Origin of the sequence: Cupriavidus sp. SIMBA_020 (assembly GCF_046535395.1) — a bacterium.
GTDB lineage: Bacteria > Pseudomonadota > Gammaproteobacteria > Burkholderiales > Burkholderiaceae > Cupriavidus > Cupriavidus campinensis.
Map to the genome: position 1 here is coordinate 230,137 of NZ_JAWRWU010000009.1, position 43,565 is coordinate 273,701.

Below are 43,565 nucleotides of genomic sequence, written 5' to 3' on the forward strand. Positions count from 1 at the left end.
GGCGTGCCGAGCGAAGTATCGACCTACCTGATCGAATCCCCGATCGTGCGCAAGATCTCGTTCACGGGTTCCGTACCAGTGGGCAAGCAACTGGCCGCGCTGGCCGGCGCGCACATGAAGCGCGTGACGATGGAGCTGGGCGGTCATTCGCCGGTGCTGGTCTTCGACGATGCCGACATCGAGCCGGCCGCCGAAATGCTGGCGCGCTTCAAGCTGCGCAACGCCGGCCAGGTGTGCGTCTCCCCGACGCGCTTCTACGTCCAGGAAAAGGCTTACGACAAGTTCCTGGCGCGCTTCACCGAGGTGATCGGTTCGATCAAGGTCGGCAACGGCCTTGACGACGGCACGCAGATGGGCCCGCTCGCGCACGAGCGACGTATCGCATCGATGGAGCAGTTCCTTGACGATGCCAACCACCGCGGCGGCAAGATCGTGGCGGGCGGCGCACGCATCGGCGACAAGGGCTTCTTCTTCGCCCCGACCGTGGTGACGGACCTGCCTGACGACGCCAAGCTGATGGTGGACGAGCCGTTCGGCCCGGTAGCGCCGGTCACGCGCTTCAAGGATGCCGAGGAAGCCCTGCGCCGCGCCAACAGCCTGCCCTTCGGCCTGGCCTCGTACGTGTTCACCAACTCGCTGAAGACGGCCCACCTGGTCTCCAACGGCCTCGAAGCCGGCATGGTCAACATCAACCACTTCGGCATGGCCCTCTCCGAAACGCCGTTCGGCGGCATCAAGGACTCCGGCATCGGCAGCGAAGGCGGGATGGAGACATTCGACGGGTATCTGGTGACGAAGTTTATTACGCAGGTTTAAGGCGCCTCGGGGCCAGACTCGCACAGTTCCATGCTGCGATGTCTGGCCATCGCTATTTCTGCGCATGTCCGCCTGGCGTCTTCGGCAGGCGAGTCACACAAGACATCGGCGTATTGTCGCTCCAGTGGGTGCTAAGTAACCGGCGGCGCCTCAGATCCCTCCGAACGTTGATAAAAGTATCTCCACAGCGGGACAGCGCCTCTTCGAAGGTCTTCTGGCCTGGCGTGTACAGAAAGATCCTATAGATCTTGTGTACTCCCATGCCGTCGTCCAGATGCCAGACCGCAAAATCTTCATGCCCATCGAAATTGTAATCGCCGACTTCAATATGAAGGGGGCGCTCGTTTTCGAATTGTCTGCGCGCAATTTCTCCCTCATGACAAGAATTTTCTATTAGCCGATAGGAAACTGTGTTTCCCTCGGCCTGAACTAATACCCGAACTTGCTTGTCTGCCAGAAAATTTGCACTAGTGGTATCCGCGCTCCACGCAACATACGAATAGAGCGATAGTAATAATAATGGAATGCTGGACAAATTCATTATCACTCCGGCGCCAACATACTTACCTGCACACTACTCTTTCGTTTGTGAGCAGGTACAACGACCGTCGCTTCGCGATCGACCCCATCAAGCAACACACGCATCATAAATATAGTATAAGCCTGTCGTTCATAGTAGCCATTTCCACCACCATTCACCAATGCATTGATAAAACCGACATTTTGTGCAGAGTATTCCAAATCGGCAACTCGATTGATATTTATACCTTTCGAGAACGGCTTTGATACCCAATAGAACCCCCCCGAGTCACATGCCGCATTTGCATCTTCTGCAACCGAGTCAGGATCGAACCGTGGTGACCAAGTGATTTCCCTTCCACCATCACCGGGATGAAATGTGTAGTGTTTTGATGTCTCAGTAATACGCGGGAGTGTTTTTGGTGCTCGTTCCATATAGGCCCCAGGATGTTCTGGTAGCGCCCTGAATTGAGAATACCGGTCATAGTTTCCCGCCCAAGTCAACTGCATGATGCCCCGCCCATAAAAGGGACCGTAGTACTGCGTCGCCGGATTCGCGGCCGAGTATTTGCCGAAGCCCCATTCATGCATTAGCCGACGCGTTCCACCCAGGTTTCTCCATTGCGCCGTCTCAAGAAGCGTCTGAGCCAAAAACACCGCAATTCGCCGTCGCTCATGACCAAGGTACTTCCTGATGCAAGTATTTAGCGCGACAAGGTAGACGGATACCCTGTTTTTTGCATCATTTTTTCCGAGCGAATAAAGACTTTCTGGCGTGACAATGGCACTGCGTGGATTGCCACCACTAGAATAGAACAGATGCCGGGGAAAAGTTGAGGACAACTCATTAAGATCTAGCCACCCACATTTCCTGAAATGCCGGATAAATACCAGCGGATGGAAGAACCATAGCTTCTCCGTGGAGGTGGGCGGCAGCCCGGTCTTGTCCCAGAACTGGGCCTTGTCCACAAGCGCCATGAACCGTTCATATCCCGCCGGGTCGCCTGCGTAGAACTCTCCAGGCTCCTTCAGCTTCCGGTATCGCGCCTCGTTGTTTGACCTATCCCACTCTGACGGCATCTCGCATACCAGCCCTCGCAGCCTTTCCCTGACACCCTCTCCCATTTGCACGTAGTAGCGTAATGCCTTGTTCACGGAGCTTCCGACATGGGGGTTATGGCCGGGATTCTTGTCCTTCAGCAGATTCTTGAGTAAATCGATATCGCACAATCCATCCTGCGCGAAGGGCCCAGTGACTTCGCTGACCTTTTCCCAGCCCATGAAACTCGGGAAGTCCGCGTCGGACAGTTTCTGAATGCCTGCATTGTGGATGTCGATGTACCCTTGCTTGTCCTGATCGAACGCCACGCGGAACCATGTCGCTCGATTTCCGGCCGGCAACGTTTCGGGCCGGCTGAGAATACGACCGAAGCGCAAGAGCTCGTAGCCGTCGCTGGGGCAGGCCGGGTACAGGGCGCAAGCACGTGCGTACATGTCGTACTCGTAGTCTTTCTCGAGAATCGGCTGCGCTGTCAGCAGCGTGCGCTGCCCCTCTGCGTCATCGCGCCATACACGCGTCAGTCTCTGCCCACCCCGGAATTTCACCTCGATATAGAGCTTCCGATCCGTCGCTGCGATACCCTGCAGGGGCGGAAATTCAACGCCATTCAGTTTGTCTTTACTCGTGCCGGGTGGCTGTGCCAGGATTGGCAGCCCAGCCGGAATGACGTAATAGCTATCACCCCAATAATCCGTCGAGGCAGGGGTCGAAGGAGTGGCCCGCCCCAGCTGAGTCTCATTGAAGTACGCCTCGAAATCTGCCCGGGCCATGAATATCTCGAAGTGCAGGTACTTGTCTCCGTTGCACTGACCTATCCAGCCCAGAATATCTTTGCGGCAGACCTTCTTGCCCTCGCCGGACGCTACGCCGGTCGGCATGCGTAGCCACTCCGGCAAGTCCTTCGGGTTGCAATTGCCGCCGTAGCCGCCCAAATGGCGCAAGTGCATGTAGAGCGAATAGAACCGCAACCTGCGGTTTACACCGGTTTCCGTCTCGTGCCGTAAGAGCACGAATCCAATATCGCTGTCTTTGACTGCCCCGTCGGGTCCGTCCAGGTGCTGGCAAACGCGATAGGCCACCACTTCGCCATCGGCAATCGCGCGAACAGCCTCGTTCTGGCTTCCGGACGCGATGTGGCAACCGCCGTGCCAGCGCCGGTCTCCGCTGATTGGGTAAATGAGATTACGCTGTTCGCCCTTATCCGCCAGAGCCATGACATCCGCCGATGCGTCAGTCTGGCTTGCGCCGATGGGGCTAGGGAGAAACGGAGGACTGATGAGCATGAGCCGCCGAGCAGTAAGCCGATAGGAATCGGCATACTAGAAGCGGCGAGCGGCACACTGCAATCGCAGTTTTCCGAAACCTGCCTGACGCGAGAGCTTTTCAACCACGCTCAGTTAAGTTATGGCGCCAACACGCCCATCGCTACTTGAAAAACACCCCCCGCGTCAGGAACGTGTAGTCCGCCTCTTCCGCCATCAGCCATACCAGCACCAGCAGGCACAGCGGCGGCAGCAGGATGGCGCAGATCAGGGCCATGCGCTCCCACGCCATGTGCATGAACACGGCGATGATCAATCCGGCTTTCAACGCCATGAAGATCAGGATCAGGGCCCAGCGCAGGAAGCCCTGCACGTGGAAGTAGTCCACCATGTACGACATCGTGGACAGGATGAACAACAGGATCCAGACCTTCAGGTACAGGCCGATCGGGTGGGCCTGTCCGCCATGCGACGACGGTTCGGTGGCCAGATCGGGAGCGGTGGGAGTCGATGCCATGGCCAGCCTCACCAGAGATAGAACAGCGCGAAGATAAAGACCCAGACCAGGTCCACGAAGTGCCAGTACAGCCCGGAAATCTCCACAGGCTGGTAGTTGCCCGTGACGTCGTAGTGCCCGCGCTGCACCTTGTTGGCGATGACGAGCAGGTAGATCACACCACACGACACGTGGAAGCCGTGGAAGCCGGTAATCATGAAGAACGTGGAGCCGAACTGCGCCGCCCCCATCGGGTTGCCCCAGGGCCGCACGCCCTCGTGGATCAGCTTCGACCATTCGAACGCCTGCATGCCGACGAACGATGCCCCGAGGACCGCCGTGGCCAGCATCAGCATCGCGCATTCGCGGCGCTGGCGCCGGTAGGCGAAATTCACGGCCATCGCCATGGTGCCGCTACTCGTGATCAGCACGAACGTCATGATGGCGATCAGGATCAACGGCACCTGCCGGCCGGCGATCTCCAGCGCGAACACTTCGCTCGGATTGGGCCACGGCACGGTCGTCGACATCCGCACGGTCATGTAGCCGGTCAGGAAGCAACTGAATACGAACGTGTCGGACAGCAGGAAGATCCACATCATGGCCTTGCCCCACGACACCTTGAAGGCCATCTGGTCAGACGACCAGTCTGCGAGCAGGCCCTTCACGCCGGACGGCAAATGGTCTGCCATGCCGTGCGCCGGCGGCGTGGGCGATGTGGGCGACGAAACTGGCGAGGTCATCGGTATTCCCCTTCTCTGCTAGGCGGTGCCGCAGATGTAGCGGACGATCTCGGGCGTCAGCCAGCCCAGCGCACCCAGCAGCACGAGCCACAGCGCCAGCAGGAAGTGCCAGTACCGGGTACACAGGCCGATACGCGTCACTGTGCGCGTGCCGCTGCCGCGATCCATCGCCACATAGGCGAATGCGACCAGCCCGCCCACCACGTGCAGGCCATGCATGGCCGTGAGCAGGTAGAAGAAGCTGCCGGCGGGATTGTTGGCCGGCACCACATGCAGCGCGTACAGCGCCTGCCAGGCCCAGAGCTGCGACGCCACGAAGGCCGCAGCACCAAGACCGCCCAGGCGCAATGCCGTGCGCGCGCGCTCCATATGTCCCGCCCGCGCGGCACGCGTGGAAAGCTGCATCGCCACGCTGGCCGCAGCCAGCAGTCCGGTGGACAGCCATACCTGCCAGGGCAGCGCCACGCGATGCCAGTCCGGGCTGTCCATCCGCATTGCAAAGGCGACGAGAAACAGCGAGAACAGCGACGTGACGACGCCAATGAACGCCCACAGACCAATGCTGCCAGGCGCGCGCACCTCGCGGTCGTGTGTGGCGTCGCCCCCGCCGGGGCCGCCGCTCGGCCCCTCGCGTGAGACCCGGAACACGCCTGACGGCGATTGCGTGGCGATGGATTCGGCGTTCATGCCACGGCCCCCTTGCTTTCGTATGGCTCGGGCTCATGCCCACCCGCCTCCGGCGGCGCATTCTGGGCGATGAAGTCCTCCGGCGCGCCCGGCACGCTGTACGCATAGGCCCAGCGATAGACCACCGGCTGGTGCGGCCCCCAATTTCCGTGTACGGGCGGCGTATCGGGTGTCTGCCATTCCAGCGACGCCGCGCGCCAGGGATTCGGCCCCGCAGGCCGCCCGTGTCGCACGCTCCATGCAAGGTTGTAGACAAACAGCAGCTGTGCGAAGGCCACCACGAACGCAGCAATCGAGATATACATGTTCATCACGTGCGCCGACTCGGGAATGAAGCTGTAGTTGTCGAACGCGTAGTAGCGGCGCGGCATGCCCAGCACGCCCAGGTAATGCATCGGGAAGAAGATGGCGTAAGTGCCGATGAAGGTGACCCAGAAGTGGATATGCCCCAGCGTGTCGTTGAGCATGCGCCCGGTCACCTTGGGATACCAGTGGTAGAGGCCACCAAACACCACCAGGATCGGCGACACGCCCATCACCATGTGGAAATGCGCGACAACGAAATAGGTGTTGGAGAGCGGAATGTCCACGCTGACATTGCCGAGGAACAAGCCGGTCAGCCCACCAATCACGAAGGTGCTGATGAAGGCAATCGCGAAGAGCATCGGCACGGAGAAATGGATATCGCCACGCCACAGCGTGATGACCCAGTTGTAGACTTTGATGGCCGTTGGCACCGCGATGATCAGCGTTGTCGTGGCGAAGAAGAAGCCGAAATACGGATTCATGCCGCTGACAAACATATGGTGCGCCCACACCACCACGGAGAGCAGCCCGATGGCGAGGATGGCCCACACCATCGTGCGATAGCCGAAGATGCTCTTGCGCGAGTGCACGCTGACGAGGTCCGAGACGATGCCGAACGCCGGCAGCGCCACGATATAGACCTCCGGATGCCCGAAGAACCAGAACAGGTGCTGGAACAGCAACGGGCTGCCACCCTTATAGTCGAGCTGCTGGCCCATCGACACCATTGCCGGCATGAAGAAGCTCGTGCCGAGCGTCTTGTCGAGCAGCATCATCACGCCCGAGACGAATAGCGCCGGAAACGCCAGCAGCGCCAGGATGGTCGCCATGAAGATGCCCCACACGGACAGCGGCATGCGCAGCAGCGTCATGCCCTCGGTGCGCGCCTGGAGCACGGTGGTCACGTAGTTCAGGCCGCCCATCGTGGCAGCCACGATGAAGATCACCAGCGACACCAGCATCAGGATGATGCCCCAGTCATAGCCCGGCGTGCCGGGCAGGATGGCCTGCGGCGGGTAGAGCGTCCAGCCTGCGCCCGTGGGCCCGCCCGGCACGAAGAAGCTCGCCAGCAGTACGATCACCGACAGGAAATAGACCCAGAAGCTGAGCATGTTGAGGAACGGGAACACCATGTCACGTGCGCCCACCATCAACGGGATCAGATAGTTGCCAAAGCCGCCCAGGAACAGCGCCGTCAGCAGGTAGATCACCATGATCATGCCGTGCATGGTGACGAACTGGTAATAGCGGTTGGCGTCGATGAAATCGAACTTGCCCGGGAAGCCCAGCTGCATCCGCATGAGGTTGGAGAGCGCAACGCCGATCAGCCCTACGATGATCGCGACAATGGTGTACTGCACCGCGATTACCTTGTGGTCCTGACTCCAGATGTAGCGCGCCCCGAAGGTCTGCGGGCCGTGGTGGGCATCATCGGCGTAAGCCATCTCATCCTCCTCCCGCGCGTTACTTGCCCGCCTGCGGCGTGGCGGCCGCGCCGCTGCCGAGCGAACGGATATAGGCCGTCAGCGCGGCGACTTCCGCGTCGGAGACCGGCATTGGCGGCATCAGCGGCCCGAAGCCCTTGATCAGCCGCGCGTGCGGATCGACGATCTCGGTCTTCAGGAACGCATCGTCCACCGGCGCGCTGCTGCCGTCGGCGAACGTCTGCGTGCTGCCGTACAGCCCCTTCCATGTCGGCCCCACGCCGGGCTTGCCGTCCACGCTGTGACAGGCCACGCAACCCTTGCTCTGGGCCAGCGCGCGGCCCTGCTCGACGAGGTCGGTGCCGGAGGCCACCGTGGTCTCGGGCGTGGGCGTTGCGGCCGTGCCCGGTGCCGCGGCCATCGGTGGTGCTGTCTTGGCCATCGTCATCGCGAAGGTCTGCTGCTTGGCAAGCCATGCATCGAACGAAGCCTGGTCCTCCACAACCATGTGGCCGCGCATGTTGTAGTGCCCCACGCCGCACAGCTGCGCGCAGAGGATGTCGAACTTGCCGGCCTGCGTGGGCGTGAACCAGAACGAGGTGACCATGCCCGGCACCATGTTCATGCGCGCGCGGATCGGCGGTACGTAGAAGTCGTGCAGCACGTCTTTCGAGCGCAGCAGCACCTTCACCGGCCGGTTCAGCGGCAGATGCACCTCGGGCCCCACCACGATGATGTTGTCCTGCCCGCGCGGATCGTCGGGATTGATCCCGAGCGGGTTCGTCGCCGTGACGAAGCGCGCATCGGATGTGCCGAGCTGCCCGCTCTTGCCGGGAAAGCGGAACGCCCATTGCCACTGCTGGCCCACCACCTCCACCACCATCGCATCGCGCGGCGGGCGCACGTAGTCGGCGTAGACGATCAGCCCCGGCCCCACATCGCGATGATGCCGATGGCAGTGAGGCCGATCAGCCATAGCTCCAGCTTGCGATTCTCCGGCTGATAGGCAGCGCGATGCCCCGCGCGATGGCGGTAGCGCCACACGACGTAGCCGATGAACAGGTTAATGACGATGAAGAAGAAGCCCGTGATGACCAGCGTAATGGTCAACGTATCGTCCATCTGTTTCCAGTTGGACGCGAGCGGCGTCGCCCACCACGGGCTCACGAAATGAAAGAGCACCGAAGCGACGACGATGACGACGAGTGCGATGGCTATCGCCATATCCACCCTCCTCCACGCGGAGGCAGTACCGCGAGGGATGCGCAGGTCACGCAGGTGGAATAAGACTAGTGCATGGTCTCAGGTCACTGCAAGGCGACATCGCCGCGCCGTCGTGCGGCGATGCACAAACTCGCCAGGGATCTAGTGCGATACGTCTCGGCTCTCCAGCTTCCAGTAGCAGAGCGCGATGGCCATGCCGAACACCAGGTGCCCGATCAGCGTGTGCCAGCCGCGCGCATCCACGAACCACGGAAACACGCGCGTCATGACATAGAAGTTGAACAGGTAGACCACCAGCCCGAACACGGCGCCGGCCAGCATCGACATGCCCACGCTCGAATCCAGCTGGAACGGCGCGATGAGCGCACAGAGCACCATGCCAAGTATCGCGCCCAGCACGAAATGGATGATCACGGCCACGGCCACGGTTCCGACGCTGAACAGCGAGGTCTGCAACACGTCCTGGCCCATCACGATGGCTGCGATCATGCGCGTGGTGCCCCATGGATGGACCCCCGATACCATCGTCGACCAGAACATCTCGAGCACGATCAGCAGCGCGCCGGCTGCGAGTCCCGATACGGCGGCCGCGGTCCAGTCTGGCAAGCGGCGCACGTAATGGTGCGATTGCATGTGAAGTTCCATGGCGTCCTCCTACGTCGAACATTGTTTCCGATCCAATGCGCAGCGCCCGGCGGCGCCGTGGCGCGCGCTGAGTCCAGCATAGGACACGCGCCCACGCGCGGCGGCGGCCCGTGCCGATTTGCGTACCTCGGCGCGGGTCATGTCTCGTGGGAGATACCTGGGGCGTTGCGTGCGCTGCACGCACGTTTCAAACGCTGCGGGAGAACCCTGAGTCCGGCGGCCTTGTATTCGCCACACAGGGCCTATACTGGAAACACAAAGAAGCAAGACAGGAGACCGCCATGATCCACCTACAGGCGCACGATCTTGTATTTCTGATCCCCATGGCGCTCGTCGGGCTACTGGCGATGGGCGCGATTCCGGTGGCCGCCAAGGCGTTACGCATCAGTTGCCGTTGCGCCGGCGCGATCATCGGCGTCTTGTTAGGCGTGCTGGTCCTGGAGGCGTTGCCGCTGCTGATCTAGGCAAGACCCGCAGCGAGGCGCCTCTGTAAGTGAGAGGAGAGGCGCGATGTCACTCACCCTGCTCGCCGCCCTGATGGCGGCGCTGCTCGCCGTGACTGTCGCGAGCGCGATCTGGCACTGCAGCCATCCGTACCGGATGCGCTACAGGCGCTGCGCGCGCGAGCGCAGGCGCCGCATGGGCATCTGCCGCCAGCCACCCCGCCACCACGGATGACGGGGGCCGATGACCGGCCCCCGCGCCCGGCCATCCCCATCATTGTCGAATCGAGAAATCGACCCGGTTCGGTCCGCCTTTGTCCTTGATCCCTTCAGCCGTCAGCTTCGGCGCGGTCAGGAATAGTTTCGCGTCTGGCACCTTGCCGTCGCGTTCCAGCGCCTGCTTGACGGCCAGCGCACGCTGGTCAGCCAGCGCCCGCAACTCGGTATCGGTCACGGGGGCGTGTTCCAGCAGCAGCTTTTCCATCTCCTGGGTAGACAACGACTTGTTCAGGCCGATGAAGTTGGTGGGCTTCCTGAACGACTCGCGCTTGTACACCGCTGCCACGTACTTTGGATACTCCTGCGGCGACACCGTCACCCGCGCGCCCTGCTCGCCGCCTTCGCCTTCCTCCGCCTGCGCGCCTGCCTGTGCACTGCGGCGCAGCTCGCGCTGCTTGGCTTCTGCCACGCGCTGGTCCAGCCAGACGCGGCGGGCGCCATCGGCATCGGTCGCCGGATCGATCCGCCCGCTGATCTCCAGACGCAACGAAGGCCGGTCGTTGAGTGCCTTGCCCACCGTAGTGATCTTGTCGCGCGCGGCATCGGTCAGCGTAGAGGAACCCGGCGCGAACTCGATATAGCCCAGCTCCTCGCCGCTGCCGCCAAACGCCGAGGCAATCAGCGAGAACGGCGACGTGATGGCCTTGGTAAGCAGGTTGACGATCACACGCACGATCACGCCGCCGATGCTGAACTCGGGGTCGGACAGCGACCCCGACACCGGCAGGTTCACATCGATCACCCCGTTGCGGTCCTTCAGCAACGACACGGCCAGCAGCACCGGCAGCTTCACCGCGTCCGGGCTGTCTACGCGCTCGCCGAAGGTCAGCTGATCCAGGTAGAGGTGGTTGCGGGCGTCGAGCTTGCCATTCTCGATCTTGTACCCCACGTCCACCGTGAGCTTGCCCTTGGTGATCGGGTAGCCGGCGTACTTGGCCGCGTAGGGGGTCAGGCGCGTCAACTCCACGCCGGCCGCCTTCGCGGCGATGTCGAGATACAACTGCTCGCCGAGCGGATTGATCTTGCCGCTGATGCTGACCGGCGCGTCGTCGTCGAGCCGGCCGTCGAGCACGAGATCTGCCGGCGTCGGGTCCGCCGACGATACCTTCGACACCGAGCCCTTCATGTCGGTCAGGTTCGCCGTGTAGTTCGGCTTGATGAAGAAGTCCGAGAAATTGATGTTGCCCTTCTGGATTGCCACGCCGCCGAGCCGGATCTGCGGACGCGGGCCAGCAGGTGCCGGCGCCGCGGCCGGTGCCTTGGCCTGCGGGGGCGGAGCCGCCGGCGCGGAGGCGGCGGGTGCCGAGGCAGGGTTCGCCTGCGTCAGACTGGTGGAGGGCGCCGCTTCGCCCTTCTCCGCGCCGCCCGCCATCACGTCCTGCAGGTTGAGCCGGCCATTGGCATTGAGAATCACGCGCGCATAGAAGTCGGACAGCGACACGCTGTTGATACCCAGCTGCAGCGGCCCCTTGGCCTCGTCCATGTTGAAGTCGACGCCGGTCACGGCCAGCGCGCGCCAGCGCAGGAAGTCCTCGCCACTGATGCGGTCCACCGTGCGGACGTTGCCGGCCAGCACGTTGCCGTTGAAGCGCGCCGCAATCGGCTTGCCGGCTGGCGCCACCACGCCGAGCTTGCCCTTCACCGACAGCAGGCCGCTGCGCAGCGCCGCGTTGAAGCGGTCCGCCATGTACGGCTGGAGCGACGTCATGTCGATGTCGCGCAGGTCCACCTGCAATTGCGCGGCCGGCAGCGTCGGCGTGACATCGCCGTCCAGGCTCATCACGCCCTTGCGGCCACTCTCCGCATGCAGCTTCAGCGGCATTGCGCCGGCCGCGAGCGGCCAGGTCACGGTGCCCGTGGTCAGGCCGATATTGCGGAACTGATGGATGACCGGCCGGCCGCGATTCGCCTCGGCCGGCGCATAGTCCGCCAGCCGTGCGGCGCCCCCTTCGACCGATACCTTGCCGAGCCGGACTTTCCATCCCGGCGGGGCAGCAGCGCCGTTGCGCCCATTCGGGGCGCTGGCGGCGGGCGCAGCCGGGGCGGGCTTGGCGGGCACCGCCTTCCGCTCGGCGGATTCCACCGCCCAGATGCGGGCCATTTCCAGCAGTTCGCCGTGATGGTCCCGGGTGGCAGCGATCTGCGGCTTCACGAGCGAGACCTGCCCGGCCTCGAAGCTCTGCCGCGCCAGGTCGAGGTTGATGTCCTCGAGCACAAGCTTGTCGGCCCTGACCAGCGGCAGCTTGTCGCCCTCCAGATCGGCGGCGCGGCGCGTGACGCGCAGCGCACGGCCCCTGCCGTTGCCCGTGTTGTTGCCCCGGGCAGCCGATTCGGCGCGTGCGGCTTGCCGTTCGGCTTGCCGTGCCGCTTGCCGTTCGGCATTGGCCGGGCGTTCGGCCGCAGCCGGGGTGGCCGGCAGGACGATCGGTTCGCGCGTGGCCACGTAGACCGGCGACAGTTCCAGCCGGGATTTCTCCAGCGTGAACTGGAACACCGGCTGGGACCACGCCATCTTGTAGTGGAGTTCGGCATTGATGCCGGTGTCGCCAAACTGACTGCGCAGTTCGCGCGGCCACCAGGCAGCGAAGCCCTGCGGCCGCAGCCCCGTGGATTCGAGCGTGCCGGCCAGCGTGCCCTGGGCCAGCGCCAGCTCCCCGGTGTGCCTGAGGGTCTGGCCGTCGGCGATGGTTATCGTCGCGTCGAGCTTCGCCGGCTTGTCGCCGGTGCTGGCCAGGCCAGCCACGTCCACGCTGACCGGGCCAAGATCGAGCTTGCCGGGGCCGGACGGCGCGAGTTCATCGACAAAGCCAATCCGCGCATTCTTGAGCGCCACGCGCTCCACGGCATAAGACCACGGCACCTCCTCGGCCTTCGGCGGCGCCTGCACGCCGGCAGCGGCCGGGGCGGAGGCGGGAGCGGCGGGCGCAGCCGGGGCGGCGGCAGGCGCCGGCGCCGGTGCCGGTGCTTTCGCGGCTTCCGGCAGAAAGGCCGTGGCGAGGTTCAGCGTGCCGTCGGCGCGCCGGGCGGCCTGCAAACCCAGACCCTCCAGCTCGATGCTGCGAATCTGCGCCTTGTGTGCGAGCGGCTCGAGCCGGCCCACGTCCACGGTCAGCTTGCCGGCCTTGAGCAGTTCCGCGCCTGCGTGCGTGCGCACATCGGCATCGCGCAGGGTCACCGTGCCGGTGACGAACAGGTCCTGCTTGTCCTTGTCCTGCCGGAACCCGATGTTCAGGCGCGTATCGACCAGCCCGCCCTTGACCTCGGCATCTTTCAGGCGCGGCGCGAACGCCATGTAGCGCGCCACCTCCAGGCCGTCCAGGTTGACGTTGAGATTGGTCTCGCGCGTGTCGGCAAATGGCTGCGTGGTGCCAGCCAGCGCCAGCGGCGTGCCGTTGATCTTCGCAAACAGCGTCGGCCGCGTGTTGATCGTGGCGTCGTGCGGCAGGTTCGAGAGGAAGGGCAGCGTCAGCGTGAAATTTTCCACGCGCTGCACCGTATCCAGCACCTTGTCCTCGTAGACGAAGCTGGAGTTGGACACCGCGATATTGCTGACGGAGAAACGCGCCGGCTTGCTGTCAGCCGGCTTGGGCGGCTGGGCGGCAAAGCGCTCCTGCACATCGGCGAAATTCATGCGCCCCTGTGCATTACGCGTCACACGAACGGCCAGCCTGTCGATATGGAGGAAGTCCACCACCGGCGCGAGGTGCCACACCGAGGCCGCCGAGGTATTGGCCTCGATCTGCCCCAGCGTCACCATCGGCGTCTTGCCGTCAGGCTCGAAAATGGTCAGGTCGTTCAGCGTCGCGGCCAGCTCGAACGGCCGCACGTGTGCCGCGCCGAGCGTGACCTTGCGGCCCAGCGCCTCGGTCGCATTCTTCTCGACCAGATATTTGATCAGCGGCGGTCCGCCAAAGTAGCCGGCGAGTCCGAAAATCGCCAGCGCGGCTACCGCACCGCCCGCCACGCGCAACGCCACCCGCCTGCGGGGCGTCGCCATGGCCGCCCCGGTGGCGGCCTGGATGGAATCCTTGAAAGCCATGTCACCCCAGAAGATTTGACCCCACACGCCAATGTCGTCGGCTTTTTTTATGGTTCGCCGATGGCGCTTTGTATCCCGGATTTCACTTCTTTTGGGCATTATTGTGACGGATTATGGCAGGCCGACGGGCGATTTTGAATCCGGCCGCGCCAAAATCAAATGGCGGGTGGGTCGTTCTGGTATCTTTACGCCTTTGCGAAGCGTCCCGTGGCGCCCCCGCCGGCCTACCCGCCGGCCACAGGCCCGCCCATTCCGCGCTGTCATCCGTTCGGCCGTCCCCTCCACGTCATCCGTGTTGCGCGCTTCGCATGTGAATTCACCATGCGAGTCATTTCATGCCTACCACCAGCAGTACTGTCGGGGCTCTGGGCGCGCAGGACGGCAAAGCCGCCCGCCCGCTGACCGGACAGGATTACAAGACGCTTGCCCTCGCCGCCCTGGGTGGCGCGCTCGAGTTCTACGACTTCATTATTTTCGTCTTCTTCGCCACCGTGATTGGCGAGCTGTTCTTCCCGCCTTCCGTGCCGGACTGGCTGCGCCAGCTTCAGACCTACGGTATTTTCGCCGCCGGTTACCTGGCACGCCCGCTGGGCGGGATCATCATGGCGCACTTCGGCGACCTGCTCGGCCGCAAGAAGATGTTCACGCTGTCCATCCTGCTGATGTCCGTGCCGACGATGCTGATGGGCCTGCTGCCCACCTATGCCGCGATTGGCCTGCTGGCGCCGATCGCGCTGCTGATCCTGCGCATCCTGCAGGGCGCGGCCGTCGGCGGTGAGGTGCCGGGCGCCTGGGTCTTCGTCTCGGAGCACGTGCCGCCTCGCCGCATCGGCTACGCCTGCGGCACGCTCACGGCGGGCCTGACCGCCGGCATCCTGCTCGGCTCGCTCGTGGCCACCGGCATGAACACCGTGTTCACGCCGGCCGAGCTGCATGACTACGGCTGGCGCCTGCCGTTCCTGCTGGGCGGCGTGTTCGGCATCGGCTCGATGTACCTGCGCCGCTGGCTGCATGAGACGCCCGTGTTCGCCGAGCTCCAGCAGCGCAAGGCGCTCGCCGCCGAAATGCCGCTGAAGTCCGTCGTGCGCGACCATCGCGGCGCGGTGGTCGTGTCGATGCTGCTCACGTGGATGCTCTCCGCCGGCATCGTCGTGGTGATCCTGATGACGCAGGGCTTCCTGCAGAAGTCGTATCACTTCGACGGCCGCACCGCGCAGCTGGCCACCAGCATCGCCACGCTCTGCCTGTCGGTCGGCTGCATCGTGGCTGGCCTGCTGGCCGACCGTTTCGGTGCCCGGCTGACGCTGTCGGTGGGCGGCACGCTGCTCGCCATCAGCGCCTATGTGCTCTATACGACGATTGGCGCGCGCCCGGACCTGCTGATTCCGCTGTACGCGGTGGCCGGCTTCTTCGTTGGCTCGATCGGCGCCGTGCCGTACGTGCTGGTGCATGCCTTCCCGCCGCAGGTGCGGTTCTCGGGCCTGTCCTTCTCGTATAACGTGGCCTACGCCATCTTCGGCGGCCTGACGCCGGTGGTGGTGACGCTGATGCTCAAGAACGATCCGCTCGCCCCGGCGCACTACGTGGTGGCGGTATGCGTGATTGGCGTGGTGACGGCGCTGTTCGTGCGGAAGCGTTCGCACTGACGTCCCGATACTCGCCGCAAAGAAAAACGGGGAAGGCTGCTGGCCTTCCCCGTTTTTTTATGCCCCGCCGCGTCGGTGATCGCGGAAAAACTGCCACATCAGCTTGCTGGCGTCAGGGCCGGTATCGCTGTGGTAGCGCACCTTGCCGTCGCCGCCGCTCCAGGCGTGGCCCAGGCCGGCTACTTCCACGAGACGCACGAGATCGCGGTTCCAGCGGCCGAAGCGCGCGTCGCGGAAATCGCCATCCGGCACCGGCGGCGCGTCGTTGGCCGGCGCGGTGCCCAGGCGGTCGTCGAGGCGGTTATAGGCCAGGAACTGGCGCGCCAGCAGGCGGCCATTGACCGGATGCACCGCTTCGTCGGCCAGCCCATGCAGCACGATGGCCGGCATCACCGGGCCGCCCGGCACCGCACCGGCGGCGTCGAGCAGCCAGGCCGGCTCGGCCGCCGAGCCATGCTGCATCGCCCGGAGCCCGGCCCGGGGCGAATCGGCGGCGCCAATCACCACCCCTGAGTGCAGCCCCACGGCCGCCACCTTGCTCGGATAGCGCAGCGCAACCACCGCGGCCATCGCCGCGCCGGCGGAAAGCCCCGCCAGATAGATCTGGTCCGCGCGCACGTCGGGGCGGCTCGCCAGTTCGTCGATCAGCATCGCCACGGCCTGCGCCTCGCGGCCACCTTCGCCGGCGGCAAGGTCGAACCACTGCCAGCACCGATGCACCGAGCGCCGCAGCGGCTGCTGCGGATAGGCGACGATAAAGCCCTCGCGCTCGGCCAGCGCGTTCATGCGCGTGCCGGCTGCGAAATCTTCCGGGGTCTGCTGGCAGCCGTGAAGCATCATCACCACGGGCAGCGCGCCCTTGGCGCCGGATGGAATATAGAGACGGTACGAGAGCTGCGGCACCAGTTCGCCCGGCAATGGGGCGAGGCCGAGCTTCAAGGACTGCCACGTGCCGGGCAGGTCGCCCGGCGCGGTGTCACCCGGGGCCGGAGTGCGGCGGCGGGTTGCTGGAGACGCCAAGTCGAGGCGCCCCAGCCATGTTCGGATTTGCTTTGCGGTCCGGAATTGCGTGCGACCGATTTGTCGCAGTTGCGTCTCCCAGTCCGTCGACAGGCTTTTGGCCATATGAAGACTCCTGCTCATCTAGGAACGGGCCCCCTCCGCTATTGTGCGACGCAGCATACCATAGTCGGCCTGCTGGATTAGGGCCATTGTCTGCAAAGCACAACATGAGATTTCGAAACAGTTTTCCCCTTGCCGCGAGGGCGGCCGCCCCCCATGAGGCGCGGGAGAATAGCTATGGCGTTTCAGCGAAAAAGAAAGAAAAAGGCGCCATGAAGGCGCCTGTTCTGACAAAGATACAGCGGGATAGTGGAATCTACTGCTCTGCCACCTTTGTCCATCCCTCGGGCGAAAATGTGCGCAATGCGGCAGCCCGGCTGGCTGTGGAGGCGCCCAGGTCGCGCTCATAAAAGTGGCGCTCACTGTCCAGGATGAAGGTGTTGACGCCGCTGTCGCCATAGCGGGCCGGCCAGGCAACGATTGCGTATTGGGCGCTGCTGCCCTTCGGCGCGGCGATGATGCGGTAGCGGTAGCCGTAGAACGCCTCATTCGGGGGGGCGTCCGGGCCCATCGCCAGTGCATCGGGGCCGAGCGGACTGTCGTTCTCGGCCGAAGACGACGGCCAGTACAGCCCGTTGGTCTTGCCCGGGCTGCTGACGAGCTGGGTCGCGTAGCGGCCATTGCCGACCAGCTCGGCGTAGCGCTGCTGCGCGTCCGCCAGCTGGAGCAGGGTGTCCATCGTCACCAGTTCGTTGCGGCCGATGCGCCGCACATGCACCTCGCGCTGGCCGGCCGGCATGTCGAACTGCCAGCCCGCCTTGCGTTTGACGATGGGCACAGGGAAGGTCCAGCCGCTCTCCCCCACCGCCACGCGCGCCGTCTCTTCGCCCACGCGCTCCACCGCATGGTGGCGCGACCAGGCCGCCAGGAACTCGTAGATATCATCCTGATCGACGCCCTGCGGCGGCAGCAGCGTCCGGTAGTTCGGGCCGAGCACGCCCTTGAGCGCATCGTGGTCGCTGCGGGCGATGGCATCGCCCAGCGCGTCCGAGGCGGCCTCGGGCGAGGGATAGACCCGCTGCGCCAGCGCCGGCGCGGACACCGCCAGCAGCGGCACAGCCAGCAGCGCGGCGCCGAGGAACCGGCGCACGGTGCGTTTCATGGTGGCGGACATCGTCGCTCTCATCATGTCTTATCTCCGACCATGTCCAAAATGACCGCCACCGCCGCCGCCACCGCCTCCACCGAAGTGCGCGCCGCCCCCTCCGCCGCCGCCACGCTGCGGCATGGACCGCTGCGCCGGCTGGCTGGCGCGTTGCATGCCACCGGCATTCCCAGCGCGCTGGAAGCCGCCCGAACTCCCGCCGCGCTGCACCTGCTGGCGCATGCGGTCGCCGTTGCCGGCATCGCGGAAGGCGCTGTCACGATTGCTGTCCCGTGCGCGGTCGCGCGCGGCGGACTGGTCGGCCCGCTGGCGGTCGGCGCCGGCTGGCCGGGGGTTCTGCACGCCACCCGCGCCGGCGCGATTGACGTTCGGCCCGTGGCCGGCGATCGACTGGCCCGTGCGGCCCTGGAACGATTGCGCGGCGCGGTCACGCGCGGCATCGCGCGAGCCCGCCTGTGGCGTGGGCCGGCCGCCCGGGCCACCCTGCCCAAGCCGCTGCCCGCCCTGCCCCGCCTGCCCCACCTGCCGGTTGGCCAGCCCTTGCTGCCGCTGCGCGTCGAACCGGTTCGCCACATTCGAATTCTTGTACGGCACATTGCCGCGATTGGCCGGATTGTGCTGCCAGTTCACGTTGGAGCGGTTCACGTCGAGCCGCTGGTTCACATTGATATTGTTGTAGCGATTGACGTTGATGTTCACGTCGTGCGAGTTCCAGTTGAACCCGCCCCACAGTGAATTGACGGCGGCCACGCCAAGGCCAAAGCCCACGCCCGCCACCAGGGCGCTGGCGAAGACCGACCCGGGAGGCGGCGGATAGTAGGCCGGCGGATAGGCCGGATAGGGCCACGCGCCGTAGACCACGGTCGGGTTGTAGGTCGGCACGTAGACCACTTGCGGATTGGCAGGCTCGATCTGCACGATGGTCGTGCCGCCAGACTGCTGCGTCACCACCTTCTGCTGCTCGGTGGTCTTCAGCGTGCCGGCCTTCTGCGCCTGCACGCGCAGGCGCTGCACCGAGTCCATCACGTCATCGGGCTGGGCGAGAAAGGCATCGCCCACCGAGTTTACCCATTGCGGCTGGCGGCCCATCATGTCCATCACGGATGGGAACGCGACGAGCGACTGCACGCTAGGGTCCCACTGCTCGTTGGCCACCGCCTTGGTCGCCGCGTCGCCGGAGAGACTGGCGTTGGCCTTCGACCACTCCGCCGCCGCGGCCACATCGGCCGGGTAGGTCGACGCCATCAGCACCTGCGACAGCAGCGCATCGGGATAGAGCGCCACGGGTGCCAGCAACTGGTCGAGATGCGCATTGTCGAGCTTGGCCTGCGCCCAGGCGGCCCCGCCGCCGAGCAACAGCATCCATCCACAGCACCACGCCAGAATACGTCGCAACCGGTACATATTGGCTCCCACAATGACGGATGAGGGCGGACAAGGACAAACGAGGGGGACTACCTGGCCGACTGCGCGCACTCCTGGCGATAAGCCTCTTCCAGCCGCTTGCGATCAGGTGCGCGCTCCAGCGTGGAATAGGTGCGGCCATCGGCGGTAGTCACGGACGACTTGCCCTGTTCCCACTGCTGCGGCGCCTTGGACAGGCCGTTGAGCTGGTCCAGCAGCTGACGGCAGTGCTCGCGCTGCGAGACGCCCGGCGTGGGGCCCTCGCCGTTGAGCGTCGCCGTGGCCGGGTCGAGCATGCGTGGGGGCGGCGGCGCGATCATCGGCGTGCCCGGGTCCACCGGCGGCGTCTGCGCCCATGCCATGCCCGCTGTCATCACCAGCCCAATACCCACACCCCACGCTACGAAAAACGGCTTCACCAGGAAACTCCGGAAACTGCTGGCGAGGCACGCACGCATCGCCATGACGATAAACACCGGCCCGCACGCCCAGACAACGGCGACCCGCGCTACGCGCTAGCGGTCCTTGCCGTTGCCATCGCCATTGCGGCCGGTACGGTTGCGCAGCAGCTCGAGCTTGAGCAGTGCGTCCGCAAGCATACTCTTAAGTCGCGCGTTCTCCTGCTGCAACTGGCGCAGCCGGCGCCCGTCCGGCACATCGGATTCGCGTGCCGGGCCGTACTTCGCGCGCCATCCGTAGAACGACGCATCGCTGAAACCATAGCGCGCGCAGAGCTCCCGCACGGGCACCCCGCTGGCGGCCTCGGCCAGGTACATGCGGATCTGCTCCTCCGAATAGCGTCTGTTCATCCGAATGCCTCCGCTTGCCAAGCGCCCGCCCCGCGCAGGTACGCGGCCTGCCCACCCTGCCGGTAAGGTAGCCCAATGCCCGGGCAAAAGGAATTCAGTGTCTTTGCAGCGCGAGTTAAGCAAATTAACGACCCGGCCACGTGCCGCGCGTGGTCCGAGTCCGCGTCAGGCACGTCCGATGCTGACAGGAAAATGGCGCAAATTTCGGTATTCCAAATTGGACAAATTCATGCCATCACCCACTGCCGGACAGTCGCTTCAAACCCTTCAGGCACTGTGGGCGCATTCTCGCAAACACCGGTCGTGCAGAGTGGCCGCCGCCCTGCAAGCCGCGCCAGGCAGGGATTTCGCGTTGTCTGATTGTCCGGACATAAGGCTGGACATGCGTGCGCGAATTGTCAGGATTCGAACCGTGTTCCTAGTAGTTTGCTAAATGATGTATTAAGATTCCTCGGCACCAACTAAATTTCGAAACGCCTGCAAAGAGTGCCACAGCGCGCTTTTGGACAGGCGACTACCGGCGCGGATTTCATTGCCGCCGCCAACCGGCCTGAGGAAGAAGGGGACCACTGCTAACCGCCACGCGCCACGCAACGATCTGGAGTTGCGCGACGAACTCGTGGCATGCACTGCAGATTTCGGTAACCCGGGCGACTCTTGACCCTTTGCATTTTCCCGCCCTCTGGTAGTTCATGAGTCCTGGCAGTTTCGGCTTGGTCCGGCACGGGGGTGCCGACGCGCTTTTCAAGCCGCGACCACACAGGCAGGAAGTCGCAACTTCCGTAGTGCCCACAAAAAATAAAATCAACAATCTGGATCGGGAGAAGTCAGCATGCGGCACGTCAGCACCAAGCTTTTGCACGTCTTTGTCCTGTTGATGGAGTATCGGGACCTCAACGCGGTGGCGGCCTGCACCCAGGGCCGTGTCCCTACCGTAGCCTATAGCCTCGCCCGGTTGCGCGAGATCACCGGCGACGCGCTGTTCGTCAAGCGCAATGGCACGCTGGAGCCGACACCCCACGCGCTGCGGCTCGAGCATACTGCCAGGCAGATTCTGGCCAAGTGGAATCTGCTGGTGCGTCCGCTGGCCGAAAGCGCGCAACCTGGCCCCAGCGGACGTCGTATTTCCATTGGTTTTTCATCATCAATTGGCGATCCGGTCATCACCGAGATCCTCAGCACGCTGTGCGAGCAGTTTCCCCAGGACAGTTTCGTCACGCGGCCGGTCATCGCCGATGCCTCGCTGGCCGGCAACCTGGACACCGGTGAGCTCGATTGCGCCTTCGTGGTGGATGGCGCCACCGTGCCGGACGGTGTGATGCCGCACAGCATCCTTGCCACACCGCGCCGGCTGGTCAGCGCGGCGCGCGCCCATGGCCCCGACGACGCGGAGAGCGACTGGATCCTGCTGCAGGAAGACTGCGAGGCCGGCAGCCCGCTGCGTGCGTTCCTGGCCCGGCAGGCCAATACGCCGGGACATCGGGAGACCGTGGTGCCCTCCTGGCACACGCAGATCACGCTGTTGCACGCGGCCGGCGGCATCTGCCCGGTACTCGACTTCAACGTGCCGCTGGTCACGCGCGACCGCAAGACGCGCCTGCTGGCGCCGCCGGGCAGCTTCCCGGGCTGGGCCTCGCTCCAGTTCTGGACCGCCGAGCAAACCCCGGACCGCGTGGCGTTGCGCGACATCATGGACGTGGGTGCCGCCGTGCTGCGGGACCCCATCCGTGCCATCGAGAACCGCCGGCAGGGCCGGCCAGAGACACGCCGTCTGGCGGTGGCCTGACGCGCGCGCCCCCGGCGCCCCCGCGCCGGGACACCCACCCAGACACCCTCAGACCCCGCGCGGCAACCGCCGCGCGGGGTCTTTCCTTTCCGGCCATCCCTTTCCGCACAAGCGCAAGTCCCGGCTCACAGGAGCCTGCATTTTCCGAATCGTCTCAAATCATTTGCGCAGGAGTCCGCATTAATCTCAGCGGGCATTGTCGTGTGCCGGGTCGTATCCCGTTTGGCCCACGCGCACGCGTGCACGCAGCTACTGCGTGTTCGCGCCGCACGCCCTCCCGCGTGCGGCGCCTTTTTTCACGCCTGCCAAAGTCGTATCGGACCCATGTGCACAGGAGGCATTGGATGACATTGAGGATCTTGCTGGCCGACGACCATCCCGTCATCACGGCGGCAATCCGCGCGAGCTTGCAGACACAGACGGGTTGGGAAGTCTGCGGGGAAGTGGCAAGTGCGACAGAACTGCATCATCAGGTGGAAATACTGCAGCCCGACGTCGTGGTCACGGACTACCACATGCCCGGCCCCGCGGAACTGGACGGCGTACGGCTGATCACCAGCCTGCGGCGGCGCTACCCCGCGTTGTCGATCATCGTGCTGACGATGATCACCAATCCACTGGTCCTGCGCACGATCCTGGACGCGCACGTGCATGGCCTGCTGCTCAAGGATTGCCCATTGACCGAAATCGTTACCGCCATCGCCCGGGCGCAGCGCGGCTTCACCTACATCGGTAAATCCGCCCTGCGCGCGCTGGCGCCCACCGAGCTGCGCACCATGCTGCCGTGTGGGCGCAACGGCGTGCAGCGCCTGTCCGCGCGCGAAACCGAGGTCCTGCGGCTCTACCTGACCGGGCGCACGGTCACGGAGATCGCCGCCACGCTGTGCCGCAGCGTGAAGACCATCAGCCGGCAGAAGAACTGCGCGATGCACAAGCTTGGTGTCAGCAACGACCGCGAACTGTTCGAGTGCGCGGCGCTGCAGGGCGTGGTCCTACCCCTAGGACGGAACTGAGGCCAAATTGAAGAAAAACTGAAGAAGGACTGAAGCCATAGCCGTGGCAACCGCTCGCTATAATCGATTTCGTCGTATGACACCGTTGTCATGCGCCACCTACCCGACATGCCTGAACACCATCCCGCAACCACCACCCCACCGCCCGCCGGCACCCCCGGCCGCGCCGTACCCACCCTGCTCGTGGCCGCCCCGGCTTCCGGGCAAGGCAAGACCACCGTCACGGCCGCGCTGGCCCGGCTGCATGCCCGCCAGGGTCGCACCGTACGCGTATTCAAGACTGGCCCGGATTTCCTCGACCCAACGCTGCTGGCGGCGGCCAGCGGGGCGCCGGTGCATTCGATCGATCTCTGGATGACCGGCGAGGCCGACGCGCGCGCGCGGCTGGCCGAGGCGGCGGCAGTGGCCGACCTGATCCTCGTGGAAGGCGTGATGGGCCTGCACGACGGCACGCCGAGCAGCGCCGACGTGGCGCGGCGCTTCGGCCTGCCCGTGCTGGCCGTGATCCAGGCCGGCGCCATGGCCCAGACCTTCGGCGCGCTGGCCCACGGGCTGGCGCACTACGGCGCGCCGCTGCCGCCGATGCGGGTGCTGGCAAACGGGGTCGGCACGGCACGCCACGCCGACTTGCTGCGCGAAAGCCTGCCGGCGGACATCGGCTGGGCCGGCGCGCTGGCGCGCGACGCCGCGGCGAGCCTGCCCGAGCGCCATCTGGGCCTGTTCAGCGCCGACGAGCTGCCAGACCTGATCGACCGCCTCGACCGCATGGCGGACGCCCTCGAAGCCTTGCCGATCGGCCAGTTACCCCCAGCCGTGTCTTTCCCAGCCCCCGCGGCTCCGACCGCACCCGGCCCGCGCCCGCTGGCGCGCAAGACCGTGGCGATTGCCCGCGACGACGCGTTCCGCTTTATCTATCCCGCCAATGTGGACACGCTCTTCGCGCTGGGCGCCAATGTGGTGTGGTTCTCGCCGCTGCGCGACCGCACCCTGCCCGCCTGCGACGCGCTGTGGCTGCCCGGCGGCTATCCGGAGTTGCATGGCACCACGCTCGCGGCCAATGCCGACATGCGCGCAGCCCTGCGGCGCGCCCACGCGGACGGCTTGCCGATATTGGCCGAGTGCGGCGGCATGATGGCGCTGTTCGACACACTGGTGGACAAGGAGGGCGTCAGCCACCAGATGGCCGGCCTGCTGCCGGGCACGGTGACGATGCAACGGCGGCTCGCCGCCATCGGGCATCAGGCCGTGACGTTGCCGGGTCTGATGCCCGATGGCGACGAACCCCTGCGCGGCCATACCTTCCACTATTCGAAGACCGATTCGCCGCTGGAGCCGGTGGTGCGGGCGGTATCCCCGCGCGATGGCGCGCCCGGCGAGGCGGTCTACCAGACCGGCTCGCTCACGGCGTCATACGTGCATCTGTATTTTCCGACCAACCCGCTGGCCATTGCGGCGCTGCTGGGCGGGAAGGCGGGGTAGCGAAAGGGACGGGGGGCGGGCTCAGGCGGCGTCGCGCTCGGCCAGGGTGCGGGCCGCCGCATCGGCAATCCCCGCCTCGAGCTGCGCCAAACCCTTGGAGAGGTTGTGCATGGTCGTCTCGGACACATCGGCCAGCACGTCCTGAAGGAAGGCCGAGCGGCGCGGCAGGGCCTGATCGACGATATCGCGCCCGAGCGGGGTCAGCGTGACATTGGTCATGCGATTGTCGCGCTCGCTCGTGGTGCGCTCGATCCAGCCCAGCTCCTGCAACGCCTTCAACTGGCGTGTGAGGGCGCCGGGGTCCATGCCAACACGGTCCGCCAGCGGCTTTTGTGCGATGGGGCCATCGTGGCCATGCAGCGCGGACAAGATGCGCCAGCGCGGCAGCGGATGACCGATGCGCTGCTCGAACGCCGCCGCGTAGGCGCGGTAAGTGCGTCCAAACTGTTGCAATACGGCCAGGCTTTGTCGCTCCAGTTCCACTCCAAATCTCCTTTAGGCGGACGCTTGCATCCACGGGGGCGCCGTGATCTCAGGCGGATCAATCAGCTGCCATCGCGGGCTCCTGCACCCGCGTCAGCGTCACGGGCGGGACCCGGCGCACGCACCAGAGCCCCACCAGGGCCGCAATCGCCGCCACGAGCAGGCCAAGATGGATGGCCCCGACGAGCGATACGCGCGCCTGCTCGAGCAGCAGGGCTCCATTGTGCCCTGCCTCCTGGAGATTGGTCAGCAATTCTGCTTGCGCGGCCTTGTCGATCAGGATCTGGGGGTCGGTCATCCGCCCGGCCCAGTCCGACGCGCCGGCCGCCTGCAAGGCGCGCTCCACGCCGCCGGTATAGCTGCGCGTGACCATGGTGCCAACCAGCGCGGTACCGACCATGCCGCCCACCATCCGCAACGATTGCAACATCGCCGTTGCAATGCCGAGGTGCGCGCGGCCCGCCGTCTGCTGGGCGAACACGGTCAGGTTCGGCAGCACGAAGCCGAGCCCGAGACCGGCCAGCAGCATGGTACCGAGCAGCACCGTGTGATGCATGCCGCGCGTGGCCTGCGACAAACCGAGGCAAGCCAGCGCCAGCAGTGCGAATCCCGCATAAAGCATGCTGTTCGGCACCGGAATGCGCGTGATGATGCGGCCATTGAGAATGCTGCCGATGGTGATGCAGACCACCATCGGCGTCACCAGCAGCCCGGCTTCCTTCGGCGAATAGCCAAACCCGCCCTGGAACAGCAGCGGTGCGTAGAGCAGCAGCGCGAACATGGCAAAACCGCCCAGCACGCCAAGCACGAACAGCGAGGCCAGCGCCGGATTGCGGAACATGTCGAGCGGCAGCAGGGGGTCCGCCGCCCGGTGCGACCACTGCCAGAGGCCGACGAACGAGGCCACGGACAGCACGGCCAGGCCAATCGTCACGATGTCCAGCCCGCGCTCGGGCAGCCATTCCACCGAAAGCTGGAGGCAGCCGAGCCCCGCCGCAATCAGCAGCGCACCCAGCCAGTCCACCCGAATCGGCCCCTGCCCCTTGTGCGCCTGATGGCGCAGGTGCGGCAGGTATCGCCACGCGAACAACAGGCCGAGCAGGCCCACCGGCACGTTGATATAGAAGACGGCACGCCAGCCATACCATTCAGTCAGCACGCCGCCCATGGACGGGCCGATGGCGTTGGCAAGCCCGAACGCGGTGCTCATCATCACCTGCCAGCGCAGGCGCACGTGCGGGTCCGGGAACAGATCGGGAATACAGGCGAAAGCGGTGCCGACGAGCATGCCGCCGCCAATGCCCTGCAGCGCGCGTGCCGCCACGAGGAACGGCATGCTGGGCGCCATGCCGCACAGCACCGAGGCCACCAGGAAGACCACGATCGACACCAGCACGAATGGCTTGCGGCCGTAGTAGTCGCCCAGCCGGCCGAAGATCGGCACGGTGACGACCGAGGTCAGCAGGTAGGCCGTGGCCACCCAGGCGTAGTACTCGAAGCCCTGCAGTTCGGCGACCACCGTCGGCAGCGCGGTGGCCACCACGGTCTGGTCCAGCGCCACGAGCATCACCACGAAGGCGATGCCGATCATCGCCAGCAGCGATTCCCGGAACGGCAGGACTTGCCCGTTGCCGGACGAATGTGGAGCGCCCTGCCCTTCTTGTGACGCGGAAGTCATTCTATTGCCCGATCAATCGTTGTGTGGTCAATGATTATAGGTCGAAATTTCCTTAATTTGCAGGGCACATGTCGCCATGGAGCGGCGGCGGCACAACACCTAATATGAGTGGGAGCCGCAACCCCTGGAGTCTGTCATGCAGCCTGTCACGCTGATTGGCGCGCCCACCGATGTGGGCGCCAGCATTCGCGGCACCTCGATGGGGCCCGAGGCCTTGCGCGTGGCCGAGATTGCCGGGGCGCTGGCCCGCAACGGGCTGCAGGTGACCGACTTTGGCAACCTGAGCGGCCCGGGCAACCCCGGCCAGCTTCCCGTCGACGGCATGCGCCACCTGCAGGAAGTGCTGGCCTGGAACCGGCTGGTGTTCGACGCCGCCTATGGCTGCTTCGCCAGTGGCCGGATGCCGCTGCTGATGGGCGGCGACCACTGCCTGGCCATCGGCTCGATCAGCGCCGCCGCGCGCCACTGCCGCGAGACCGGCAAGCGGTTGCTGGTGCTATGGCTCGATGCCCACGCCGATGCCAACACCGGCAGCACCAGTCCCACGGGCAATATCCACGGCATGCCGGTGGCCTGCCTGTGCGGCGACGGCCCCGCGCCGCTGACCGCCCTGAGCGGCATCACGCCGGCCATGTCGCCCCGGTCGATCCGCCAGGTGGGCATCCGCAGCGTGGATGCCGGGGAGAAGCTGCGCCTGCGCGAGCTGGGGCTGACGGTCTACGACATGCGCTATATCGACGAAAACGGCATGCGCCAGACGATGGAGCAGGCGCTCGCCGGCATCGACGCGAATACGCATCTGCATGTCAGCTTCGATGTGGATTTCCTGGATGCGCAGATCGCGCCGGGGGTGGGCACGCCGGTACGCGGCGGGCCGACGTATCGGGAGGCGCATCTGGCGCTGGAGATGATCGAGGATACCGGGGCGCTGGGGTCGCTCGATGTGCTGGAGCTGAACCCGGCCCGGGACGTCCACAACCAGACGGCCGAGCTGGTGGTAGACCTGCTGGAGAGCTTGTTCGGGAAGTCGACGCTGTAACGCCGGACCCCCCTCCCGCGGACGGGAGAGGGTTGTCCTGCGGGTCGGCTAGCTGCCGCTGGGGCGCGTGCCGGCGGCGCCGGCGTTATCCGCCGCCTGTGCCGTCACCTCGTTCCACCCACCGCCCAGCGCCTTGTACAGATTGACCTCGCTGGTCAGCTGGTTGAGGCGCGAGTCGATCAGCACCTGTTGCTGCGCGAACAGCTGCCGCTGCGCGTCGAGCAGCGTCAGGTAGTTGTCTACCCCGGTGCGATAGCGGCCCTCGGCGAGCTGGAAGTAGTCCCGGCTCGCCTCGACGAGGCGCACCTGCGCCTCAAGCTGCTCCGTGTACGTGCCGCGCGCCGCCAGCCCGTCCGCCACCTCGCGGAAGGCCGACTGCACGGTCTGTTCGTACGTCGCCACGTTGATGTCCTTCTGGATCCGCGCGTAGTCCAGGCTGGCGCTCAGGCTGCCCGCCGTGAAGATCGGCAGGTTGATCTGCGGCGAGAACAGCCACGTGCCGGAACCGGCATCGAACAGCCCCGACAGCTGGCGGCTCGCCGTGCCCGCCGAGGCGGTCAGCGAGATGCTCGGGAAGAACGCCGCGCGCGCCGCGCCGATATCGGCGTTGGCCGACAGCAGGCGGTGCTCGGCGGCCAGGATGTCCGGACGGTTCTGGAGCAGGTCCGAGGGCAAACCCGCCGGCACGTCCGCCACGAGCTTGCCGTCGAGCGGCAGCCCTTCGGGCAGGTCTGCCGGCAGGCTCGCACCGAGCAGCAGCGTCAGCGCGTTGGTGTCCTGCGCCACCAGCCGCGTGTAGCGGGCGAGCGAGGCCCGCGCGTTCTCCACCTGGGTCTGCGACTGGCGCAGGTCCAGCCGCGAGGAAATGCCTTCCTCATAGCTGCGGCGCGTGAGGTTGTAGGTGCGCTCGTAGGTCGCCAGTGTCTCGCGCGTCAGCTTCAGCTGCGCCTCGTCGGCACGCAGCGTCAGGTAGGCGTTGGCCACGCTGGCCACCAGCGCGATGTGCGTGCTGCGGCGGGCTTCGTCGCTGGCGAAGTACTGCTCCAGCGCCGCCTGGCTCAGGCTGCGCAGCCGGCCGAACAGGTCGATCTCCCACACCGTGGTACCCAGCGACACGCCATACGAGCTGCTGATGACCCGCTGGCCCGTGCTGGAGAGGCCGGCCGGCACGCGCTGCCGCGTGCCCTCTGCCGCCACGCCCACCTGCGGGAACAGGTCCGCGCGCTGGATGCGGTACTGCGCGCGGTACGCCTCCATGTTCAGGGCCGCCACGCGCAGGTTGCGGTTGTTCTGCAGGGCGACTTCGATCAGCCGCTGCAGGCGCGGGTCGGCGAAGTAGTCGCGCCAGCCCAGTTCCGCAGCCGGCGGCACCTGGCCGGCGCCGTTGGCGGCCGGGTAGGCATCGCCCTGCGGATAGGCGGCCTCCACCGGCGCCGCCGGACGCTCGTAGGTCGGGATCAGGCTGCACCCCGCGAGCGCCGTGGTGGCGGCGACGGCCATGCTGATTAGCGTTTTTCTCATGCTTTGGCTCCCTTTTCCAGGGAGGAGGAATGGTGCTTCTCGCGGCGTTCCTTGAGCGCGTTCACCACCACGAAGAACAGCGGCACCCAGAAGATGGCCAGCACCGTGGCCGTGATCATGCCGCCGATCACGCCGGTACCGATGGCGTGCTGGCTGCCCGAGCCGGCGCCTTGCGACACCGCCAGCGGGAACACGCCGAGGATGAACGCCAGCGAGGTCATGATGATGGGCCGCAGGCGCATCCGGCACGCCTCCACGGCTGCATCGACCAGACTCTTGCCCTGCTCGTGCAACTCCTTGGCGAATTCCACGATCAGGATCGCGTTCTTGGCGGACAGGCCGATGGTCGTCAGCAGGCCCACCTGGAAGAACACGTCGTTGGACAAGCCCCGGCCAATCGTCGCCAGCAGCGCGCCGACCACGCCGAGCGGCACCACCAGCATCACCGAGAACGGAATCGCCCAGCTTTCATACAGCGCGGCCAGGCACAGGAACACCACCAGCAGGGACAGCGCGTAGAGCGCCGGCGCCTGCGAACCCGACAGCCGCTCTTCGTACGACAGGCCGGTCCACGAGTAGGCAATGCCCTGCGGCATCTGCTTCATGATGGCTTCCACCGCGGCCATGGCCTCGCCGGAACTCTTGCCCGCCGCCGGTTCGCCGAGGATTTCCACCGCCGGCACGCCGTTGTAGCGCTGGAGCTTGGGCGAGCCATAGCCCCACTTGCCGGTGGCGAAGGTCGAGAACGCCACCATGTCGCCCTTGTCGTTGCGCACGTACCATTTGTCCAGATCTTCCGGATTCATGCGCGCGTTGGGGCGGCCCTGCAGGTAGACGCGCTTCACGCGACCGCGGTCGATGAAGTCGTTCACGTAGCTGGAGCCCCAGGCGATGGAGATGGTGCTGTTGATGTCCGCCAGCGACACGCCTTGCGCGCGGGCGCGCTCGTCGTCGATCTCGAGCTGGTACTGCGGCTCGTCGTTCAGCCCGTTCGGACGCACGCGTTGCAGCGCCGGGTCCTTGGCGGCCAGCGCCAGGAACTTGTTGCGGGCCTCCATCAGCGCGTCATGCCCCAGGCCGGCCTGGTCCTGCATGTAGAAGTCGAAGCCGGTGGCGTTGCCCAGCTCCTGCACTGCCGGCGGCGCGAAGGCGAAAGCCAGCGAGTCACGGAAGGTGCTGAACTTCGCCTGGGCGCGCTTGGTCAGGTCGAACACGCTGGTGGCGTCGCCCTCGCGCTCCTTGAACGGCTTGAGCAGGATGAACGCCAGGCCCGAGCTCTGGCCGCGGCCGGCGAAGTTGAAGCCGTTCACGGTGAAAAGCGAGCTGACGATCTTGCCCTCGTCGTTGAGCAGGTAGTTCCGCATCTGGTCGAGCACCGCCTGCGTGCGCTCCGCCGTGGCGCCGGCCGGGGTCTGCACCTGGGCGTAGAGCACGCCCTGGTCTTCTTCCGGCAGGAACGAGGTGGGGATGCGCGTGAACAGGAAGGCCATGCCCGCCACGATCAGCACGTAGATGATCAGGTAGGGCACGCGCCGCTTCAGAATGCCGACCACGCTGCGCTCATAGCGCTGCGTGGAGCGGATGAAGCTGCGGTTGAACCAGCCGAAGAAGCCCTTCTTGTGCTCGCCGTGGTCGCCGCGCTCGATCGGCTTGAGCATGGTCGCGCACAGCGCCGGGGTCAAAATCAGCGCCACCAGCACCGAGAGCACCATCGCCGAGACGATCGTGATCGAGAACTGGCGGTAGATCACGCCCGTGGAGCCGCCGAAGAACGCCATCGGCAGGAACACGGCCGACAGCACCAGCGCGATACCGACCAGCGCGCCCTGGATCTGCCCCATCGACTTCCGGGCGGCCTCCTTCGGCCCCAGCCCCTCCTCGGACATCACCCGCTCGACGTTCTCCACCACCACGATGGCATCGTCCACCAGCAGGCCGATGGCGAGCACCATGCCGAACATCGTCAGAGTGTTGATCGAGTAGCCGAACGCGGCCAGCACGCCGAAGGTGCCCAGCAGCACCACCGGCACGGCGATCGTCGGGATCAGCGTGGCGCGGAAGTTCTGCAGGAACAGGTACATCACCAGGAACACGAGCACGATGGCTTCGAGCAGCGTCTTCACCACTTCGTGGATCGAATCGGCGATGACCGGGGTCGTGTCGTACGGGAACACCACCTGCATGCCCGCCGGGAACGACGGCTCGAGCTGGTTCAGCGTGGCGCGGATGGCCTTCACGGTATCCAGCGCGTTGGCGCCCGAGGCCAGCCGGATGGCGATACCCGAGGCCGGGCGGCCGTTGTACTGCGCGTTGATGTTGTAGTCCTGGCCGCCCAGGCCCACGTCGGCCACGTCCTTGAGGCGCACCTGCGAGCCGTCCGGGTTGACCTTCAGCAGGATGTTGCCGAACTGCTCGGCGGTCTGGAGACGGGTCTTGCCGATCACCGACGCGTTGAGCTGCTGCCCGCGCACGGCCGGCAGGCCGCCCAGCTGGCCGGAGGCCACCTGCACGTTCTGCGCCTTGATGGCGTTGCTCACGTCCAGCGGCGCCAGCTGGTAGCTGTTGAGCCGGGCCGGGTCCAGCCAGATGCGCATGGCGTACTGCGAGCCGAAGACCTGGAAGTCACCCACGCCAGCGGTCCGCGAGATCGGGTCCTGGAGGTTCGAGACGATGTAGTTGGACAGATCCTCCCGCGTCAGGCTCGGGTCGGTCGACACCAGGCCGACGATGACCAGGAAGTTCCGCACGGACTTGGTCACGCGGATACCCTGCTGCTGCACTTCCTGCGGCAGCAGCGGCGTGGCCAGCGCGAGCTTGTTCTGGACCTGCACCTGGGCGATGTCCGGGCTGGTGCCCTGCTCGAACGTCACGGTAATGGTCATGCTGCCGTCGGAGTTCGACTCCGACGAGATATAGCGCAGCTTGTCCAGCCCGTTCATCTGCTGTTCGATGACCTGCACCACCGTGTCCTGCACGGTCTGCGCGGACGCGCCGGGGTAGTTCACCGAAATGGCGATGGTCGGCGGCGCGATGGCCGGGTACTGGTTGATGGGCAGCGACCGGATGGCCAGCCCGCCAGCCAGCATGATGACCAGCGCGATCACCCAGGCAAAGATCGGCCGGTCGATGAAGAAATTAGACATGGCGATTCCTCATGCGTCGGTCCCGGTCAGGACTTGGCCGCGCCAGGCGCGGAAGCGGCGGCCGGGGCCGAGGCGGCATTGGCATTGGGGGCCGTAGCGGCGGTGGCGGTGGCGGGGGCTTCCGTGGCCTTGACCTTGGCGCCGGGGCGCACGAACTGGAGGCCTTCCACGATGACGCGGTCGCCGGCCTTCAGGCCGTCCGTGACCAGCCACTTGTCGCCAATCGTCCGGTCGGTCTTCAGCACGCGCTGCTCGACTTCATTGTTGGCATTGACCACCAGCGAGGTGGCCTGGCCCTTGAGGTCGCGCGTGACGCCGCGCTGTGGCGCCAGGATGGCCGAGGTCTTCACGCCTTCGGCCAGCCGCGCGTGCACGAACATGCCCGGGAGCAGTTCGTGGCGCGGGTTCGGGAACACGGCGCGCAGGGTGACGGAACCGGTGCTCGGGTCCACGGACACCTCGGAGAACTCCAGCCGGCCCGCCTCCGGGTAGGTGCTGCCATCCTCGAGCTTCAGCGTCACCCTGGCAGCATTGGTGCCGGCGGCCTGAAGCCGGCCGTCGGCCAGTTCGCGCCGCAGCCGCAGCAGCGTGGTGGACGGTTGCGTCACATCCACGTAGATGGGGTCCAACTGCTGCACGGTGGTCAGCGCGGTGGCCTGGCCGTTGGTGACCAGCGCTCCCTCGGTGACCACCGAGCGGCCGATGCGGCCCGAGATCGGGGACAGCACCTTGGTGTAGCGCAGGTCGATATGGGCGCGGTCCGCCGTCGACTGGGCCTGCAGGTAGGCAGCCTTGGCTTCATCGTGCTGCTGCTTGCTGACTGCTTCGTCGCCCACCAGCCGCCCATAGCGCTCCGCCAGCAGGCGCGCCGACGCCAGCGTGGCATCGGCGCTCTTGGCCGTGGCTTCATAGGTGGCGGGGTCGATCTGGTACAGCTGCTGGCCCTGCTTGACGTCGGAGCCTTCCACGAACAGCCGCTTCAGGATGATGCCGTCCACCTGCGGGCGGACTTCGGCGATACGGAAGGCGGTGGTCCGGCCCGGCAGCGACGAGTCGAGCGTCACGGTCTCGTCCTTCAGCGTGACCACCTTCACTTCGGGCGTCTGGGCTGCGGGCGGCTTGTTTTCCTTGCCACAGGCGGCAAGGACCGAGACGGCGATGGCCAGCATGCCCGGAATCAAAGCACGCCTGGCGCGCATTGCTTGCATAGCGATTTCCTCGAGGATGAAACGGAATGATGTGGCCTGGCCCCGTAGACCAGGCGGGCGCCACGGCGCAGCGCGTGGACGCAAGTGGCGTGCCGGGTCGCCGGCACGAAATTCGGTCGTCGGGTTCAGCGGATTGTCGCCATGGGCCCCTGCTTTCGCCATTTGCTGGCCTGGAGGAAAACACAAGACCGGCCGCGCCGCGCGCGCGTATCCGGCCGCAGGAGGTTCGTGGAACCGCCCTGCTCCCCGTATTCTGAAATGTCCTGCACGTTGCTTCGCTTGTCCGGATCACCGTGCTTCGCGCAAGCCCGTGCGCCGATCTGAACGTCGCGCTACGTCTTGCCGGCCGCCACAATAATCGGTTTTCCCGATGCCTGCTGGCGGCGCATTGCCACGGTAATGTCTGCACTGCACGGCGGCACCCGATGTATTAGGGTAAAGACAACCGTCTCCTCCAGGGAAGCCGTCGCCGTCGTGATGCAATGCAGCATTCGGCTCACGGGATTGCAACTAGTTCCATAGCCGAATGACGAGTTGCGCGTCATCGTACCAGCTTGAAGAAGAATCTGGATGACAGAACTTGTCGTGTAATGCACTGAAATACAGAGCAGGTAACTGAATCGCGCCCATTTGAGCGTATTATGCGTCACTTTTGCAGCGCCGGAGACCGATCCCCTTGACCGGCAAGCGCACTGTCCGCAGCCATGTAGGACGCCGCCCAATGGAATGCTTCTTGCGCCTTGACGCACATCCAGAGCACATCCAGAGACTAGGAGACGTCATCATGAAAGTGCGCATGCTACCCGGCGTATTGATTGTCGCCGGCTCGCTGGCCGTCGTCACCGTGACGACACCGGTACTGGTGTCGGCGGCGGGTGCCGATGCCGACACACCGTCATCGACCGGCCGTACCGCCGCGCCGCGCGACACCGCCGCGGCCACGGACAACGCAATCACGTCGAACGTCAAGGCGCGGCTCGCCTCGGCCAAGGGGCTCGATGCCCAGCGGATCACCGTCAACACCGTGGACGGCGTGGTGCGGCTGGAAGGCACCGTCCGCAATGAATCCCAGCGCGCGCTGGCCTTGCAGGCCGCCAGGGAGGTGCGCGGGGTGACCGCCGTATCCGATGAGATGCGTGCGGCGACGACGGTACCCTGATCCGATCGACCAGATATTTGTGGCGTAGCTGCAATAAGAAACGCCCCCGTTTGACCGGGGGCGTTTCTTGTTGTCGATCCGATCGACGATCAGGCGCCATCGAGATAGCGGTTGCGCTCGCCGAGGGGCCGGCCGAGGTTCGGCGTGGTCCGGCGCATGTCGCCCTGATAGGCGGCCGTGCCGTAACTGCGATTGCTCGTGGTCACCGCGCCCGGCACAAGATCGTACTTTTGCGAAGGCATCTGCATCTGCTGCTGTTGCTGCGGGGCCAGATCCTGCCGCGTCGATTGCACGGCGCCCTGCGAATACGGATCGAACTTGTCCCCCGCACGCGCGCCGCTGGTCGAGGGATCGACCGGCGTGGCCGTTGCACCGCCCTGCGTGTACGGGTCGCGCGGGCCCGGCGTCATCTGCGCAAGGGCCGACACCGACATCAACGCCAGCGCTCCGGCGGCCAACACACTGCTGGCCCGCATCGTCTTCATCGTCTTCATGGCTTACCTCCACATGGCGAATCGATTGCGGCGCGAAGGAAATCGCCACCGCTCCCTTCATGACGTAGCGAAAGCCGTGCCGGTCGCTCACGTGCGGTGCCAGGCGCCCCGGAGGCCGCGTGCCGGCTGACCGGCGCACCGGAATTACAACCGCTGGGTAAGCCGTGCATTGGCGTCTTGTCGGCAACGTGCGTGTAACAAGACGTATCTTTCCCGCATATCACGGTATTTAAGTCTGTGTTCAGGTTTCGTCCTCAGTGACCACTTGTACGGCGCGGTCATTAATAAGAACGATTCGCATTTACTTTAGGATGGGCGCCTCGTTGAAAACGGTACATCCCCGCCAGGGGAACGCATGGCCCTTCCCATGGAGTTCACATGACAGTGATCGACGATCGCACGCCCCCTGCCCGCGCGGACACACCCCCTGCGCACGATGCGCCCGGCACGGTTCTCCACACCTTCATCGCCCAACGGCGCAGCCTGCTACACGTGGCCACCCGCATTCTGGGCTGCCCCTGTCAGGCCGAGGACGTGTTGCACGACGCGTTTCTCAAGCTCTGCCAGGACCCCTGCCCCGAAGCCTTGCGCTGCGAGGCCAGCTACATCAGCCGGGTGGTGCGCAATCTCGCGCTGGATAGCTACCGGCGCCAACAATTGGAGAAGCGGCTATTCATCGGCGACGTTCCCGAGCAGGACGCACCGCTCGACACCAACTCGCCGGACTGCATCGCGATGGCGCAGGAGCAGGCCACCTGCCTGCGTGACGCGATGCGGCGCCTGCCCTCGCGCACGCGCGACGCCGTGGTGCAGTACTACTACGAGGACCAGACGCAGAAGCGCATTGCCGAGCGGCTGGGCATCTCGGCCACGATGGTCAACTTCATCCTCCAGGATGCGCGCAGCGCCCTCAGCGCGATGAATATCGCGCGCTGATGCGCGGCTGCGCGATGCACGTCGCGCGCTGCCCCTGCGGACGCGCGGCGGATGCCACGCGCGCCGCCCTCCATCCGTTTTCCTGAAACGCCACACGTGCACGCGTCATGCGTGCCTCGCGCGTGCCTCGCGCGTGCCCGTGCACGCGTAGCACGGCTTTGATGACGCGAGCCCGCACAGCCCCGCATGTTTTAAGTGAATGACATGGCCGAACTAAACGAATTACGAGGCCATTCGTCTTGATGGATATCCCCCTTCCACTGCGGAAGCCTTTCTGTTTTCGCGATCCACCAGGGCTAAACATGAGCAATGAAGATCCTTATGACTTTATCGGCGTCGGACTGGGCCCGTTCAATCTCGGCCTCGCGTGCCTGGCCGATCCGCTGCCCGGCGTACGCAGCCTGTTCCTCGAGAAGAAGGAAGCGTTCGGCTGGCACACGGGCATGCTCGTGGACGGCACGACGTTGCAGAACCCGTTCCTGGCCGACCTCGTGTCGATGGCAGACCCCACCAGCCGCTTCAGCTACCTGAACTACTGCAAGCAGCAGGGCCGCATCTACCACTACTACATCCGCGAGAACTTCTACCTGACGCGTCAGGAATACGACCGCTACTGCAAGTGGGCCGCCGGGCAGCTGCCCAACGTGCGCTATCGGCAGGACGTGCTCGACATCCGCCACGACCCGTCCCTGCCCGGCTATGTGGTGAGCGGCGTCGACACCCACACCGGCACGCCGTTCCGGCATCGCGCGCGGCGGCTCGTGCTCGGCATCGGCAGCACGCCGAACCTGCCCGCCTGCTGCGCGGGCGAGCATGCGCCGATCCACACCTCCGCCTATCTCGCCAACAAGCGCTGGCTCCAGCAGCGCCGCACCATCACCGTCATCGGCAGTGGCCAGAGCGGCGCCGAGGTCTATCACGACCTGCTCAAGGACTGCGACACCCACGGCTACACGCTGAACTGGGTGACCCGCTCGCCGCGCTTCTTCCAGATGGAAAACGCCAAGCTCACGCTGGAGCTGATCTCGCCCGCCTACAGCGACCACTTCTACGACCTGGGCGAGTCCGTGAAGACGCGCGTGCTGGAGGACCAGCGCAGCATCTACAACGGCATCAACAAGACGCTGATCGACCAGATCTACGACACGCTCGACGAAAAGCGCCACCGCGCCGGGGCCCGCACACAACTGCTGACCAACCTCGCGCTGGACGGCATGCGCTTCGACCCCGCCGCGCGGCAGTACGAGATGACGTTCCGCCACATGGACCTGGGCGACGCCTACCGCCACGTGGCCGACGGTGTGGTCATGGCCACCGGCTACACGCATCGCGTGCCGGCCTTCATCGACGGCATTCGCGAACGCATCCGCTGGGACGCGGCTGGGCGCTACCAGCAGGCGCGCAACTTCGCGGTGGACGTGCATGGCGACGAGATTTTCGTGCAGAACGCGGGCTTCCACAGCCACGGCCTGACCAACCCGGACCTGGGCATGGCTTGCCATCGCAATGCGCGGCTGCTGCACGCGCTGACCGGCGTGGACCACTATCGCGCCGAGGCACGCACCACGTTCCAGGACTTCGCCCCGCGCGCCAACAGCGGCTTCGAGCGGATCGAGGCGGCGGAAGCCGCGGCAACCGTGCCGGCCCCCGGCAATGGCACGCCCCTGCCGGCCCATCCGCCGCAGCCGGCGCTGGCGCAATGGGTCACGGTGGCGGGATAGATCATGAGCCTGCGACTCACCATCGTCATCATGTCCGCGTTTGGCGTCATCAGCGACGCCATCCTGATCGCGTTCTACCCGCAGTTCTTCGAAGTGCGCTACGGCATCACCAGCCCGGTGCACGTGGGCGCCTACATCGCCGCCATCTCCATCGCCGTGATGTGCACGCTGCCGTTCTGGGCGCGCGTGGCGCGGCGTGTGGAGACCATGCACCTGCTGGTCTACACCCAGCTCGTGGCCGGCACCTTCGGCGCGCTGAGCGCGTGGGCGGAGACGGTCACCGCCTTCTGGGTGCTGACCATGCTGATGTTCATGACCAAGAGCAGCTACCTGCTGATGTTCCCGTACCTGATGCGGCTCGAGAAAGCCGAGACGCACGGCGCCACCATCGGCCTGCTGTCGGTGGTGGTGCATATCGGCGGCATCTTCGGGGCGATGGCGGGCGGGATGGCACTCCAGCAGTTCGGCCCGCGCACCTGCCTGTGGATGATGGCCGCCGGCGACTTCGTACAGATGGCGCTGTGCATCTACCTGATCCGCACCGGCCGGGTGGTGCGCGTGCTGGGCACCGATGCGGCCCAGCCGGCGGCGGGCAGTCCTGCCAGCGCGGCGCGGCGCGGCACGCTGGGGCTGATCCTGCGCCTGAGCCTGTTGATGCTGCTGTTCGACTTCAGCGCCTACCTCATCCGCCCGTTCTTCTCGGTGTACTGGGAGCAGATCTCCGGCATGCACAACCAGATGCTGACGGGACTGGTGTTCGCGATTCCGGGCGTAGTCGCACTGGTGGCGCTGATCGCCAACAAGCGGGCCACGCGGGACGGGCGCAAGCTGCTCGACCATACGCTCGGCAACCTGCTGCTTGGCACGGTGGGCCTGCTGTTGCAGGCGGCGCCGTCACCGGCGCTGGTGCTGATCGGGCGCTGCCTGTACGGGTGGTCGCTGTTCCAGGTCATCGTGAAGCTTGAGGTCACGCTGTTCAAGGTGAGCACACCGAACGCCTACGCCAAGGACTTCAGCATCGCCAACTTCTTCCAGAACCTGGGGGTGCTGTTGTCGTCGTTCGGCGCCGGGCTGATCGTGAGCCGCTTCGGCATCGAGATCACCTTCGTGCTGGCCGCTGCCGGCATGCTGCTGACCGCCGCGCTGGACCGCTGGACCTTCGGCGTGGATCGCCGCCACGCGGCGCCGGCCGCGCTGCCTGAGACCGATGCGGCGGACACCGCCGGACTTGCCGGAGCGCCCCATGCAAGCTGACCGCTGGGACATCACCCATGGCGGCGCGGAGCCGATTCCGGCCGCGCTGCGCCCGTCGCTCCATCCGGGCATGACGATCCGGGCGCTGTCGCTCGACCATGACATCGGCCTGCTCCATCGCTGGTTCACCATGGACTACGCGCGCTTCTGGAACATGCAGGACCTGACGCTGGACGAGACCCGCCGCTTCTACGCGGACCTGCTCGCGAGCGGCCACGGCGGCGCCTACATGGGTCTCTGCGAAGGGGCACCGGCCTTCCTGATCGAATGCTACGACCCTGCGCACGAGCCCGTGGGCGCGCACTTCGCGCCGCGCGCCAGCGACATCGGCATGCATTTCTTCGTCGGCCCGCCGGCCGCGCCGATCCGCCACTTCACGCGCGACGTGCTGCGCCGCGTCATGGCGCACACCTTCTACACGCTGGGCGCCCAGCGCGTAGTGGTGGAGCCCGACGCGCGCAACGACAAGGTCCATGCCCTGAACCGCGCTGTGGGCTTCGCCTACGACCGCCAGATCACCCTGCCGCAGAAGACCGCCTGGCTGGCCTTCTGCACCCGCCCCGATTTCGAACGATCCATCCGAGGAGATTTCACCGATGAACGCCCCGCTTGACGCCACCATCCACGCCACGCTGCAAGCCCAGACCACGCGCGAGCCGCGCCACGTGGTCAACCACCTCGAACCGGCCGTCTGGGCCAAGGTGAACCGCCTGCTCGTGCGCAAGGCCATCGCCGAATACGCGCACGAGGTGGTCATCACGCCGGCGGCGCAAGGCGCGGCCGATGCAGACGGCTGGACCCGCTACCGCATCGACGCCGACACGCCCAACTGCCACTACACCTTCGACGGCCAGCCGATGGCCCTGCGCCACTGGCGCATCGACCCGGCCAGCATCGAGCGCGTGCTCGACGGCGCCAACGCGCCGCTGGACGCGCTGACCTTCATCAACGACTTCAAGCACACGCTCGGCATTCCCGCCGACAAGCTGCCGATCTACCTGGACGAGATCAGCAGCACCCTGTTCGGCGCCGCCTACAAGCACAACCCGCAGGCGCCGAGCGCCGAGACCCTGCTCGACGCGGACTTCCAGACCTATGAGTGGGCGATGATCGAAGGCCATCCGGGCTTCGTGGCGAACAACGGCCGGCTGGGCTTCGATGCCGAGGACTACCGCGCCTTCGCCCCGGAAACCGGCTCGCGCTTCGCCGTGATCTGGCTGGCAGTGCATCGTGACAACGCCCACTTCGCCAGCATTCCCGGGCTGGACTACGAGGCCCACATGGCGAGCGAACTGGGCGAAGCCCGCCTGGCCGCGTTCCGCCAGGCGCTGGAGGCGGCCGACGTGGCGCCCGAGGATTACCTCTACATGCCGGCCCACCCGTGGCAGTGGTTCAACAAGCTCAGCATCGCGTTTGCCGCCGATGTGGCCAATCGCAAGATCATCCCACTCGGCTACAGCGACGACCTGTACACCGCCCAGCAGTCGGTGCGCACGTACTTCAACGCGTCCCGGCCGGACAAGTGCTATGTGAAGACCTCGCTGTCGGTACTGAACATGGGCTTCATGCGCGGGCTGTCGCCGTACTACATGGCTGGCACGCCCGCCATCAACGCCTTTCTGGACGGACTGATCAACGACGATGCCACGCTGCGCGGCTACGGCTTCAGCATCCTGCGCGAGGTGGCGTCCGTCGGCTATCGCAACCGCTACTACGAGGCCGCGCTCGAAATGGACAGCCCCTACAAGAAGATGCTGTCCGCGCTCTGGCGTGAAAGCCCGCTCGGCAAGCTCCGCGAGGGCGAGCGGCTGATGACGATGGCCGCGCTGCTCCACACCGACCCGCAGGGCGACGCCCTGCTGCCGGCGCTGATCCGCCGCTCGGGGCTCTCCGCGCGGACGTGGCTGCGCCAGTACCTGCGTGCCTATCTCGAACCGCTGATGCACTGCTTCTACGCGCACGACCTTGTGTTCATGCCGCACTGCGAGAACCTGATCCTGGTGCTGGAGGGCCACACCGTCACGCGCGTGTTCATGAAGGACATCGCGGAGGAGTCGGCCATCCTGAACAAGGACGCGGTGCTGCCCGAAGGCATCCAGCGGCTCGCCGTGGACGTGCCCGAGAACTACAAGCTGCTCGGTATCTTCATCGACGTATTCGACGGCGTGTTCCGGCACATGGCGCAGATCCTGGTGGAGGGCGGCAGCTGCTCCGAGGATGATTTCTGGCAGGTGGTGGCCGACAGCGCGCACGACTACCAGGCGGCGCATCCCGAGTTGCAGCACAAGTTTGCGCGCTACGACTTCTTCGCGCCGGACTTCCTGCACTCGTGCCTGAACCGGCTGCAGCTCAAGAACAATCTGCAGATGGTGAACCTGGCAGATCCGGCGTCGAGCCTGACCATGGCGGGGTCCCTGCCCAACCCGGTGGCCGGCCGCGCCCGCTCCGCCGACGTCAAGGCGGCTGCCTGATGCTCGCGCCCGCGCCGGACCGGCTCCACGCACTGTTGGCCACGGCGGCGCGCGTGGTGCCGGGACTCGACGGCACGATCGGCGAGATCGGCGACGGGCGCGCGTGGAGTGAGGCACGCGCCGGGGACATCGCACCAATGGTGCGGCACCTCGGCGCGCATCACCCCGAAGCCGGAGCCCACTATTGGTCACTTCGTGCGTGGGGATCGCATATCTGGCAGCCGGTGTACCTCGGCGTGGTCGGCGTGCATTGCTGTGCGTGCACGCCGGATCTCTCGGCGTTGTCCCAGCGTACCGAGGCGGGGGGCATCCACGGTTTCCGCGTCGCGCCGCATGCGCCGCGCGTCGATACGGAGGATGACGGGCTGCGGCGCGTCGCCCGCCAGATCGCGGAAGGCTGGACCCGGCTGCATGCGCAATGGCGGGAGGTCGGCCCGCTGCCGGTGAAGGCCGCCGGCAGATTGCTGGCCGATTGCGTACTCGGCGCCTTGCTGTGCGTGCAGCGCGAGCGCATCGACTGGGATACGCCGCGCATGCATGCGCTGGGACAACGCTGGCTCGAAGCCATCGGTCTCGGCGGCGAATGCGGCTTCCTCACCTTCCGCGACGGCGGCGGTACTGAACGGCTCGCGCTCGCCCGCAAGGGTTGCTGCCTCCACTATCGCCGCGCCGACGGCGAGATGTGTACCACCTGCCCGCGCCAGCGCGTGCCCGAGCGCCTGGCACGACTCGCTGCCCGCGACGGGCCCTAGCCCGCCCGCGTCCTACCTCTCGCTTTTTTCTGATTTTTCCTCGTATGCGTCCGCCATACGCGGCGGCGCTCATCCGTGCAAGGAGAACACCCATGTCCGATCTGAGTCAGTCCTCCCACTTCGAAGCGGAGGCCCTGCAATTATCGGTGGCAAGTTATTGCGATGACGATGTGTTTGCGATGGAAATGGAACGCATATTCCGGCGCAGCTCGACCTATATCGGCCACGACCGCATGGTCCCCGACCAGGGCGACTGGCGCGCGCTGGGCCATGAAGACAACGCGCGCGTCCTGGTGCGCACCGACCATGGCGTGGAATTGATCTCGAACGTCTGCCGGCATCGGCAGGCGCTCATGCTCGGCCAGTACGGACCCGGCGCGACTGCCGGCAACGGCCAGGGCAACCTGCGCGAGCGCGGCGGCAACATCGTCTGCCCGCTCCATGGCTGGACCTACGACAGCAGCGGCCAGTTGATCGGCGCACCGCAATTTCCTGAAAAACCATGCCGGAACCTGGAGCGCTTTCCGCTCCAGAACGTGAATGGCTTCCTGTTCGAGGGCCCGCGCAATGCCGCCCACGACCTGCGCGGCCTGTTCGACCGGCCGGAACTCGATTTTGGCGACTACGTACTCGACCACGTGGAAATGCACCGTTGCGACTGCAACTGGAAGACCTTCGTCGAGATCTACAACGACGACTATCATATCGGCCCCTTCCACCCAGGACTGGGCCGCTACGTGCATAGCGAGGGATTGAGCTGGGAATATGGAGACTGGTACAGCGTGCAGCGGATTGACGTGCACCCGACGCTGGAAATCGCGGGCACCGACACATATCGAACCTGGCATGAGCGACTGCTCGCTTACGGCGACGGCCGCGTACCTGACTTTGGCGCGATCTGGGCGACCTATTATCCGACCCATATGATCGAGGTCTTCCCGTACGCGCTGGTGTTGTCGACGCTATATCCGAAGGGCGTTCACGAGACGATGAACGTCATCGAGTTTTATTACCCGGAGGAGCTCGCCGCGTTCGACCGCGAACTGGTGGAAGCACATCGCGCCGCCTATATGGAAACAGCGATCGAGGACGACGAGATTGCCGAGCGCGTAGACGCCGGCCGGCGCGCGCTATATCGGCAAGGAAAGACCGATGCGGGTCCGTACCAGACCCCGCTGGAGGACGGCATGCGTCATTTCCACGGCTGGTATCGGAAGTTGATGGATACGCCGGTCGCAGCACCGATGCCGGTACGCGAACCAGCGGCCACGGCACGGCGAACGATTCCAATTGCACGTGCCGTGTGCTGAATTGGACGCCCAAAAAGCAAAACCCCCAGCCTTTTGGGGCTGGGGGTTTTGGGTATAAGAGCCTGGCGATGACCTACTTTCACACGGGT

35 protein-coding genes and 1 pseudogene (1 of these 36 running past the window's edge) are annotated in these 43,565 nt (G+C 65.6%); 16 read left to right on the forward strand and 20 right to left on the reverse strand.

All coding sequences use genetic code 11. From position 1 onward, the window contains the following. Positions 1–816, forward strand: the 3' portion of a protein-coding gene (locus tag SB751_RS18735) for an NAD-dependent succinate-semialdehyde dehydrogenase (protein ID WP_144196356.1). 612 nt of this gene lie to the left of the window's left edge; only the last 816 of its 1,428 coding nucleotides appear in the window; its start codon lies off the left edge, out of view; its stop codon occupies positions 814–816. A gap of 52 nt (positions 817–868) precedes the next feature. On the opposite strand, the gene SB751_RS18740 is transcribed toward SB751_RS18735, so the two are convergent. From SB751_RS18740 to SB751_RS18775, 8 genes and pseudogenes are all read right to left on the reverse strand, one after another. Further along, a complete protein-coding gene (locus SB751_RS18740) occupies positions 869–1,357 on the reverse strand; it encodes an XAC2610-related protein (protein ID WP_144196355.1) in 489 nt (162 codons plus the stop codon). A gap of 2 nt (positions 1,358–1,359) precedes the next feature. Beyond that, positions 1,360–3,678: a peptidase M23 gene (locus tag SB751_RS18745; protein WP_410748285.1), complete on the reverse strand. Its 2,319-nt coding sequence runs from the start codon at positions 3,676–3,678 to the stop codon at positions 1,360–1,362. A 142-nt stretch (positions 3,679–3,820) separates the two neighbouring features. Beyond that, on the reverse strand, positions 3,821–4,174 hold the full coding sequence (locus SB751_RS18750; protein WP_144196353.1) for a cytochrome C oxidase subunit IV family protein: 354 nt from the start codon (positions 4,172–4,174) through the stop codon (positions 3,821–3,823). Between the two features lie 8 nt (positions 4,175–4,182). After that, on the reverse strand, positions 4,183–4,896 hold the full coding sequence (locus tag SB751_RS18755; protein ID WP_211944030.1) for a heme-copper oxidase subunit III family protein: 714 nt from the start codon (positions 4,894–4,896) through the stop codon (positions 4,183–4,185). An 18-nt stretch (positions 4,897–4,914) separates the two neighbouring features. Continuing rightward, a complete protein-coding gene (locus SB751_RS18760; protein WP_144196351.1) occupies positions 4,915–5,583 on the reverse strand; it encodes a bb3-type cytochrome oxidase subunit III in 669 nt (222 codons plus the stop codon). Then, positions 5,580–7,334, reverse strand: coding sequence for a cytochrome c oxidase subunit I (ctaD, locus tag SB751_RS18765; RefSeq protein ID WP_144196350.1), 1,755 nt, complete (start codon positions 7,332–7,334; stop codon positions 5,580–5,582). The genes SB751_RS18760 and ctaD overlap by 4 nt, the downstream gene beginning before the upstream one ends. Positions 7,335–7,353: 19 nt before the next feature. Continuing rightward, positions 7,354–8,537, reverse strand: a pseudogene (locus SB751_RS18770) (c-type cytochrome). A gap of 141 nt (positions 8,538–8,678) precedes the next feature. Next, on the reverse strand, positions 8,679–9,182 hold the full coding sequence (locus SB751_RS18775) for a hypothetical protein (protein ID WP_144196348.1): 504 nt from the start codon (positions 9,180–9,182) through the stop codon (positions 8,679–8,681). Between the two features lie 281 nt (positions 9,183–9,463). Here SB751_RS18775 and SB751_RS18780 point away from each other — a divergent pair, with 281 nt between their 5' ends. Further along, positions 9,464–9,646, forward strand: a complete 183-nt coding sequence (locus SB751_RS18780; RefSeq protein ID WP_066736414.1) for a hypothetical protein — start codon at positions 9,464–9,466, stop codon at positions 9,644–9,646. Between the two features lie 46 nt (positions 9,647–9,692). Continuing rightward, positions 9,693–9,860 (forward strand): hypothetical protein, encoded by a 168-nt coding sequence (locus SB751_RS18785; protein WP_211944029.1) that lies wholly within the window; start codon positions 9,693–9,695, stop codon positions 9,858–9,860. A gap of 39 nt (positions 9,861–9,899) precedes the next feature. On the opposite strand, the gene SB751_RS18790 is transcribed toward SB751_RS18785, so the two are convergent. After that, positions 9,900–13,943 carry a DUF748 domain-containing protein gene (locus SB751_RS18790; RefSeq protein WP_284454364.1) on the reverse strand — a complete coding sequence of 1,348 codons (4,044 nt, stop codon included), beginning with the start codon at positions 13,941–13,943 and terminating at the stop codon, positions 9,900–9,902. Between the two features lie 335 nt (positions 13,944–14,278). Here SB751_RS18790 and SB751_RS18795 point away from each other — a divergent pair, with 335 nt between their 5' ends. Then, positions 14,279–15,589 (forward strand): MFS transporter, encoded by a 1,311-nt coding sequence (locus SB751_RS18795; protein WP_144196346.1) that lies wholly within the window; start codon positions 14,279–14,281, stop codon positions 15,587–15,589. 57 nt (positions 15,590–15,646) lie between these two features. Here SB751_RS18795 and SB751_RS18800 read toward each other — a convergent pair whose 3' ends face one another. From SB751_RS18800 to SB751_RS18820, 5 genes are all read right to left on the reverse strand, one after another. After that, positions 15,647–16,714, reverse strand: a complete 1,068-nt coding sequence (locus SB751_RS18800; protein ID WP_410748286.1) for an alpha/beta hydrolase family esterase — start codon at positions 16,712–16,714, stop codon at positions 15,647–15,649. A gap of 253 nt (positions 16,715–16,967) precedes the next feature. Then, entirely contained in the window at positions 16,968–17,840 is an 873-nt protein-coding gene (locus SB751_RS18805) for a DUF2950 domain-containing protein (RefSeq protein ID WP_377731627.1), read from the reverse strand. A gap of 3 nt (positions 17,841–17,843) precedes the next feature. Then, positions 17,844–19,220, reverse strand: coding sequence for a DUF3300 domain-containing protein (locus SB751_RS18810; RefSeq protein WP_144196344.1), 1,377 nt, complete (start codon positions 19,218–19,220; stop codon positions 17,844–17,846). A gap of 50 nt (positions 19,221–19,270) precedes the next feature. Further along, positions 19,271–19,639, reverse strand: a complete 369-nt coding sequence (locus tag SB751_RS18815; protein ID WP_409558930.1) for a hypothetical protein — start codon at positions 19,637–19,639, stop codon at positions 19,271–19,273. Between the two features lie 96 nt (positions 19,640–19,735). Then, positions 19,736–20,029, reverse strand: coding sequence for a transposase (locus tag SB751_RS18820; protein ID WP_144196343.1), 294 nt, complete (start codon positions 20,027–20,029; stop codon positions 19,736–19,738). A gap of 832 nt (positions 20,030–20,861) precedes the next feature. Between SB751_RS18820 and SB751_RS18825 the strand changes: the two genes are divergently transcribed. From SB751_RS18825 to SB751_RS18835, 3 genes are all read left to right on the forward strand, one after another. Next, positions 20,862–21,815 carry a LysR family transcriptional regulator gene (locus SB751_RS18825; RefSeq protein WP_144196342.1) on the forward strand — a complete coding sequence of 318 codons (954 nt, stop codon included), beginning with the start codon at positions 20,862–20,864 and terminating at the stop codon, positions 21,813–21,815. 344 nt (positions 21,816–22,159) lie between these two features. Continuing rightward, the gene (locus SB751_RS18830; protein WP_144196341.1) at positions 22,160–22,828 is read left to right on the forward strand and encodes a response regulator; all 669 of its coding nucleotides are present in this window, start codon (positions 22,160–22,162) and stop codon (positions 22,826–22,828) included. A gap of 90 nt (positions 22,829–22,918) precedes the next feature. Next, positions 22,919–24,307 carry a cobyrinate a,c-diamide synthase gene (locus tag SB751_RS18835; protein WP_377731626.1) on the forward strand — a complete coding sequence of 463 codons (1,389 nt, stop codon included), beginning with the start codon at positions 22,919–22,921 and terminating at the stop codon, positions 24,305–24,307. Between the two features lie 21 nt (positions 24,308–24,328). Here SB751_RS18835 and SB751_RS18840 read toward each other — a convergent pair whose 3' ends face one another. Further along, positions 24,329–24,790 carry a MarR family winged helix-turn-helix transcriptional regulator gene (locus tag SB751_RS18840; protein ID WP_144196340.1) on the reverse strand — a complete coding sequence of 154 codons (462 nt, stop codon included), beginning with the start codon at positions 24,788–24,790 and terminating at the stop codon, positions 24,329–24,331. Positions 24,791–24,848: 58 nt separating this feature from the next. Continuing rightward, positions 24,849–26,468: an MFS transporter gene (locus tag SB751_RS18845; protein ID WP_144196339.1), complete on the reverse strand. Its 1,620-nt coding sequence runs from the start codon at positions 26,466–26,468 to the stop codon at positions 24,849–24,851. A 136-nt stretch (positions 26,469–26,604) separates the two neighbouring features. Here SB751_RS18845 and rocF point away from each other — a divergent pair, with 136 nt between their 5' ends. After that, on the forward strand, positions 26,605–27,507 hold the full coding sequence (gene rocF, locus SB751_RS18850; RefSeq protein ID WP_410748287.1) for an arginase: 903 nt from the start codon (positions 26,605–26,607) through the stop codon (positions 27,505–27,507). Between the two features lie 48 nt (positions 27,508–27,555). On the opposite strand, the gene SB751_RS18855 is transcribed toward rocF, so the two are convergent. Genes SB751_RS18855 through SB751_RS18865 form a run of 3 tightly spaced genes read right to left on the reverse strand, consistent with a single transcriptional unit; the run spans position 27,556 to position 33,379 of the window. Further along, positions 27,556–29,028: an AdeC/AdeK/OprM family multidrug efflux complex outer membrane factor gene (locus tag SB751_RS18855; protein ID WP_144196337.1), complete on the reverse strand. Its 1,473-nt coding sequence runs from the start codon at positions 29,026–29,028 to the stop codon at positions 27,556–27,558. Beyond that, positions 29,025–32,171 carry an efflux RND transporter permease subunit gene (locus SB751_RS18860; RefSeq protein ID WP_144196336.1) on the reverse strand — a complete coding sequence of 1,049 codons (3,147 nt, stop codon included), beginning with the start codon at positions 32,169–32,171 and terminating at the stop codon, positions 29,025–29,027. Before SB751_RS18860 ends, SB751_RS18855 begins: the two co-directional genes overlap by 4 nt. Before the next feature lie 26 nt (positions 32,172–32,197). Next, positions 32,198–33,379 carry an efflux RND transporter periplasmic adaptor subunit gene (locus SB751_RS18865; RefSeq protein ID WP_144196335.1) on the reverse strand — a complete coding sequence of 394 codons (1,182 nt, stop codon included), beginning with the start codon at positions 33,377–33,379 and terminating at the stop codon, positions 32,198–32,200. A 784-nt stretch (positions 33,380–34,163) separates the two neighbouring features. Between SB751_RS18865 and SB751_RS18870 the strand changes: the two genes are divergently transcribed. Then, entirely contained in the window at positions 34,164–34,538 is a 375-nt protein-coding gene (locus SB751_RS18870; RefSeq protein WP_244845073.1) for a BON domain-containing protein, read from the forward strand. A gap of 89 nt (positions 34,539–34,627) precedes the next feature. On the opposite strand, the gene SB751_RS18875 is transcribed toward SB751_RS18870, so the two are convergent. Beyond that, a complete protein-coding gene (locus SB751_RS18875) occupies positions 34,628–35,032 on the reverse strand; it encodes an endonuclease (protein WP_410748288.1) in 405 nt (134 codons plus the stop codon). A gap of 378 nt (positions 35,033–35,410) precedes the next feature. Between SB751_RS18875 and SB751_RS18880 the strand changes: the two genes are divergently transcribed. From SB751_RS18880 to SB751_RS18910, 7 genes are all read left to right on the forward strand, one after another. After that, entirely contained in the window at positions 35,411–35,968 is a 558-nt protein-coding gene (locus SB751_RS18880; RefSeq protein WP_144196334.1) for a sigma-70 family RNA polymerase sigma factor, read from the forward strand. 302 nt (positions 35,969–36,270) lie between these two features. After that, positions 36,271–37,689 (forward strand): lysine N(6)-hydroxylase/L-ornithine N(5)-oxygenase family protein, encoded by a 1,419-nt coding sequence (locus SB751_RS18885; RefSeq protein WP_313819042.1) that lies wholly within the window; start codon positions 36,271–36,273, stop codon positions 37,687–37,689. 3 nt (positions 37,690–37,692) lie between these two features. Then, positions 37,693–38,943, forward strand: a complete 1,251-nt coding sequence (locus SB751_RS18890; protein ID WP_410748289.1) for an MFS transporter — start codon at positions 37,693–37,695, stop codon at positions 38,941–38,943. Continuing rightward, positions 38,933–39,556, forward strand: a complete 624-nt coding sequence (locus tag SB751_RS18895; RefSeq protein WP_186296765.1) for a GNAT family N-acetyltransferase — start codon at positions 38,933–38,935, stop codon at positions 39,554–39,556. Before SB751_RS18890 ends, SB751_RS18895 begins: the two co-directional genes overlap by 11 nt. 19 nt (positions 39,557–39,575) lie before the next feature. After that, complete coding sequence (locus SB751_RS18900; protein ID WP_410748292.1) at positions 39,576–41,414, forward strand: IucA/IucC family protein; 1,839 nt, start codon at positions 39,576–39,578, stop codon at positions 41,412–41,414. Then, positions 41,414–42,166: a siderophore ferric iron reductase gene (locus SB751_RS18905; protein ID WP_410748290.1), complete on the forward strand. Its 753-nt coding sequence runs from the start codon at positions 41,414–41,416 to the stop codon at positions 42,164–42,166. The genes SB751_RS18900 and SB751_RS18905 overlap by 1 nt, the downstream gene beginning before the upstream one ends. Positions 42,167–42,258: 92 nt before the next feature. Next, positions 42,259–43,476, forward strand: coding sequence for an aromatic ring-hydroxylating oxygenase subunit alpha (locus SB751_RS18910; protein ID WP_144196325.1), 1,218 nt, complete (start codon positions 42,259–42,261; stop codon positions 43,474–43,476). Positions 43,477–43,565 lie beyond the last annotated feature (89 nt).

Bases quoted from the DNA above. Each gene is read 5' to 3' on its own strand.
- SB751_RS18740 (WP_144196355.1), bottom strand. From the start codon at position 1,357: ATGAATTTGTCCAGCATTCCATTATTATTACTATCGCTCTATTCGTAT.
- SB751_RS18745 (WP_410748285.1), bottom strand. From the start codon at position 3,678: ATGCTCATCAGTCCTCCGTTTCTCCCTAGCCCCATCGGCGCAAGCCAG.
- SB751_RS18750 (WP_144196353.1), bottom strand. From the start codon at position 4,174: ATGGCATCGACTCCCACCGCTCCCGATCTGGCCACCGAACCGTCGTCG.
- SB751_RS18755 (WP_211944030.1), bottom strand. From the start codon at position 4,896: ATGACCTCGCCAGTTTCGTCGCCCACATCGCCCACGCCGCCGGCGCAC.
- SB751_RS18760 (WP_144196351.1), bottom strand. From the start codon at position 5,583: ATGAACGCCGAATCCATCGCCACGCAATCGCCGTCAGGCGTGTTCCGG.
- ctaD (WP_144196350.1), bottom strand. From the start codon at position 7,334: ATGGCTTACGCCGATGATGCCCACCACGGCCCGCAGACCTTCGGGGCG.
- SB751_RS18775 (WP_144196348.1), bottom strand. From the start codon at position 9,182: ATGGAACTTCACATGCAATCGCACCATTACGTGCGCCGCTTGCCAGAC.
- SB751_RS18780 (WP_066736414.1), top strand. From the start codon at position 9,464: ATGATCCACCTACAGGCGCACGATCTTGTATTTCTGATCCCCATGGCG.
- SB751_RS18785 (WP_211944029.1), top strand. From the start codon at position 9,693: ATGTCACTCACCCTGCTCGCCGCCCTGATGGCGGCGCTGCTCGCCGTG.
- SB751_RS18790 (WP_284454364.1), bottom strand. From the start codon at position 13,943: ATGGCTTTCAAGGATTCCATCCAGGCCGCCACCGGGGCGGCCATGGCG.
- SB751_RS18795 (WP_144196346.1), top strand. From the start codon at position 14,279: ATGCCTACCACCAGCAGTACTGTCGGGGCTCTGGGCGCGCAGGACGGC.
- SB751_RS18800 (WP_410748286.1), bottom strand. From the start codon at position 16,714: ATGGCCAAAAGCCTGTCGACGGACTGGGAGACGCAACTGCGACAAATC.
- SB751_RS18805 (WP_377731627.1), bottom strand. From the start codon at position 17,840: ATGATGAGAGCGACGATGTCCGCCACCATGAAACGCACCGTGCGCCGG.
- SB751_RS18810 (WP_144196344.1), bottom strand. From the start codon at position 19,220: ATGTACCGGTTGCGACGTATTCTGGCGTGGTGCTGTGGATGGATGCTG.
- SB751_RS18820 (WP_144196343.1), bottom strand. From the start codon at position 20,029: ATGAACAGACGCTATTCGGAGGAGCAGATCCGCATGTACCTGGCCGAG.
- SB751_RS18825 (WP_144196342.1), top strand. From the start codon at position 20,862: ATGCGGCACGTCAGCACCAAGCTTTTGCACGTCTTTGTCCTGTTGATG.
- SB751_RS18830 (WP_144196341.1), top strand. From the start codon at position 22,160: ATGACATTGAGGATCTTGCTGGCCGACGACCATCCCGTCATCACGGCG.
- SB751_RS18835 (WP_377731626.1), top strand. From the start codon at position 22,919: ATGCGCCACCTACCCGACATGCCTGAACACCATCCCGCAACCACCACC.
- SB751_RS18845 (WP_144196339.1), bottom strand. From the start codon at position 26,468: ATGACTTCCGCGTCACAAGAAGGGCAGGGCGCTCCACATTCGTCCGGC.
- rocF (WP_410748287.1), top strand. From the start codon at position 26,605: ATGCAGCCTGTCACGCTGATTGGCGCGCCCACCGATGTGGGCGCCAGC.
- SB751_RS18855 (WP_144196337.1), bottom strand. From the start codon at position 29,028: ATGAGAAAAACGCTAATCAGCATGGCCGTCGCCGCCACCACGGCGCTC.
- SB751_RS18860 (WP_144196336.1), bottom strand. From the start codon at position 32,171: ATGTCTAATTTCTTCATCGACCGGCCGATCTTTGCCTGGGTGATCGCG.
- SB751_RS18865 (WP_144196335.1), bottom strand. From the start codon at position 33,379: ATGCAAGCAATGCGCGCCAGGCGTGCTTTGATTCCGGGCATGCTGGCC.
- SB751_RS18870 (WP_244845073.1), top strand. From the start codon at position 34,164: ATGAAAGTGCGCATGCTACCCGGCGTATTGATTGTCGCCGGCTCGCTG.
- SB751_RS18875 (WP_410748288.1), bottom strand. From the start codon at position 35,032: ATGAAGACGATGAAGACGATGCGGGCCAGCAGTGTGTTGGCCGCCGGA.
- SB751_RS18880 (WP_144196334.1), top strand. From the start codon at position 35,411: ATGACAGTGATCGACGATCGCACGCCCCCTGCCCGCGCGGACACACCC.
- SB751_RS18885 (WP_313819042.1), top strand. From the start codon at position 36,271: ATGAGCAATGAAGATCCTTATGACTTTATCGGCGTCGGACTGGGCCCG.
- SB751_RS18890 (WP_410748289.1), top strand. From the start codon at position 37,693: ATGAGCCTGCGACTCACCATCGTCATCATGTCCGCGTTTGGCGTCATC.
- SB751_RS18895 (WP_186296765.1), top strand. From the start codon at position 38,933: ATGCAAGCTGACCGCTGGGACATCACCCATGGCGGCGCGGAGCCGATT.
- SB751_RS18905 (WP_410748290.1), top strand. From the start codon at position 41,414: ATGCTCGCGCCCGCGCCGGACCGGCTCCACGCACTGTTGGCCACGGCG.
- SB751_RS18910 (WP_144196325.1), top strand. From the start codon at position 42,259: ATGTCCGATCTGAGTCAGTCCTCCCACTTCGAAGCGGAGGCCCTGCAA.